Genomic DNA, 55,825 nt, shown 5'->3' with positions numbered 1-55,825 from the left:
GGAGCTGGTCGGCGATGATGACGGTGTCTTCTGCCCCGATGGTGATGATGCCGTGGGCCAGGACCTCCTGGACCTCGTTGGTCAGGGTCATGGCGTCCCCGACGAGCTCCTCGGTGGGGATCTGGGACTGGTCGGCTCGGGTCAGGTCGGTCTCACTGGTGCACCCGCTCATGGCGGCGGCCGTCAGCAGAGCCGCGGCACCGGTGGTGAGGGTGCGGGGCGTAGAAACCATGGTGATCCTGTCCTTCCGTGATCGTTCGTGATCTTTCGTGGCGTCGTCGGTGGGCGGAGCCAGCCGCCCCGGGCGTTGTGGTGGCCGCCGGATCAGGAGGCCGGCGTCGTGGCCTGTGGGATGGCGGTCTGCGGGGTGGGAGTCTGCACGGAGGTGGCGTTGAGGAAGGGCTGGCCGTCGTAGGAGGCCAGCACGTCGGGTCCGGGTGGGGCCCCGAGGTTCTCTTCGGTGTCCGGGACGTTGTAGGCCTCATGGACGGTGCCGGTGATCTCGACCTGCTCACCGGGGCGCAGGGCGGGGGAGGGGTCGTCGAAGTCCACCACCAGCAGCGGTGCGACCGCCTCGCCCTCACCGCTCTCCTCGCCGGTGTCTGCGGGGGTGGTGATGGTGAAGGCCACGGGGTTGACGACGGTTTCCATCTGGGCGCGCAGTGTCACCTCCTGCTCGGCGTAGTGCTCGAGGTCTTCGGCGAAGGCCTGGTCGTAGGGGCCGGCGTAGGGCCCGGCGGGCAGCGCGTCGGGATCCAGTAGCTGTTCCACGGGCGCACCCGATGGGGGCGTGGTCGGCCCGCCGCAACCGGACAGTGCCAGGGCGGCCACAGCGACGGCTGCGGCGGTGGCGGCCTTGCGGGGCCGGTGATCGTGGTCGGGCATGGGTATCACTCCTCGTTGCAGCTGGGGCACCGGCAGCGCAAGTGTCTCCGACCGGAGGTTCGGCAAACCGAGGCGGGGCTGAGCGCGGCACCGGGATGTCTTTTCACGCTATGGCCCCCGAGGAGGTGGTGGGCAGGAATCCAGAGGATGTCCAGGGACCCGTCCGGGAGCGTGCACTGGACCGGTATGCAATCGATACGAACCTGCCATGGCGGCCGTGGTCGACGTACATGTGGGCTTCTTGAGGGCCGGCATGGGAAGCGGCAGTGGGACCCGGACTCAAGAAGGCGATCGGACAGCGGCCGGAAGGGAGCATGGGTGCCGATTGACTTAACATATGGCCGCCTCTCGGGCAGCACGCCAACTCGGACGTCACCTGCATATGCTGTAGTTCCGGACATTGGAGCAGGGGTCCAACGTCCCCTTCAGGTCAGGATCCACTGGCCGGGTCGGTACTCCTCACCCTGTTGGTGCACGGCGTGCTACTGCCACCGACGCTGGTCTTGTGCGCACAATTCCACCCAGGGACGCTGACGGTTCTGAGAGCGGCCGCAGCGATGCCTGCGTCTGGACAGGGGGTTCCTTGCTGATGACCCACCCCGCGCAGGAGTACGACGTCATCATCGCCGGTGGTGGGCTTGCCGGGCGCAGCCTCGCCTATTTCCTGAGTCGGGAACCAGGGCTGGCCGGTACCCGGATCCTCATCATCGACGACGCCGCAGATCGATATCCGCACCGTTCCTTGATCTACTGGCACGACAACGCCCTCCCGCTGCCCCTGACTCCCGAAGCCACGTTCACGAGCCTCGCCGTTGACGCCGGGCCTGCCCAGCGGATGCTGCCGCTGAAGCGCCACCGCTTGTGCCTCACCTCGTCACGGCCCGTCTTCCGATGCCTCGACGACGTCATCGACGCCAATCCGCACATCACCCGTCTGGACGCCCAGGTCTCACGAGTGCGGGCCCATGCCGCCTCGGTGGAGGTGGCCCTCTCCGATGGCCGGCTCTTCACGGGGTCCCACTGCTTCGACAGCACCGTGCCCCCGGACGGTATCAAGGCGCCACTGCTCATGTCGGGGGAGGTTCGACGGGTGCGAACCGCGCACGATTGCTTCGACCCGTCGATTGCCACCTTCATCGATTTCCGGTCCGGTGAGCACGACCCCGTGCATTTCCACTGCGTCCTGCCGATCACGGCCCGAGAAGCCGTCGTTGAAGTCACCCGGATCACTCCGTGGCAGGTTCCCAGCCCGGAGTTCTCGTTCGAACAGGCCACGTCGGCTTACCTGCGCAAGGTGTGGGGTGTGGACGAGTTCGCCTCGGTGTCCGTGGAACGAGGCTCCATCCCCTTGGGGGTCCGCCCCAGTCCTACCCGCGGCCGCCATGTGCGCATCGGATCACCCTCCGGGGCCGTGAAGGCCACCACAGGGTACGGCTTCACCCGCGTCCTTCACCAAGCCCAGCACATCGCCTCCACGCTGGCATCCACCGGGTCACCTGACACTGCCCGGCCGTCCCCACGCTTCGGCTGGTACGACAAACCCGTGCTGAAGATGTGGAAGCACGATCCTGCACACGCGGTGCAATTCATGAGAGCCACGTTCTCCTCGGGCGATGCTGATCTCGTCCTCGACTTCCTCGACGAGCGCACCACTTTCGCGCAGGAACGGGGACTGTTCAGCTCCATGCCGGTCACCACGCTCCTGCGGCCACGTCTATGGATCTGAACCCGTCAACAGAACCTCTTGTCCGGGAGGACCGGCAAACCAACCTTCTGCACGCGGGAGCTCTCAAGGGATTCGGCACGGGGCGCGAAAGGCTCTCCCGGGGCTGCCCCACCCTCAGGTGACATCAGATCCAGCGTGCCCACCAGGCAGGCACAGGCGAGGTCTCACCGAGGCGGCTGCGCAGTCGCTGCTCGACCCTTGGGCGCCGGAGGCGAAGGCCTGACCGGGGTGGCTCGTTTCCGCGACGTCACCTATGCCACGGCCACCGGACACTGCCTACGGGACGACGTCGCAGATGTGGTTCCCCTGCGGGCATTGTCGGCTGGTCCGGAACATGTTTGCCGTCTCCAGGGCGCTGTGGGTCACGTGAGGTGGATTGCGGGTGCTGATCACTTGAGGGGCGTTTCCTGCAGTTGATGTCGCTGTGGCCCCGACGCCGGAGGACCCGACGCCGCGGGCGGCAAGGGTGTCCGGCAGGGTGGTGCTTGCGTGCGGGGATGCTCAGGGCGTGTGCTCGGCAGTCGGGACGGCGTCGTACTGCTGCCGTGCGGTGAGGATCGCCGGCATGTGCGTCGTCGCCCACTCCTCCAGGGCCTTCAGGGGTTCCTGCAGCGTGACTCCGGCCTCGGTGAGCTCGTACTCGACCCGTGGGGGGACTTGGGGGTAGACCGTGCGGGTCACGAGTCCGTCGCGTTCCAGGGCCCGCAGGGTCTGGGTCAGCATCTTCTGCGACACCCCGTCGACGCGCGCTGCCAGCTGGGAGAACCGCAGGGGGCCCTGGGTGAGGGCGCCGACGACCAGGACGGTCCAGCGGTCCCCGATGCGGTCCAGCACCTGCCGGGAGGGGCAGTTGCGCTGGTACGGGTCAGCCGGGTGTTGGTCCATGAACGGGCTCCTGAGTTACTCCAGGGTGGGTCACTTACTGACAAGTGCCTACTTCCCTTGGGTTTGTCAGTTACTTAGGGTAACTGTCAGGGGTTCCGGAGGGAACCCCTGACCCCTGACAGAGGAGAGACAGCACATGACACGCATCGCAGTTCTGGGTGGCACCGGATACGCCGGTTCCCACATCGGGGCCGAGGCGGCCCGGCGGGGCCACGAGGTGACGTCCTACAGCCGCACCACCCCGGCGGAGCCGGTCGAGGGGGTCACCTACGTCACCGGCTCGGTGTTCGATGACGCGTTCCTGGCCCAGGTCGTGACGGACGCCGAGGTGGTCGTCGAAACGCTCTCGCCCCGCGGGGAACTGGAGGGCAAGCTCGAGGGTGTGGTGGATGAGCTCATCGACCTGGCCCGGGCCGCCGGGACCCGGCTGGGGGTGATCGGTGGGGCCGGGTCCTTGCTGGTCGCCGAGGGCGGGCCGAAGCTGATGGACACCGACGGCTTCCCGGCCGAGATCCTGCCCGAGGTCCGGACCGGTGAGGCGCTGCTGGAGACCCTGCGCGGCACCGAGGAGGACCTGGACTGGTTCTATGTCAGCCCCGCCGGCGGCTTCGGCGCGTGGGCCCCCGGCGAGGCCACCGGGCACTTCAGGATTGGCGGCGATGTGCTCCTGACCGACGAGGAGGGCGACTCGTTCATCTCCGGGGCGGACCTGGCCACCGCCGTCGTCGACGAGATCGAGACCCCGGCCCACTCCCGCCGCCGGTTCACCGTCGCCTACTGACCGCCAGGCTTGCCCGCGAGGCCCCTCCATCCACCAGGCGCAGGGGCCTGCGCACCACCGTCGGGCCGGCCACCACGGGTTCGACAGGAGGCCGCCACCGTCAACCAGGCCTTCGTGCGCCGAGCTCTGGCAGCACTCCGGGCCCAGCCCGAGTACTTCCGGCGCCGCGGTCTTCGTCCACGGCGGCGCCAGGTTCATCGCCGCCGCCGGCGGCTGCGAGGACGTCCTGGCCCTGGCAGCCGTGGCCCTGTTCTTCACCCTGGCCGGGTCCGGGCTCAGGTCGGCCGACCGGGTCATCGCCTCCCGCGAACCCGGACACGTGCCCCTGCTCCGACCTGCTCTACCCGCGCCGACAGCACCGCGCCGGCGCCCTGGCGCGAGCCTGGTGATCGGGGCGATACTGGGGGCGTGGCTTGAGAAGCGACACGGGCAGGGAACGACGCACCCTGCAGGGCGCCGGACCCCCGTGGGAGTCCGGCGTCCTCGTCGGTTGAGCACCCAGGCGGCATCGCGGCCGCCCCGGCGGGGCGCTGTGCCGAAGTGGCCGGGCATCCCGCACGGACCGGGGCCCCACCCGGCGTGGGTGCCGGGCGGGGCCCTGGTCGATGCAATCGGCCAGGGGTGGGGGCAGGCGATTCCCTCCCGTTCCGATCCGTCGAGCCCGTCACACCCATGCCCTCCGGCGGCGCAGTACCCGCCGCTTGGACGGGCTACGGCTGCGGTAGTTTCCGGACATCTCAGGATCGCGTAGGTGCTGTGCGCACAGTCCGGTCGGTGCAGGTCACCAGCATGCCGATCCCGGTAGGGGCGTGTTCACGCTGTGAGGGACTGTGGCCGCAACTCTATGGCGTGCTGGATCGCCACCGGATGTCCCGTGGCGCCGCGCCGTCAATCGCAGTCCCGACCCGCGTTACATATGGCCGGTCAGCGGCCGACCGGGGACTATCGCAGTAACGGGTGCACCGGTGAGGTCCGCCCGTCCGCGGTGCATCGCCGGAGGGTCAGGAAGGCCATCCCTGACGGATCGGAGGAGAGATGGACGCCCGGTTGCTCTCCGAGCTTCTCCTGCTGCGCGCCTCGTGGCGGCGCCGTGACCAGTGGGGCGCGCAGCGCATCGCGCTGGAGCAGGCCCGAGGCCTGGTTCGGTTGCGGAGGGTCGCCTACGCCCGCTCGGCGTTCTACCGCCGCCACCACGCCGGGCTGCTCGACGCCCCGCTCTCGCAGCTACCGCCGGTGACCAAGGCGCAGCTGATGGAGCACTTCGACGAGGCGGTCACCGCCCCGGGGCTGCGGCGCACCGATGTCGAGGCGCACCTGCGGGAACTCCAGAGCACGGGGACGGACCCGGGGACGCCGTGGCGGGGCCGCTGGTGGACGGCCGCCACCGCCGGCACCACCGGCCGGCCCGGGACGTTCGTGTGGAACCGGGCCGAGTGGGCGATCGTGCTGGCCTCCTATGCGAGGGCCAACGACTGGGCCGAGGTGCCGGCCGGGCTCACCCGCCCCCTGCGGGTGGCGGTGGTCAGCTCCCGGGTGCCCACCCACCAGTCGGCGGTGGTCGGGGCTTCCCTGCAGTCACGCATGGTGCCCACCCTGCGCCTGGACGCCACCGACCCGCTGCCCCAGGCCGTCGCCCAGCTCAACGCCTTCCGGCCCCGGCTGCTGGTGGGCTACCCCTCGGCCCTGCTCCCACTGGCCGCTGAACAAGCGGCGGGGCGTCTGGCCATTGCCCCGGCCTCCGTGGTCTCGGCCTCCGAGGTGCTCGCCGCGCAGACCGCCGCCGCGATCCAGGCGGCCTGGGGCACCGCCCCCTTCGACGTCTACGCCGCCACCGAGACCGCCGGGATCGCCTCCCCGTGTCGCTACCGCACCCGCCACCTCTACGAGGACCTGGTCATCGTGGAGCCGGTCGACGAGGTCGGGGTCCCCGTCCCGGCGGGCACGGTGGGGGCGCGCCTGTTGGTCACCGTGCTGTTCTCCCGGACCCTGCCCCTGATCCGCTACGAGATGAGCGACCGGGTCGCGCTGGGTCCGCGGGGGTGCAGGTGCGGGCGGTCCTTCGCCCGGCTGGAGACCATCGAGGGCCGGCGGGAGGACATGCTCGAGTGCCCCGGGGCCGGCGGTCCGGTGCGGGTGCACCCCAATGTCTTCCACCGGGTGCTCGACGAGGTCTCGGTGGCCGGGTGGCAGGTGGCCCAGCGCCCCGACGGTCTGCGGGTCCGGGTCGCCGGACTGGCCCCGGGGCACACCGTCGAATCGGTCCGGGCCGGTGTGGCCGGGGCTCTGGCCGCAACCGGCGTGGTGGACACCCCGGTGGACGTGGGCGTGGTGACCGAACTGAAGCGCACCCGGCTGGGCAAGGCACCCCTGGTGCAGGCCTTGCAGCGATCGACCGGCCAGTGAGTCGCCTCCGGCACCGGTTTCCGTAGCGGTAAGCCCGGCCGTTCCCTCCTGGGGCTGAGCCCACCACGACCGGCCCCGCCACGGCCCGCCGGCAACGTGGCGACGCTGTGGCCCGGGGCGGCCGCGATGGAGCGATAGCGGTTGGTGATCGGTCGTGGTGGTGGCAGATGTCCGTCCGGCGGGGGATCTGCGGGCGGTCGCAGCGGGGAAGAATCGGGTGGCCGTGCTGCCGTTGAGAGTCTTGTTGTCCGTGGGTTCCGTCCCTGTCCTGTCCGTTCGTGAGTTGGTGTGTGGTTATGCCGGGGTCCCGGTGACCGCCGGGGTCAGCTTCGAGGTGCGTCCGGGCGAGGCGGTGGTGCTGCGCGGGGCCAATGGGGCGGGCAACCCGGCTAGTCCTCAAGACACCGTCTTCCAGTCACAGCCACATGCGGTGCGCGGTCAGCACCACGGGCGCGCCCATTTTGCTAGGGTGATCGGCAAGTGGAGCCCTCACGTTCCTTAGTGGCCGATCGCTATGAGGCGTGAATCGCGTACCGGGCAGGATATGAGCTCGCCGAGTACGGCAAGTCGAGGAGAATCGACGTGTCGGAATGCTCGAAAATCCATTACGCCAGCCGTCGGACTGCTGTGATAGCCATGCAAGCAATAGCCCGCAATTATGCGGCTCGAGGCCTCGATGGCCCGAGGGGCGCGTATTTCTGCAGTCCGTGCCGCTGCTGGCATCTAACGTCCAAGGCTGGAGTACAGACTCCGCCGTGGGAGAGGCCTCGAGTCCGGCACTGAACGAGGTATGTCCGTGCCGTCTGCTTCGGCATGCCTGTTATTCCGGAAGACACCCCCTTTCGAGCGCCCGTTAACGCGGATGGGAACTGCTCCTGCAATATCATGACCTTGAAGCCAGACGAGCAAGGGGAAATCTGATGGACCATGAGAAGCGGAAATGCATTGACACGACCTTTAACGTCAACTCCGATGCCCAAGGGAAAGACCCGGACAAGTACAGCCCGACTCTGAAGGACTACCACCGAAAGCTGTGGAGCAAGGAGCTGCCCTGCGGGATCGGGCGTTTCGATCTGACACCTGAACCCGACGCATACCTGGTGCACAGGTCCTCGAATGGTGTCTTTTTCATGGCCAGTGACGCCATCACCACCAGGCTCAAGAAGCGGGCGCGGTACATTATCAATAACATTCCGCCCGAATATCTGCCGGCGTGGCCCGGCTACACGATCGGAAGCTCCATCGTGTTCCCGGGAAACAAAGTCGACGGGAAGATGACCCTCAACGGCGCCCGCGGATTCAACAGCAAGATCGCTGACCGCTTCGACCTAACCCTGGAATGCATCCGCCGCTACTATGACGGCCGCCACCAGCCGAGTCCCCTCGAAGACGTCCTGGCCAGGTACGAAGAATTCTTCGACCTGTTCTGCGACTTCAACGGGTACGTCGACTTTTTCCTCCTGCAAGACCTGCTGAACGATGACGGGACCATCGACTTCTTCCACAAATTCAAGGACTTCGACACCCCGGCTGTTCCGAAGGACGAGGCCGAATATCTGAAGTACTTGGCGAAGAGCAACCGCTTCATCAACGCACGCAACGCCAGGATCAACACTCAACCGTGCACGGGCGGTTGCCGTCAGTGAGGCTGACTTGCAGTGGGCTGCCGTGGGCGTCGACGCTCAGGCGGTGCTTGTAACCTGGCCGGCCGCGATCGACGGGGCTGTGCCCGACGTGGTCCCCCCCTTTGAGAGCCCGCACGTGCGAGCCGTCCACCGCACACCGGTCCAGGTCCAGTGCCCCGGCCGCGCGCAGCTCACCTAACAGCATCTCGTGCACTGCCAGCCACATGCCGGCCTCCGTCCAGTCCCTCATGCGCCGCCAGCATGACCCTCCGGAAACGCCCAGCAGCTCCCGGGGCAGCTGGTGCCAGCCGATCCCGGTCTTGAGCACGAACACGATTACGGCCAACGCGGCCTGCTCATCGGCCGGCCTCCGCCCCGGGGTGCTGATAGCGCCGGGGTGGGCGTGGTGGCAACAACGGCTCGACTCGCTTCCACAGCGAGTCTGGAACGAGATGCCCCATCATGCCCACCAGGGTCGCCGGGGACTCCGTCAGCGTTCAAGAGCTACCCCGAACCCCTTCTGAAATGACCTTCTATTCGGACAATCGTGCCGACCATTCGGGCGGTCGACACGCTGGCTGGATCTGCCGAGGCTCAGGAAGCCACCATCCGGCTCGTCGAAAACATGGATCAGAACGAAGCGATAATGTCGATCACGTGGCCGCGACGCTGACGCTCAGCCGAGCACCGTGAACCCGCTCCGCTTCACGTATCTGGTGATGTAGCTGCGGTGCCCCTGCGCCGTTTCACGCGCTGACTTCCCTTCCCCCATCTCCCTCTCGGGATGACAGGACACCTAAAGGTTCTGCGCTTGACAATTGGCCGGCTACCGGACATCACTCGCCGCAACGACGATGCGAATCTTCCACCCAGGGGCGCGCGGATCAGTATCCGGTATATGGCGTGACGACCGACGGATGGGTCTTTCTCCGATGTCCGGCCTATGTCCTTACGGGATGAGCGGCTGTCGGCACCTCGTCGCTCCGTCCTGGCGCTGCCATCCCGGGTCAGGGCGGTGTCGAAGGAGGACGGCTTCGATCCGGTGACAACAGCATCTCGAGCGGAAGTACCGTGTTCGGAACAGTTGCATCAGCCGATGTGCACGCAACATGAGGAACAGCCGATGCGGACCCTCGCTGTGACGCAGAACATCGTGCTGGAAGGGCGATCGAGATGCTCACCGACTGGTTCGGCCCGTTGGGTCACGGCGCCGCCGAGGCGGGTGATCTCATGGAAGAGAACCACCGGCAGGACGCTGCCGCCGACGCCTTGATCCTGGGGCGGCGCACGTTCCAGGATTTCCGAGGCTGCTGGCCCCAACGGACCGACGACACCACCGGTATCACCGACTACCTCAACCGCGTCCACAAGTACGTCGTGTCCTCAACGCTGACCGAGCCGGCGTGGGAGAACTCCACCATCATCAGCAGTGACCCGATCGAACACGTGCGCGCACTCCAGCAGCAGGACGGCCTCGACATCGTGGTGACCGGCAGCATCACACTCACCCATGCGCTCATCAGGGCCCGCTTGGTCGATGAGTACCGGCTCTTCGTCTACCACTCAGTCCAGGGGCGCGGGCGGAGACTGTTCCCGGACGGACATGAAATTCCCTTGTTGCGCTTGACGGACTCCAAGGCTTTTCGAAGCGGCGTCACGCTGCAACGCTACGCATCCGCATCGCCTACGACTCCTGGTCCGCTGTAGCACTACCTCCACCACGCACCGGCAGGTCAGGGTGGGCCGAGACAGACGCCGACCCCACCGCTGGATCGCCGCGTCTGAAGTCGCGATGCAGTGAGAGTTCCCTGAGAGTCAGTGGGACAGCCGAAGCTGCAGCTTGTTCTTTCTCCTGCCATGACGGTGCCTTCCATCGGATGTGGCAACCATGACGAGAAACTGCGCAGGGAGGATGCTGGGCTGTAGGCGGTCACATCGATCAGGAGGAGTCACCAGAATGACAGCAGACCAGCAAAGCGCCACCGCTCAAGAGCGGCCCCCGGGAGGAAGTTTGCTCACCGTGCTGGTGGCTTTGGGCGCGAACTTCCTCGTCGCCGCCGCCAAGACCATCACCGCCGCGATCACAGGGTCAGCCGCGATGGTCGCCGAGGCCGCCCACTCCTGGGCCGACACCGGCAACGAGGTCTTCCTCCTGATCGCCGAGCGCCGCTCCGCGCGGCCCCGCGACCGCAGCCACCCGCGCGGCTACGGGCGGGAGGGCTATGTGTGGTCGATGTTCGCCGCCTTCGGATTGTTCGTCGCCGGCTCGGTGGTCTCCATCACCCACGGGGTGCAGGAGCTGGGCGCGGAGCAGTCCGAGGCCGACTATCTACCCGCCTACATCGTGCTCGCGGTGTCCTTCGTCCTGGAAGGGGTGTCCTTCGCTCAAGCCCTACGGCAGACCCGCGGCCTGGCCGGTGAACTGGGGCTGCACCCGCTGCGCTTCATCCAGCGCACCTCCGACCCGACCCTGCGCGCGGTCTTCGTGGAGGACGCGGTGGCGCTGATCGGCATCGTGGTGGCCGCCACCGCGATGGCCGCCCACCAGCTCACCGGCAACCCTGTCTGGGACGCGGCCGGGTCCATCCTGGTCGGTGTGCTGCTGGGCGTGGTCGCCGTCTTCCTCATCGTCCGCAACAAGGACTTCCTCACCGGTCAGCCCACCGACCCGTGGCTGCACGAGCGGCTGCTCGCGGCTATTCTGGCGGACCCGGAAGTCCAGCGGGCCACCTACCTGCACACCGAGTTCGTCGGCGCCCGCAAGGTCTTCCTCGTCGCTGCCGTGGACCTCACCGGCGACGACGCCGAACACCATCTCGCCACTCGGCTGCGCACCGTCGAGGCGCGCCTGGAGGAGCACGAGCTCATCGAGGACGCCGTCCTGACCCTTTCCCTGCCCCAGGCACCCGCCCTGCAACTCCACACTTCTTCGACCCAGCACGATTCCTCAACCACCACGTCCAGCGATCGGACACCCTGACCCCGGCCCCGAGTCGCCGCCCCGCCCGGGGACCACCGCAACCGCAAGGTCCTCGAAGGCCGCCGCCGCCATATCGAGTCATGGCGATGCCTTCGCCGGCTGTGGCAAGCACACGATCGTCTACCGCGCTGCCGTGAGACTCCGCGCCATCATGGCCAGAGCAGACACCAGCAACGCCACCCGTAGGTGATGCTGCAGTAGGCGTTGACTGGTGAATGGTCTGATGCCTGTGGTAACGACTCACCAGTGGGGGCACTCCGCCTTTTCGAGGCCCTCGGGCGGCATACTCGGGCCATGGAAGCGGAGCAGAAGGCGGACCTGCAACGGTACTTGACCAGCGCGCGGCAGGCGCTGCTGTGGAAACTGGACGGGCTGTCCGAGTACGACGTGCGCCGGCCGATGACCCCGACGGGGACGAACCTACTGGGTTTGGTCAAGCACGTGGCCACCGTCGAACTGGAGTACTTCGGTCTGGTTTTCGACCGGCCCTCTGCGGAGCCGTTGCCGTGGTCCGCGGAGGATGCCGACCCCAACGCGGACCTGTGGGCCACGGTCGAGCAATCGCGCCAGGACATCGTGGGGCTCTACCAGCGAGCCTGGGCGCACGCCGACGCCACGATCGACGATCTCTCCCTGGGCGCCGCCGGCTACGTGCCGTGGTGGGGTGAGGGACGCCGCGAGGTGACACTGCACCGCATCCTGGTGCACGTGATCGCCGAGACCCATCGGCATGCCGGGCACGCGGACATCCTGCGAGAGCTCATCGACGGGTCCGTCGGTCTGCGTACCGGCAACGAGAACATGCCACCGGTTCCGGCCGAGTGGTGGGGACGGTACCGCCAGCGGTTGGAACAGGCCGCTCAGGACGCGGCGGGGTCAGGGCCCGAGCGAAATGTAGGAGACAGCTCGGCATAAGGCTCGTTCTCGGCTTGACGGGGTGGTCTGCCACTGGTGCGGCCGAGGCGGGGCGTAGGGCACGACACCGGTGGTGGGGCCCGTGGGAGGGGATGCTACGTCCCTGGGTGCATCGATGCCGGTGGCCGAGGTTGCGACCCCTGGGCCCCTGTGTGACCGCCTCGTGCGGCTGATCCTGTCCGGTGCGAAGAGGGGCACATCCTGCCTGTTGGACGACTACCAGGTCGAAAGTCAGCCCCTGCCGCGCCCCGGCCAGCGCCAGGCACTCATCGCCGCGTCCGGGCGGGTGGTCGCCGCCCTGGAGATCACAAGCGTGGCCACGGTGCGGTTGGCCGAGGTGACCTGGGAGTACGTGCTGGCCGAGGGTGGGGGGCACCGCACCGTGGACCAGTGGCGGGAGGCCCCATGAGGAGTTCTGGACGGCCGCGCCGCCGGAAGCGGGCGTCGAGGTCCAGAGGCGCATTGTGGGCGACGACACCGTCGTGGTGTTAGAACGCCTCCGACTCCTCCAGGATCCGGTGGAGTGACCCCCCATCGGCTGAACTCGTGGTGCGCCGCCCGCACCACTCCAGCGCACGATCAGCACCAGGCCGCTTGGTTTACATATGGCCGGCTACCGGACGCCGCCCACGGAAACGACGCTGCAGTAGGGGTTCCCTGGGTCGTTGCGGTGGTGACAACACCGAACGGTGGGGGTGATGTTGTGGATGGGCACGCGCTACGGCTGACGATGCGGCGCGGGCGAGGGGAGTGAGCACCCGTGCCGGCGAGATCGGCAACACGGAGGCCGCCGCGCGTTGTGGGCTTCGGATCGTGGCGTGAATCAACCAGCAGACATCAGACAGAACCACCTGGCACCCGTGGTCTCCGCCACCGGATGGGGACACGTATCTCCGTCGCCTCGATCCTGTCGGAGCGGTCGCGGCAGCGCCCATGGAGCGTCTCGCGCACCGCCACACGCGCTGCCTCGACGACCACCTGCCGTGCGGCACAGAACGGCCGGGTTCAGCGGTGACTACAGCCGCACAGCGAGATCTCCACGGAAGCAGACGATCTCCGTCTGCGGAACGAACATGCTCGCGAACGCTTTCGCGGATGGCGACGGGTCGGCGCGAATGGCAAGGTGCACCTCCCACTCCGGCGCGTCGGAGAGCGGCGTGTGCACGAGGTGCTGGGCTGCTTGCTTCGCGGCGATCGACTCGGGCACCATCGCGATCCCGAAGCCGCGTGTGACGAGGTCAACGAGCATGTGCACGTCGTTGGCCTCGACGACCGTGCGACGTGTCACACCGGCGGTGGCCAGCGCTGCGTCGAGTACGCGCCTGGCCTCCCAGGTGTCACCGAAGTCGACGGTGCGGACATCCTGCAGATCTGCCAGTGACGTGTACGGCACTTCAATGTGTGAGAGTGCGACGAACGGCTCCCGACGCAGCAGCAAGCTGTCGTTCATGGGAGCGGATCCCGCCGGTGCGGCGACGAGAGCGACGTCGAGGCGCCCGTCGTCGAGCATCGGCGCGAGGCGTGAGCTCACGTCCTGGACGAATTCGAGGTCGGCTGTGGGGTGCTCGCTGGCGAACGTCGTCAGGAGGTCGACGATGTCGACGGCGCCACCGAGGCACTGCTCGGCGCCGATGCGCAGTTCAGCATGCTCCGGCTCGTCGCCGAGAACGGCGCGCTGGGCGTCGCGCACCTGCTCGAGGATCCGCTCGGCCCGCGGCCGGAACGCCGCGCCCGGACTCGTCAGGGACGCGCCGTGGCGGCCGCGCGTGAACAGCTGAGTCCCGAGCTCGCGCTCGAGCGAGCGGATCGACGCCGACAGCCCGGGCTGTGAGACGAACGAGCGCTCGGCCGCGCGCGTGAAACTGCCTTGCTCGGCGACGGCGACGAAGAACTCCAGCTGACGAACATCCATACGCGCCACGTTAGTCGGGTTGGATCAGTACGGCTGAGTCTCCAGCTCGGTGGCGAACACCCGCAGCTGGCTGCGCTGGGCGTGCATCTGCCACAGCTTCTCCGCGAGCACCTGCGGATCCTTCTGCTCGTCGCCCGGAACGATCGCCCCGGGGATGATGAGCTGGCCGACGTAGATCGGCTCGTCCTTCAGCGCCTGGTCCAGCATCTCCACGTACGCCGTCTCACCGGCGAACCCGATCGAGGTGCCGGCGAAGTGCTGCACCGGCTGCACCGCACTTCCGCCGTTGACGAAGAGGAGAGAGCCCTTCCTCAGCACGCGCATGCCCTGCAGCACCTGGTGCACGGCGGCGACGGGGCCGTAGATCGAGAACTCGACGGCGGCCCTGATGTCCCCGACCGTCGACTCCAGGAGCGGTCGCAGGAATTCCTTCTGCGGCAGCGGGTTGTACGACAGGACCTCGATGAGGCCGAGATCCTGTGTCGCCTGGTCGAGGGCCGTGACGAGGCTGTCGGTGTCGCGCACGTTCGCCGCGTAGCCCTTCGCGGTGAAGCCGTCCGCGACCAGCTCGGAGGCCAGCTGATCGACCCGGTCCTGGTTCCGGGCGATGAGGGCCAGGCTGTAGCCCTCCCTGCCGAAGCGTCGAGCGAGTGCCTCGCCGAGGTTTCGTCCTGCTCCGATGATCGCGAAAGTTGTCATGGCGAACATGCTAGGTCGGATGCACCTCGCCAACGGTCCGCCGTTCAATAGTGATCTTCTATGGAATCAGTGAAATACGCCGCCGGCTGAGGGCGGTTGTGGTTCGTGGCTGCGGGTTCCCGGGGCCGACCGCAGATGGAGAAGGAGAACCTCTATGACTTCCGTTCCTGAGATCCGGATCGCCGATGGTGTCAGCATCCCGCAGCTGGGCTTCGGCGTGTACCAGGTTCCGCCGGAGACGACCGAGGCGGCCGTGACGATGGCCCTCGAAGTCGGATACCGCCACGTGGACACGGCCCAGATGTACGGCAACGAGCAGGGCGTCGGCGACGCGCTCAAAGCCTCGGACCTGAGCCGCGACGAGGTGTTCGTCACGAGCAAGCTCAACAACGGCTTCCACCGTCGTGACGACGCGCTGCGCGAGGCCGAGAAGAGCGTCGAGCGGCTCGGCGGCCCGATGGACCTGTTCCTCATCCACTGGCCGCTGCCCACGATCGACGTCGACTACCTCGAGACGTGGAAGGCCATGATCGAGATCCGCGACGCCGGCCTGACCCGCGCGATCGGCGTCTCGAACTTCCAGGTGCCCCACCTTCAGCGCATCATCGCCGAGACCGGCGTCAAGCCCGCCGTGAACCAGATCGAGGTGCACCCGTACCTGACCAACGAGACGGTGCGCAGCTACAACGCGCAGCAGGGCATCGCGACCGAGGCCTGGTCGCCCATCGCTCAGGGAGCGGTTCTCGACGACTCGGCGATCGCCGCGATCGCCGAGCGCCTCGGCAGGACGACCGCGCAGGTCACGCTGCGCTGGCACATCCAGCGCAACGACATCGTGTTCCCCAAGTCCGTCACTCGCGCGCGTGTCGAGGAGAACTTCCAGCTCTTCGACTTCGACCTGACCGACGCTGACGTCCAGGCGATCACGGCGCTGAACAAGGACCACCGTACGGGCCCGGACCCCGACACGTTCGACTACGTCCCCGCGTAACCGGCGCGCCCGCGCCGCGCCCAGCGGTTCGGAGCCGCCCACGAGCGAACCCGTGACGCCGGCGGGGAAATACCCTGTCCGGCGGATCGGGATCGACCGCACCACCCCGTTCCGGATGGCCCAGGCGGTGCGCGGGGTGGAGGGGCTGCATCTGGAGCAGGCCCGGCTGCAGGGTGCTCCGACCGGGGCGCTGGGACGAGCTGGGGCTGCTGAGTCTGTCCTTGGACTTCGCCGCGGTCCAGGCCCACGCGCGGAGCCTGCTGGGCCGGGAGGAGTTCCAGCTGCGCTTCACCGGTGGGACCCAGGTGGGCGCGCCGATGACCCTGGCCGAACCGGCGGCCGCGGCGCGGATGAGCCCGCGGGGACTGCAGGCGGCCTCCGCCCGGCACTTCGAGGCGACCCCCATGGGCCGTTTGCGCAGCCTGCGGCTGACCGCCGCCCACGCCGAGCTTGGTGGAGGCCGACCGTTCCGCTGGTGCGACCGTGGCCGTCGTCGCCGCTCGGTGGGGCTTCGCCCACCAGGGGCGCTGCGCAGCTGACCACCGGGCCGCCTACGGCGTGGCCCCCAGCGCCACGCTGAACCGCTGAGCACTGCGGCATCCGGCCGGCGGGACCACGTGGCGAGACATGGGGGCAGGGAGCACGGGTCACTCTGCCAGTGGCCGAAGAAGGCGGCAGCCCATCAGATGCCCGTGCTGGAGCGCCTGTGGCAGGTCACTCGGTTCCCGGGCCTCACCGGCGGCGGCAGAGCGCGGCGGGTGATGGCCTGGAAGCGGGCGTTAGCCGTGCTTTCTGTCGCCTTCGCCGGGAGTTTCGAGGGAATGGTTCACTCATGAAAACTGCCCAACCTCGCGACCGTTAATCGGAGAATCCCCACGGCATTTGCAAAGGTGCTTCGGCGCTGGCCCGAAAGAAGATTGAAAGGCAGCGCGTGGGGCTGGCGTGGAACCAGTTGTCGCAGGTGGCAGCGGGTTTCGGGGAGGATGAGCTGACCGTCGTTCCCGATGGATCAAGCAATGTGACGGCATATCTGGCAGTGTCACTGGAAACAGCTTTAGTGTCGGACGAATGAGGGGAGAACGCGAGGATGCAGAGGCCGCGGGGAAAGCAGGTCTCGCTATAGGTCTGGCGCTGTTCGGATGCATACTAGTGGGTTTACTCACGTACATTCTTTGGAGGGGATCCGGCAATGTGGTGTCGGCGTTCGTCGTCGCAGTAGTGCCGGTTGCGGTGAGCCTGGCGTGGCTGTGGTCACGCATGCGCTGAATCGTCCACAGGTCCTCAGTCCTGTGAGGGCGTACCACTGACGGGGACCTGGGCGCACGGAGGTGCCGGCGCCTCCGCACGGCGGGCGCGATCCGGGGCGAGCAGGCTCAGCTCGGGGAGAAGGGGTCCCGCGGGGAACGCGCATGTGGCCCAGCCCGCGGGGTTGCAGCGGGCACCGGTCGTCGGGCAGGACTCCTCGGCCCAGAACACCTCGGTCTACGGGCACCTGTCTCATCCCTCCGGGCCACCGACGAGCAGGTCGGGGCAGATTCCACCTGATCATGCATCAGTTCCTCACCGCCCTGGCGAGGCTTGCTGTCACCGCCATCTGTGCTCTGAGGGCTGCCTCAGCCGCCGCGTTGACTTCAGGAGGGATGAGCAAGCCTGCGGCGGGGGCTGCGTCCTACCCGCGTCGCACCACGTGATAGATCGTTTCGGACTGCGGCGCTGGGTGCGGCGAGTCGCTCCAACCGATCTCCGCAGCTTTGACGGAGATGGCGCGCTTGACCTCGGCGACGTCGACCTCGTCGTCGAAGAAAGCGATCGACAAGCCGTTGCCGGTTGCGGGGTCGACCAGGTGGTAAGCCTCCAGCACGCCAGGAACCGTCTTGGCGGCATCGATCACCCACTGACGATCGTCGTCGGGCATCGGCTCCCACACAGCAACACGAGCGAACATGACGCCTCCTGATCTGTCAGTGTGTCCCCACCGCAACGAAAGAGGGATTCAGCCGCCGCGACAAGAGGGGCAGACACGTCACGATGAGAACCTGCTCTACGGGGTGGTGACGTGGTCGCTCCTGTGTCGACTCCGGGCTGCAGACAGCCGGCCAGGTTCGCCGGTGACGAGGCGAGCCCCGCGGCGTGATCGGCGGCAGAAATTCCGTCGGGGACGTTCTCGGCGCGGATCTCCACGCTGGTGCCGCCCTCGACCGGGGAGAGTTCCCGGGTCATGGTCATGGTGCCGGCGTAGGCCGGGTCCTTGGGGACGAACTCCCCGGCCTGCACGATCTGCACCCCCGGGAATCGGCTCCACGAAGCGGGCTTCCACGACGTCGGATGCGGCGGTGGTCTTGCCGGGGGTGCCCGTGAGGTCGTCATCGGTGAGGACCATGCGGTAGGACCCGCCCGGGCGGGCGTCGAATCGATCGAAACGGGCGGTCATCCCTGTCGGCGGCAACCAGGTCGTGAGCGCGTCCAGGTCGATCAGGGCGGCGTAGACCCGCTCAGGGAAAGCGGGGACCACCCGTGAGGCGGTGTCCGTGCGGGCCATGGCGTCATGGTAGAACTCGGCCCCTGACCGGCTCCAGGGAGCGGCGGTCATGGGGACCGGGCATTCCGCTGCGAGACCTCTCGCGGCGGACCTACCGGGGGCTCACCGACCGGTCGACGGGGCGTCGCCGGCCGTTCGCTTTCAGGTCAGGCACGGGGCGGAGGATCGAGGCATGGCTACCTTTTCCCGTCGAGGACTGCTCCAGGGCTCCCTCGCAGCTTCCGCCCTGACCGTCGCCGGCACGACCGCGGCCTCTGCCGCCGGCCCCGTGGTGCCGGCCGGCCCGTCGTCCCCGGCCCTGGTGCGCCGACGCCTGCACCTGCCCAGCGGCATCGCCACCGGTGATGTGACGTCCTCTTCAGCGATCCTGTGGTCCCGCGCCGACGGTACGGGCCGCATGGTGGCGCGCCTGCGAGCCGTGGATGCCGAGGGCGCGCCCGTCCGCGGCCGCGGCGGCTTCGAACGGACCCTGACGTCCGGGTGGGTGAGCGAGACGACCGACCACACCGTCAAGATCGGGGCCACGGATCTCCCCTCGGGCACGCGCTTCGCACTCGAGGTGCGATTCGAGAACGAGGAGGGCGCGCTCTCCGACGCTCACCACGGCACCTTCCGGACCGCGCCGGGCGGCCGGGGAAGGGACCGTCCCGGCGGGCATGGGCATGGCGCCGGCAGCCGCGGCCAGTCCTTCGTGTGGACGGGCGACACAGCTGGACAGGGTTGGGGCATCAACCCGGATCTGCGCGGGATGTACACCTATCGGGCGATGCACGACCTGGACCCGGACTTCTTCATCCACTCCGGGGACACGATCTACGCGGACGGCCCGATCCAGGCGGAAGTCACCGAAGCGGACGGCCGCATCTGGCGCAACGTGGTGACGGAAGGCGTCACCAAGGTCGCCGAGACCCAGGAGGAATACCGGGCTCGCCACCGATACAACCTCATGGACGAGAACGTGCGGGCGATGTACGCCGACGTGCCGGTGGTGGCCCAGTGGGACGACCACGAGACCACCAACAACTGGTGGGCCGGGGAGGTCCTCGACGACGATCGCTACACCGTGCGCGACGTCAACACCCTGGCCGCCCGCGGACGTCGCGCCTGGCAGGAGTACCAACCGATCGGCGAGGCCCGTGCCCTGCGTCCGGGCACCACCGGTTTCGAGGACCAGCGCATCTACCGCCGGCTGGAGCGCGGCCCGCAGCTGGACGTCTTCTGCCTCGACATGCGCACGTTCAAGGGCGAGAACACCGCCGGCATGGAACCCCGCGCCACGCCCCTGTTGGGGCAGGAGCAGGTGCAGTGGCTCATCGACGGCGTGACCTCCTCGCGGGCCACCTGGAAGGTGATTGCCGCGGATCTTCCCCTCGGAGTGATCGTCCCCGACGGGAAGGCGCAGGAGTCGATCAGCAACGCCGACGACGGATCCCCGCTGGGCCGAGAGCTGGAGCTGGCCCGCGTGCTCAAGGCCTTCAAGGATGCCGGGGTGCGCAACGTCGTGTGGGTGACCGCGGACGTCCACTACTGCGCCGCGCACCACTACTCGCCCGAACGGGCGGCGTTCACCGACTTCGACGAGTTCTGGGAGTTCGTGGCCGGCCCGGTCAACGCCGGCACGTTCGGCCCGAACGCGCTGGACGGCACCTTCGGCCCGGAACAGGTCTTCGCCAAGGCCGGTCCCACTGGAGGGTCCCCACGCGACGGCCGCTTCCAGTTCTTCGGCCACATGCATTTGAACGAAGACGACGTCCTGACCGTGAGCCTGCGCGACGGCCACGGCGACACGGTCTTCAGCAAGGAACTGGTCCCGCAGCGCTGAGCCCACCCCGGCCCGGGCTGTTGCGCGGCTGTCCCACACCGCGAGGTCGGTGCGCCCGCCCCTGGAGGATCACCTGCGGCATGCCAGGGTGACCGGACGACTGAGAAGCCCATGGAGGGGAGCGACATGCGCGGCCGACGGCTCTGCGCATTGATCCCCATCGCCCTGGGTCTTCCTCTGCGGCCGCGGGGCGATCGTCCTGACCGTCATCCACTTCGGCCCCTGGTCCATCGAGCCGCCGGGCGGCGACACCGGCCTCCACGACCCGCCGTTGATGGGCTGGCATGCTGTCGGAGGGCTCGTGGCCCTCGGCGCTTGGGCTGCCGGAGGTGATCAGCACCGACCGTTGCGCCGCAGGCCATGAACTGGACCGTCATGCGCCGAGGCCCTCGGCGGGGATGTCGATGCGCACCGGCCAGCGGCCGGTGACCTGGTGGAAGTCGATGGCCCGCAGCAAGGGCGACATGTCGTACGCACTGGCGTTGATGCTGAACTTCACACCGTGCACGGACTTGACCGTCAAGAACTGCTGGCCTCGCAACTCCGCCGAGCTGTGGTGTCGCTGTAGGCCATGACGTGCTCGGTGCCGAGCACGCTGCGGAAGGCCGTCTCGAAGTCCCGGGCGGCCACGTGGAAGTTGCGGTACATCGCCACGAACGCCATCCCGGTCACGAAGATCGCCACTGAAGCGATGCGGGCGCCGAGAGGTGAATCGGGCGTGAAGAAGGACAGCAGACCCATGATGAGCCCCACGCACAGGCACAGCCACCCGAAGATCGGCAGCACCTTGGGCATCCCCACTCGTTCCGGGTATTCCTCGGACCGGTTCGGGTGCTTGCGCGCCCACCAGGCCACCGCGGCAATCGACAGGGTGACAAACGCCGTGATGAGGAGGTCCAGGACGAGCGCGGTGGGCATGCACTCAGCGTACGGTTGACTTCCCGTCTGCTGACGAACGACCGGAGTCCCATCGCCATGTCGTGCGCCACCTGCGGCGAGGTGTCGACGCGATCCACAGGGCGGGCCCTGGTGGCACTCCGTGGGCTGGAACCCTGTTCGGACCGGCCAGTGGGGACGCAGGTGATCTCGACCCGGCGTGATGCCTCCAGCCCGGATGAAGGCTCCGCAGGCGATCATCGAAAGCCTTGTGAGCGGCTGCCCCTCGAAGAGCTCGGCGAGGCTTGGCACGATGATGCTCAACGCCTCCGCGCTCAGAGCACAGAGCACAGAGGATCGGACGTCCACTGAACTGGACCGTGCTGACGGCGCTGTGCCGCGATGATCCCATCCCGTGCGGGTCTCGGAGCGTGTGAGGACCGGGACCCGCGAGGGAGAGGAGATCAGCGTTTCATGAGAACGAAGACTCCCCAGCCGAGATACTCCCGCGTGGCGCGCGTGTAGCGAGCGGGCTCGGTGGTGAGTTCTTCCCGTACCTCGGTGGCCAGGTCGTCGTCCGGGTGCTGGTCGAGCCAGCGGCGCAGGTTGAGCCACTGGGCCGCGGCGTAGCGGTCCCAGCTGTCCTGGTCGGCCAACATCATCTCCACGACGTCGTATCCGAGATCCTGGAAGTGGGCGATCAGTTCCGGCAGGAGCAGGAAATCGGTGATGCCGGTGGCGTGGCACGCCTGGGCGGTGTCCGCGTCCGGAGGGGCCCGCCGCCAGTAGGGCTCGCCGATCAGCATCAGTCCCCCGGGGCGGAGGCTGCGCTCGAGCAGTTCGGCGGTTCCGGCGACGCCGTTGCCGATCCACGTGGCGCCGACGCAGGCCGCCAGGTCGACCGGCCGGTCTGCGACGTAGCCGGCGGCGTCGGCGTGGATGAACTCGACCCGGGCGGCGACGCCGAGCTCGGAGGCGCGGGCCCGGGCCTGCTCGGTGAAGACCGTGCTGAGGTCCACCCCGGTGCCGGTGAAACCCAGGTCGCGCGCCCAGGTGCACAGCATCTCGCCCGAGCCGCTGGCCAGATCGAGCACCCGGGTGCCGGGGGCGAGGTGGAGCGCCTCGCCCAGGGCGGCGAGCTTGCCCGCGGTCAACGGGTTGTGGATCCGGTGGGTGCTCTCACGAATGGTGAAGATGCGGGGGAGGTCCATGACCAGATTCTTGTTCTGCAGGCCGTGCGATGGGAAGAGCGGTGGCCCGGCCCCGATGCACAGCGCACCCGGCACTCGTCGGAGAAGTACTCGGGCCGGCGCTGTGGTGAATCCTCGATACGCGACCGGCCGCATGGGGCGCATCGACGAGGAGACTCCTTCTGCGGCAGGCATGCTGCAGCCCCAGGTGCGGCAAAGGCAGCTCTTCTCCCTGCACGAACGTCTTGCCCGGGCCGAGAAGATGCCCCTCGCGGGGGCTGGTCCGACGGTTGGAGGGTTTGCATCTGGCCGGTGAGCGGTCCTCACGCCGGCGTGATGACGTTCCCGCGCGTGTCGGTCATCGGGGGACAGGGCATGGTCCCTTGTTTACGTTCGTCATATATCTGGAATCTGAGGGATGGCTGACTGAGCGGCCCGGTGTGGCCTTACGGTTGTCTTGCCAGGTCAGCGGCCGATGGTCAGAGGCGCTGGGCCGGGTCGTCACCGGGGGCGGATTGGCCAGTCGGACGAGAGGGAGTCTGTGGCCTCGGCTGCGCAGCGCAGAAGCCACCGGATTGTCCCGCACGACTCACTGGTGATGTTGGGGATGACCGCCGTGGAGGATCTGGGGGGATCCATGATGAAGCGATCCTGGCCTGAGCGGGTACGCACCGGCGCCTGCGCAACGGCACTCGCAGTGACCGGGGTGGCCGGTGGAGGAGCGGCCCACGCCGTCCCTGTCCCGACTCGCCCGGCGGTCGAGGCCGTGGCGACCGCGGCGGCCCAGCCGATGTTCTCCTACGCCCAGGGGTGGCGGGTGGACCAGCATGTGAGGGAGTTGGCCGACGTCAACGGTGATGGGCGCCGGGACGTGGTGGGTTTCGGTGATCCGGGGGTGTTCGTGGCCTACGGCCGGCCCAACGGCACCTTCAGCGCCCCGGTGCTCAGGATCCGCGACTTCGGCACGGCCCAGGGCTGGTCGAACGCCCGGCACGTGCGCGCGGTGGCCGATGTCGACGGTGACGGGCGGGCCGATGTCGTCGGGTTCGGCAACGCCGGGGTCATCGTCTCCTACGCCCAGCCCGACGGCTCGTTCACGGCCGCGGCCTTGAAGGTCCGGGACTTCGGCTACAACCAGGGATGGCGGGTGGGGATGCACCCGCGCCAGCTGGCCGACCTCAACGGCAACGGCACCGCCGACATCGTCGGCTTCGGCTACTCCGGGGTCAGCATCTCCCACGGGGTGACCAACCGCACCTTCGGTGGTACCGGCAAGCGGATCGACAGCTACGGCTACGACCGGGAGTGGCGGGTGGAGCAGCACCCGCGGATGCTCGCCGACATGGACGGCAACGGCACTACCGACATCGTCGGCTTCGGCGAGGCCGGCACGTACGTCTCCTCCTTCTCGGCCCTGGGCGACACCTTCACCCAGCCCGCCCTGGAGGTCCGCGACTTCGGCTACGCCCAAGGATGGCGGGTCGACCAGCACCCCCGGGCGCTCGGTGACGCCAACGGTGACGGGCGGGCCGACATCATCGGGTTCGGACACCGCGGGGTGTACGCCGCCTATTCCCGGTCCTACCTGGCCGGGGAGCCGAAGTTCTTCCCCACGTCCTTGGAGCTGGCCGACTTCGGGGTCGCCCAGGGGTGGCGGGTCGATCGTCATCCCCGGGACCTGGCCGATGTCAACGGTGACGGCATCGCCGACGTGGTCGGTTTCGGCCACGCCGGCGCCTGGGCGGCCTACGGTGACGACAACTTCTTCTTCGGCCCGCAGCTGCTGACCACCGAGTTCGGGTACAACAGCGGCTGGACACCGCAGAAGTACCCGCGCCTGCTCGGTGACGTCAACGGCGACGGCCGCGACGACGTCGTGGGGTTCGGGCACTCGGCCACCTCCGTGCGCCTGTCCTAGGCCGGCCGTCACCAGCGAGCGCTTGATGGTTCTTCCGCAGTTCACCTGGACCCGAGCCCTGCGCGTGTGTGCAGGGTCCCGGGCATACTCCGAGGCGGTGTCGTGGACAGAGTGATGCTCCCTGTCGACTCCCTGGTGTGGCACGAGGTGTGCGAGAACGCACGCCTCGAGAGGCTCGTGGCCGAGATCCGCGAGGACCGGGTCCGTAAACCGGTGCACGTCACCTCCGACGCGTGTCCGGTGATTCTTGACGGCGCTCACAGGTCGCGCGCTACCGACCTGCTGGGCGAGGCCTTGGTGCCCGCCCATGTCGTGCCGGTGCCCCGCGACTTTCTCGTGCCCGGCTGGGTCCATGCCTTCGACGAGCCTCCGCCCATCGCGGGACTCGGGTCCGAGGGCATCGTCATCGGCTTCCTCACGAGCCGGGGTGTGCGCCGGCCGGTGTACTCGCTGGGGACGAGCTTGTCAGCGCTGTTCGACAGTTACTGGCAGGTTGCCAACAGCTATGCCGGTCGCCCGTACACCCGCCTGGACTTCGTGCCCGAGGACCGTTCGTCGTTCGAGTGGCGTCTGCCGGCGTGGCGAGTCGTCCGGGAGATGACGACCACCCTTGGTCCTCTGCCCGCAGGAGTGACACGGTTCGGGCCGCTGATCGCGGCTCAGTGCCCGGCGTGCTGATGCGGCCGTCCCACGGGGGAACCGATGCCTCGTCGAGGAGACTGTTTCCGGCACGCAAAGCTGCCCGTCCGTACGGGCCGTCGAGGCGTCCGGCAAGGGCGCTGGTGCCCCGGCCGGACCCGGGAAGCCCCATGCCGAGGGGTTCCTGCTGGGCCATGGGCCGGGTGCCGGTGCGGATCAGCGCATCGGTCAGGAGCGGACCGTCCAGCCGGGGGAGCACCTCGGTCACCAGCACGAGCAGGGCGGCACCGTAGGCCCCCGCCGCCGTGGCGTCCTCCACCCGGCGGGTCGTGGTGACCGACAGCTGCACCGTCCAGGCCTTCGCGCTCATCCTGTGCGCCCCCTCCACCGGCCCCCTCCGCCAGTGATGCCCCCCGGCCGCGGTGGAGTCCGGCTGTCCTCCCGGCCCGGGCTCTCGGATCGGTCCCCGGCCTGTCCGCGCGGTGCTGCCACACCGGCGTACATCCCATGGTGTCGAGTCGGTGGGCACGGCACCACGCTGTGCCAGGCTGTGGCGTCACTCGACCCACTGGTGCCGCGGGTCAGCGCCGCACCGGAGCCCGACGCCGCCGGCCGAGCGTGCGCGGCGTCAAGGGACGCAGCACAGGCACACCTGGGGCTACGGCATGGGGCCTGTTCGACGGTGAGCACGCCCCGCCCCCAGCAGTCACCTGCCGTGGCCGGGAGACCGGCGTTCAGCACAGAGTCCTGGCGGAAGACGCCTGAGATCTGACCCGGAGATCGGGCATGGCCGTATCCGCATCCTCCGGGTGGGCCGTCGCACCGCTCCTCGGCGCCTGCCCTGCCTGCGTCAGGGCGGGCAGGTGCCGGATCAGGCTGGGGTGGGAGTAGATTCATGGCCTGTCCGCCTGCGAGGCCGACCGCAGCCGTGCACGCCGGACCGGGTGGCACCGGTCGCCGGGGGTGCGCATCGTCGAAGGAGCCCCCCGTGCCCGATCGTCCCGAGAACCCTCAGCACCGCGCCCAGGGAGGTGCCGCCGGAGAGCTGGAGCAGGACCGCTTCCTCGGGGAGCGGGACCTCACCCGCTGGTCTTCTGCCCTGGGCCGGTGGGCGGTGGGCGTGGTCCACCGTTCCAGCCGGGTGCTGGGGCCCCATCTCGCGCTGGTGCTGCTGTTGACCGTGGGCGCGGGGGTCGCGGCCACGGCCACCTGGCTGGCCTCGGAGACCTACGAGGCCGTCACCGAGGCCGACGGGGTCGCTCGGCTGGACCACCCTCTGCTGCAGGCCATGATCGGGCTGCGCTCCCCGTGGGCGGACACCGCCGCCACGGCCTACACCGACATCGGCGGGGTGATCGGCATGCCCGTGCTGGCCCTGGCCCTCATGACGGTCCTGGCGGTGCGGCGACGGTCGTGGACCCCGGTCATTCTCATCACCGCCGCCGGAGCCGGTTCCCTGCTGATGACCGTGGCCGGCAAGGACCTGATCGGGCGCAGCCGTCCCCCGCTGGCCGAGGCGGTCCCGCCCTACGAGTACTCCCCGTCATTTCCTTCCGGGCACTCGCTCAACGCCCTGGTGATCGCCGGGATCGTGGCCTACCTGCTGATGCTGCGCCAGCACTCGCGCCGCACGCGGGTCCTGGCCGTGCTCGTGGCCGCGGTCTTCGCGTTCACGATCGGTCTGAGCAGGGTCTTCCTGGGCCACCACTGGTTCACCGACGTGCTGGCTGCCTGGCTGCTGGGGGCCGGCTGGCTGGCCGTGGTCATCACCGCCCACCGGCTCTATCTCACCGTGGTGTGCCGCACGGTCGATCCCTCCGCCGGAGCGGATCGGCATCGCACTCGCAGTGTTGCGGCTGCAACCCAGGAGGGCCGCCGGACGGGTCAGGGGGAGTCGAGGCCGGCGTAGCGGGGGAGCTCGAACGGCTCGTCCGCCGGGCTGCTCCTGCGCAGTCGATCGGAGACCCAGCGCCCGGACGGCGTGCCCGCCGCTCGGACCACCGACCGCAGCAGCGCGACCCCGGCGCGAGAGGTGGAATTGGCGATCCTGGGCACTCCTGGAGGCAGTTTCTGCACCCGCTCGACCCAGGGACGCATGATCCGCTCGTAGCCGGCCAGCCCGTCGGGCAGGGCCGTGCGCGAGGTGATCTCCCCGGCGAGCACGTAGGCGCCCACGACCGCCAGCGTGGTGCCCATCCCGGTGATGGGGGAGGGGCAGCAGGCGGCGTCGCCGAGCGGCACCACCGAGCCCCGCGACCATCGCGGTGCGCTCACCTGCCCCACCTCCACGGCGTAGAGCTCCTCGACGTCCTGCAGCGCGTCGAGAACTCGATCGGTCTGCCAGCCGGCGCCGGAGAAGGTGCGACGGAGGACGGCGCGCTGCTGAGCGGGCGCCCGTCGTTCACCGGCCTCCGGCCTGTCTCCACGGGCCAGCGTGCGGGTGATGACCACGCTGGTGGTGCCGTAGGGGTCCGGGCGCAGGGAGATGCTCCCGCCCGGGGCGTGGAACAGCTGCCACCAGTCGCTGTCACCGTCAGCGCGCGGGATCGTGGCCCAGGTCGCCTCCACCCCCAGCGACCGCACCACCGGCCGGTCGCCGCACACCAGGCGGCGGGTCGTCGAGCCGATGCCGTCGGCCGCGACCACGAGGTCGAACCGTTCCGGTGGGGCCTGGGCGAAGCTCACGAGGGCGGCGTCGTCCTCCTGCCGCACGGCGGTGATCCGGTCACCGAAGCGGTACTCGGCCGTGGCCGCGGTCGCCTCGACGAGCAGCTCCGTGAGGTCCCCGCGCATGACCTCCAGCTCGGCGGTCAGGCTCAGCGCGCTGGAGTCACCGACCGGAAACCGTGCGATGACCTGCCCGGCCGGCCCGACGAACTCCAGGCCAAACTCGGCCCGGCGCACCGCCCGGAGGCGTTCCTCCAGCCCCATCCGACGCACGACCTGCAACCCCGCACCGCGCAGGTCCACGTTCTGGCCGCCTCTGCGCAGGGCGGGTGCCCGCTCGAGGACCGTCGTGCGCCAGCCACTCCGGCCCAGCCAGTAGGCCAGCGCCGGTCCGGCGATGCTCGCCCCAGCGATCAGGACCGAAGGATCCGACATGTGCCAAGCCTAGGCGCGGGGCACGGACCCGGACGCCCGGACGGGACGCCCCCGCTCGCACACCGTCGATGAGACCGGGGAGCTCGAGGACAGACGTGGCCCCCGTCGGACGGCCTCCGAGAGCTGGTCTCACAGCTCGGTCACCGGAAGCAGTCGGCCGAGGGCGAAGAGCGTGACAGCGAGCAGGAGGAGCGGCAGCAGCGAGGCCCTGGCGCAGTCCGAGGCGCTCGGGGCGCAAGACCCAGGAGGCGGTGTGCTTCCCACCCGGAGCGGTGTCGGGCCAGGTGAGTCGGGGCCACAGATCCACGGCGGGCCATCCGGACCGTGATATCCCGCCGGCGCCTCGGGTGGTCGTAGCCCGTGGCCACCGACAGCCTCCCGGGTCTGCGACGAGGCCGTCCTGGGCGCCCTCGTCGACCGCATACTGCCGGGTCGATTCCCCACGGCGGCTGAACGAGCTTGCTGTCCTGCGTGTTCGCTGCCGAGGCCGGCACGTGCGGTGGCACCCTGGTCCGGTCCGTGAGCAGGTGGTCCTCGGTGCCCGGCTTCCCGCGTTCGGTGGACTTCGGGCCGTTCAGCTCGCGCCCCCCTGGGGCACGGAACGACACCGCGTCGATGCCGCCCGTGACCGCTCGAGGATCTGTTTCTCGGCGAGTTCCTCGAGCACGGCCCGGTGGAGCTTCTCCCGGATCCCCGTCTGCTGCCAGCGATGCAGCCGGCGCCAGGCGGTGTGCCCGGACCCGCAGCCGGCGCCGGGGCCAGGTCCGGCCGGCGGCACCCGTTGTGGACCACGAACAAGGTCTCTTCCCAGGCGGCACGAACCGCGATCCGGGGCGGCCACCGGGACCTCGAAGCGGTGGACCAGGAGGTGGCTTCCGACACGGGTGTCAACGACGGCCGAAGGATGGTCGGTCGTATTCATGGCGACAGACCGCCCCGCCGCATCCGCCCGGCACTGGCCCGTTGTCGATACCGCCTCCGCGGCACGCCGTGGAACGGGTGGAAGCCCCGGGCGCACGCCGTTGAGCGGGATCCTGCGCCCTGCCGCGTGGGAAGCCCCCCCGCTGGAGCACGCATGGGCCGGGATGGAGCCGGGAGGAGTCCTGTGGCCACCGCCGGGGGCTCAGCGCCGGGATCTCAGGGCCGGGGCAGCGCCGCGGCCATCGGCTCCCCGCGCCGGCGTCGCACCACGACAGCGGCCACCGCGAGCACGGCCAACCCGGCCCCGGCTCCGAGGCTCAGGACCCCGGCGCCGGCCGCCATCGTGGAGACGACCACACCCAGCAGGGCCCAGGCTCCGGCGGCGATGAATGCCGGGTGAGCTCGGAAGACCACCGCACCCACGGAGAGGCTGATCACCGCACCCAGCAGGAGGAGCCCGAGATACACGGTGTCCGTGCGGGCGGCTTCGGGCAGCACGGTGGCGATGTTCACCCACACTGCTGCGGCGGCCCAGCCGGTGTAGAGACCCAGGCTGGTGCCCAGCAGCCACCGGGTCGGTGACTCGGTGGGGGTGGTCACGACGATGCGCAGGGCGGTCCCCAGGCAGACGAGCATGACGAGGAAGATCGGCACCGACCAGGCAGGAGAGGACACCGCCGCGAGCAGCCAGGCGGTGAAGCCCAGCTGGGCCAGTGACACCGGCCAGTGGATCCGCGCATAAGGGGCCGAGGTGGCCCGCTCCCGCGGCAGGCCCCAGAGCGCGGAGGCCGCACACCCGATGACGATGAGGCCCCAGATGGCGAAGAACGGTCCCGGCGGCACCACGACCGGGTCCGAGGCCGACTCGCCGGTGAAGCCGGACAGGGCCGGGCTGGCGGCCTGGGTGATCGCGGTGGCCAGCAGCATCCACCGTCCCCACGTCCCGGAGCCGGTCAGCCGGGCGGACGGCCCCGTCATGACCGGTTCCGTGTCCGGGCGAGGAGTGGGTCCCGGTTGCGCGCGGCCGTGGCGGTGGCGACGTAGGAGGCGTAGGCCAGCCACAGCAGCCGGGGACTCAGCGCCCAGGCCGCCCTGCGGTCCAGGTCGGCGGTGAGCACGACGCTGCCGGCGGTGGCCCCGAGAGAGGCCACCGTGACGGCGGCTCCGAGCACCGGACTGCGCAGACCGAAGAACAGCGCCGAGAACGAGGCGAACAGTGCCCAGTCCGCGCCTTCCAGCACCAGGGCGGGGGCCCGTCCCGGAGTGCCGGGGGCGAGGTTGGCGATGCGCAGGTTGCTCCACAGCGTGGTGGCGTTGTTGAACGCCCACACCGGCGGGAACAACCAGTCCGGCGGCGCCCCGAGCGGAGTGTCGAGGTCGTTGTAGAAGGCGGCATCGCCGGTGAATCCTCGCGGCAGGGCACTGACGGCGTTGGCGGCGACGCCGACCGCGGCGGCATGCCACCAGCGATAGCGGCGGGCCGGGGCCGGAACCGGTGGGGCGGAGCGGACGGTGGAGGTGGTCATGGTGTGGTGTCCTTCGGGGCCTGGGGGACAGGATCGTCCTGTGCCGGGGTGGCGCGGGCGAAGTCGTGGAAGTGAGCGGTGACGGCACGCAGGTAGCGCCCGATCACGGCCTGGTCCTCGGGGCTGAACTGCTCGCTGAGACCGTCCAGGCGCTCGAGCAAGGGCTGCAGGGCGCCCAGTGTGCGGGCGACGGCGGCGTCGGTGGGCTCGAGCACCTTGCGGCGCCGGTCACGGGGATGGGGGCTTCGGTGCAGGTGGCCGGCTTCCTCGAGCCGGTCCACCAGTTCGGTGGCGGAGCCGGTGGAGATGCCCAGTCGCCCGCTCAGCTCGGCCGAACCCAGCGGCGCGGGCCCGCTCATCACGTGGTTGAGAGCCGAGTAGTCCAGGGGCCGCAGCGCGAGTCGGCGGGCCAGTTCCCGGTCCACCTCCGCGGCGGCACGCACCAGTGCGCGCACCGCCCAGGAGAGCTCCGGGGCGCTGACCCGCTGCCGCTCGGAGTGCTCCACCGGGTCCTGGTCCGGCTGCTGCGTCATGTTCCCAGGCTAGACGCGGAAAGCTCTGTTACGGAGAGTCTCCGACACGGAGTTATTCACGTGTAATCTTCTGCTCCACTCCGGTGCCGGATTCCTGCGCCGCCGGCTGGCATCCTCGGCGCGCTCTGCCCCCCCCCCCGGGGAACCGACCACCGAGCCCCTGTACGCGGCACGCGGTGCAGCCGCTACAGTCGGGGGCATCGCGGAACCGCGCTGTCCCGCTGCACGGCATCGGCGGCGGGGTGGCCGGGAGCCGTGTCCTGCTGCGCAGATGTGGAGGAGACCCATGGAGCGTCGTGGACGCCGTGCCGCGCTGTCGGTGCACCCCGGAGGTGTGCGAGCAGGTGCCCCGACGTCGTCCGGGACGCGTGCCCTCGGAGTGGAGACCCAGGGGGACTCCGTGCTGTGCGTGCCGCCCCGGCCGGACACGGCACGGCCGGTGCCTCTGCTGGTGGCTCTGCACGGAGCCGGCGGACTCCCGCGGGGCAGCCTGGCCGTGCTGCAGACGATCGCCGACCAGTACGGGACCGCGGTCCTCGTCCCGGTCTCGCGTGGTACGACCTGGGACGGGATCCGCGACGACTACGGTCCCGACGTCGATGTGATCGATCGTTCACTGCGCCGCGCCTTCACCACCGTGGCAGTGGATCCCGAACGGATCGGGATCGCCGGGTTCTCCGACGGCGCGTCCTACGCCCTGGGCCTGGGCTTGGCCAATGGCCACCTCTTCGGCCACATCATGGCGTTCTCCCCGGGCTTCATACCGCCCGCTCCCCGCCGGGGACACCCTCGCATCATGGTCACCCACGGGGTGACCGACCCCGTCCTGCCCATCGACCGCACCAGCAGACGCATCGTGCCGACTCTCCAGCACACCGGCTACGACGTCACCTACCTCGAGTTCGACGGCGCCCACACCGTTCCGCTGGACATCGCGCTCCAGGCCGCCGAGTGGCTCGGCTGGAACGACTCGACCACCGGGTGAGGCACGGACCGGAACGTCCACTTAACGGGAATGCGTCGGGTCGAACGGTGACGCCGGCCCTGACGCAGCCGGGGCTGGAGACCGGGCGTGAGCGCATCAACGACTCGGTGGGCGGGCGCCGGGCCGCGGCCCGCCGGATGTGCGCGAGGCGGCGCGGGGCCCCGTCGTCGGGCCCCGGCCGGACGGACCGGGCTGTGAACGCGAGGCAGAGCATTGCGATCGGCGGTCCGGTTGCGTGCGCCGTCCGTGCGCTGCGCACCAGCGGTGGGCGGTGCTCAGCACGCGAGGTTGAGGGGGTCCCGGTGGTGGGTGCCCTGCTCGATGAGGTCGACGAAGCCGAGGGCGTAGTCCGCGCCGGAGATCGCTCCACCGTCCTCGGGCTGAACGGCCACGTCGTCACCGACCCGGTACGTGCCCACTCGCTCGCCGGGCGCGAAGGAGCCGAACCGTCCTGGCCGGCTGACGAACACCCAGTCGAGGGTTTCGGGGGTGGTGGGCAAGTCCTCGGTGATGACCGCGGACACGGCGATGAGCTCGTCCCGGATCTCTGCCGGAGTCCGGCTCGGGTCGTCGACGAAGCGCGGGGCGCCGGGTGCGGGGCCCAGGGACGAGAAGCCGCCGACGACGAACAGCGATGCTCCGGTCTCCTCGGTCAATCGGGCGGTACGCCGGTACACGTCGCGGAAGGACGCCGCGAGCGGGCCGCGCGGTGAGCGCGCGGCGACGACGACGTCCGCTCCAGGTCGGCGGCCGTGTTCACGGGGTGGTGAGGAGGACGGTGTTCTCGGAGGGGTCGCGGAGCAGGTAGCCGCCGTCGGTCTCGGTGACGGTGCCGTTGATGGTACCGAGCACGTGGTCGAGGCGGTGGGGGGTGTCCCGCCGCAGGGTGAAGTGTCGCATCCGCGCTCACGTAGAGGTGCCCGTGCCCGATCCGGGTGACGGTGGGTACAGGAATGCTGGTGTCCTCGTCGGGGTGGGCATCCAGGACTGGGCGCACGTCCAGGAGCTCCCGGCCGGTGGAGCAGGTGCCGTCGCGGCGGACCACGTAGGGAGCGTCGTCGTCGATGACGGTCCTGAGCATCCGCTCCGGGGTCTCGAGCGTGATCTCCACGGTGATGCCGTCGGGGTCGAGGGAATGGATCGCCTTGGACATGATGTGGTCGGTCGGGGAGATGTGCCGGCCGGCACGGATCAGGCGCAGCAGGATCCGCGTGACATCGGCTTCCGTGGGCGGGTGCACCGTGAGGTGGTAGGGACCGCTGTGGCCCTGCAGGAACGCGGTCCTCGCCTCGGGGTGCAGGGTGATGAGCGTGTCGATGCCCAGGTGCACTTTGTCAGTGCTCGGAGCGGACGACGAGGCCGATGACTTCGCGCCAGATCGCGGTGGAGCGGCCGAGGTCGGTGACCTCGGGATGGACCGCGCCGAACGCGGCGACCTCGCGGGCCAGCGGGTCGGTGACGGCGGGCACGACGAGGGCCGGGGCGGAAGCGTCCGAGGAGACGGTGTCCTCCTGAGTCAGGGATGAGGGCTGGTGCCGGCCCGGGCCCGTCCGGCCGCTCACGCAGGCAGCGGCCGGACGGGCGGGGTCAAGCAATGGTGAGGACGCCGAGGACGGCCGCGACGACCGAGAGCCCGGCCAGGGCCAGCGGCGGAACGATCGGTTCCTCGCGGCGCGCGTGGACGACGACGGCGCCGGGCATGAGCGCGGCGAGGGCGAGCGCGGCCGTGGGGCTCAGGAGCGAGGCGTCGCCGAGCGGCGGCGGCAGGATCACACCGATGGCGCCGAGGACCTCAGTGGCGTCGATGAGCCTGACGGGCCCGGCGGTGAAGTCCTCGACCCCGGTCGGCCCGGAGGCGGCCAGGGCCGGTGACGGGTGGAATCACGTCCTGGGGCCACTCGTGAGGGCGGCCCCAGGACGAGGGGTCGATCAGGGGCGGTGGCGCTGCAGTCGGTGCCTCCGCACGGCCACGGCCGCCGGCGCCGCGATCCCGGCAGCCAGCAGACCCGCGACCAGGGCGGCCCCGGGATGCTCGTGCTCGGCGGTCGCGGCGGTCTGCATGTTCAGGCCCGGGTTCATGCCCGTCGGCGCGTCCTGCTCCGGTGCGGCCGGTACGGGGGCAACCGGCGCCGGCGGCGTGGCCGGTGCCGGTGCGGGGGTGATGGCGACGGGGGCCGGAGCGATCGTCGCCGCCGGAACCGGGGCGGGGGCGGGGGCGGGGGCCACGATCGGGGTGGTGTCAGGGGCGTCGACGCCGGCCCCGTCGCAGGCGGCGAGGAACTGCTGGAAGAGCGCGAGGATCTGCTCGGCCGTCGCCTCGTCCAGGGCGAGCATGCTCAGCTGCACGTCCAGGGCATCGGTGGCGTCGAAAAGGGCCTGTTCGGCGGCGACGATCTCCGGGGTGTTCAAGGCCAGCTCGATCGCGGCCTCCAGTTCCGCGATGCGGGCTTCGGCGGCGGCGATCGCCTCCGGGTCCTCAGCGGCCTCGGCGGCTTCCAGCTCGAGCCAGGCGGTCTCGACCTGCACCTGCAGCTCCCCCGCGGCGGCATCGGTCAGGGCGAAGTACTGCTCCTCGGCCACGACCACGGCCTCGGCGGCCTGTTCCAGCTGGCTGACCGAGACGGTGGTGATCCCGGCCGCGGCCAGGGCTGTCGTGAACTGGCCCGAAGCCTGCAGGCAGGCGGCGTCGCCGGGGGCGGCCACGGCCGCCGGGGCACCCAGCACCAGCCCGCCCACCAGCAGCGTGGCCGATGACCCTGCGGCGATCCATCCCTTGACGGTCGTGTTCATCGTGGTCATGCCCTGTCTCTCCTGCTCTCCCGAGGTGACCCGGGGGCGGTCCCCGGGTGCACCAGCGCGCGGGCCCGCACCTGGGTGGTGCCGCGGCGAGGCGGCGAGCAGGCAGGGTCGCTGGCCCCCCGCCGTGCAGGCCGACCGAGGCTTGAGGGAGCCCGTGCCGGCGGTGGAGAGCTGCTGTGAGCTCACCGTACGGTCCAGTAATCCCCATTGGCAATCGTTAATCACTGGCGTGTTCCCATGTCGGCCGCCCGGACTCCGGGGACGAGCACGGAAGTCGTAACGGTCTACTCCACCTGACGCTGCGCCTTCGGTCGTCGTCTCGTGCGGGGAGTGATTCCGGTGTGGTGCGGTCCTGGTTCGACGACGCAGGATGGGGAGTGCTCGTGTCCGTGCCGACGGGCACGGTCCGGGACGAGCAGGCTCAGCTCGGGGAGAACGAGCTCCCTTCGGGGAACTGGCATCTCACCCAGCCCGCGGGATTGCAGAGGGCGCAGGTCGTCGGCCAGGAGTCCTCGGTCCAGAACACGTTGCTGCGGCGCTCTGCCACCGGCAGAGCACTGGCGGGGACCAGCGTGATCCCGGCCGGCCATCCAGGCTGGACGGCAGTGCTCAGCGGGACGGCGTCGAACACCGTCCGGCACCGGATACAGGTCATGCCGCCCTCGAGATCGACAATCATCAGGTCGTCCCCTTCCTCTGGACCGTGGTCATTCTCTGGAGGTTCGGCTCTCAGGGCCGGCCTGACTGCTTCGAACGGCCATTCCCCGGTGAGCGAGCGGCAGCGGTGTTCACCGTCGGCGCGGCAGTGGTGGGTTGCGTGACGGCGAGGGGTCAGGGTCGGCGGTGGCCGCCGAGGACGGCGCGGCGGGTGAGCTTCACACAGCGGCCCACGACCCGCTCGAGGGGCCCTTGTCCGAGGGCCCGCTGCCAGGCGATGGCGAAGAGTGCGGCGATCCCCACCTGGACGGCGAACCAGAGGTAGGGCTGGTCGTAGTGCACCTCGGTGGACAGGGCCAGCAGGTGGGCCGAGTACAGGGTGAGGGTCATCGCCCCCATGGCGGAGAGCGGCAGCAACCATGTCCCGAGGCGGCGGGCGAGCAACAGGCACGCACCGAGCGCGCCCATGGCCGAGCCCAGGCCCAGCGCCAGGGCGAGGGGGGTGTTGGTGTGCGGACCGGCGATCGCCAGCCACCACCAGGTGGTGGTGGGCAGGATGGGGTCCGGGCCCCAGACGATGACGTCGTCGATCATGTCCTCGCTGAGCGCGGGGGTGTGGGTCATCAGCTGGTCGTAGCCGCCGGCCTGCAGGATCAGCACCCAGGAGGCAAACCATGCGATCAGGGCCAGGCCGACACCGCTCACCAGCAGGCCGGCCTGCGTCCGGATGCCGGCCAGGTCCAGCCGCCCGACCGCCAGCCCGGCCAGGAGGTAGGTGAGGTAGGGCAGGGCGGGGTAGGTGCCGGTCAGCAGCAGGTGGGCCGTGCTCGCTGCGGGATCGGCGACCAGGTCCGCGAGACCCGGGTTGAGATCGGCCGCGACCGGCAGCGTGTCCCGCAGCAGGTGCGTCAGGACCGGGCCGGTCACGGCGAAAAAGGCTGCCCAGGCGAAGAGGGCCCTGGCGGAGACGCGCAGGAACGGGATCGCCAGCAGGAAGAAGGCTCCGTAGTAGACGAGGATGTTCACCGCCGGGATCTCCTCGACGGTGGTGCCGGGGATCAGCGGATTGATGGCCAGCCCCAGCCCGGTGATGAGCAGAGCTCTCACCAGGATCCCGGCCCGGGTGGCCCTCATCGCCCGCCCGGTGTGCGGGGTGCGGCCCCCGGAGGAAAAGGCCAGGCTCACCCCGGCCAGGAACGCGAACAGCGCCGCGGAGCGGCCGGCGAAGACGGTCCACTGGGCGGTGGGTTCGAAGGTCTCCGGGTCCCAGGCGGGCAGGATGTGGATGGAGACCATCCCGATCAGGGCCAGGCCACGGGCGGCGTCGATGCCGGTCAGGCGCCGCGTGCCGGCGGCGGCGGCCGTGGTGCCCGCGCCCTCCGGCGAGACGTCGGGAGGGGCGGCGCCCCACGGGGTCGGCGTCGGACCTGTGGCGCGCAGTGCCGGAGCCGGGTGGCTGTGGGCGTCGGTCATGGCTGGTCGTCCCCCGTGCGTCGTTCCGGCGGGCCCCCGCCCCCCGGGACGGACCGACGGCCCGTCCAGGACTCCAGCTGATCAGGACGATGTGTGGTCGGCTTAGCGGGAGCCTGTGCCCCTGCTGTGAACCGGGATCGGCAGCACCGCGATCCGGTGGGCGGTGCGCTCGAGGGCGGTGCAGAGCTCCCAGGACGGGGACTCGGGGTGGGCGGCGCGCTCGTGCTCGGCGCGGGCGGCGGCTACGGCGGCGTCGGTGAGATCGATGGTGCTCATGCCCACTCCTGGGATTGCGGTGGGTCCTGCGGTGCGTGGTTCCAGCCTCGGCAACACGGCCGTGCGGCAGCTGTGGCCGCGCCGACAGGACGGCCGGCAATCGGTCCCGCGCGCCGAGCTGAGTCCTGCATCTGACCCGTCGTCGACAGCCACCGGCGACCCGGCCTGCGGGTGCTCAGCCCCGGTAGGGGGCGTGGACACTGCCGGCCCGTCGGAGTCGAGGCTCTTCACCGCCGTGGCTGACGCTGGGCAGCACGCGAGAGCGGATCATCGGCGCGGTGGCCGAGCAACCCAGGAGAGAGGTTGCCGGATCGTGCAGGCGCCTGCGCGGGTCGGCTCAGCCCGCGGCCAGGACGGCGGTGAGAAGGCCGGGGAAGCGGGCGTCGAGATCCTCTCGTCGCAGGGTGCTGTGGATCGCTGTTCCTCGGTAGCGCTGTTCGATCACTCCCGCCTCGCGCAGCACGCGGAAGTGGTGCGTCGAGGTGGACTTGCTGACCGGCAGGGCGAACGCCATGCAGGCCTGCTCGGCGTGCCCGTCGGCGAGCTGTCCGACGATGGCGCGGCGCACGGGATCGGCCAGGGCGGAGAGGACGGCGTCGAGGCGGAGATCGTCGCGGTCCGGGTGCTCCAGTGTGCGCATGGCCTCGTCTTCCCCGGGGACGGATTGGTACGGTGCCTATCGTACTACGATGGTTCTCGTACACGGCTGGAGCATTCCGGTCATGACGTACCCACCCGACGGCATCCCTGGAGGAGCACCCATGTCCCGCGCGCTGTTCGATCCGATCACCCTTCGCGGCGTGGAGATCCGCAACCGCATCTGGATCCCGCCGATGTGCCAGTACTCCGTGGACGCCCAGGACGGTGTGCCCACCGACTGGCACCTCATGCACCTGGGCTCGTTGGCCCGGGGAGGCGCCGGCGCGGTGATCGTCGAGGCCACCGGTGTGGTGCCCGAGGGGCGCATCAGCCCGCAGGACCTCGGCCTGTGGAACGACACCCAGCGTGACGGTTTCCGCCGGATCACCGACCTGATCCACTCCCAGGGGGCGACGGCGGGCATCCAGCTCGGCCACGCCGGGCGCAAGGCCTCGACCTGGCGCGCATGGGGTGTCCGCCCCGAGGGCAACGTTCCGCCCGAGCACGGCGGCTGGCAGCCGGTGGGTCCCTCCCCGGTCGCCTTCCCCGGCCTGGCGATCCCGACCGAGCTGGACTCGGCCGGTATCCGGGGCGTCGTCGAGGCCTTCGCCGCGGCCGCCCGCCGAGCCGTCGAGGCCGGCTTCGACCTGCTCGAGCTCCACGGCGCCCACGGCTATCTGCTGCACGAGTTCCTCTCGCCCCTGTCGAACCACCGCACCGACGAGTACGGCGGCACCCTGGAGAACCGCGCGCGCCTGCTGCTGGAGGTCACCGACGCGGTGCGCGACGAGGTCGGCGAGGACGTGCCGCTGATCATGCGCCTCTCGGCCACCGACTGGTCCGAGGGCGGCTGGACCCCGGAAGAGACCGAGCAGGTCTCGGCCTGGCTGGGGGAGCACGGCGTCGATCTCATCTCCGTCTCCTCCGGCGGCAACGTCGCCGACGCCGTGATCCCGGTGGGACCCGGCTACCAGCTCGCTTTCGCGACCGCTGTCAAGGGGCGCACCGGCCTGCCGGTGGCCGCGGTCGGCATGATCGACGAGCCCTTCCAGGCCGAGCAGATCGTCGCCCTGGGCCAGGCCGACGTCGTGCTCGTCGGTCGCGAGTCCCTGCGCGACCCGAACTTCCCCATCCGGGCCGCGGAGGCGCTGCGCTACCGGATGCCCTACAAGCCCGCCCAGTACGAGCGCGCCTACCGCTGACGCCGGCCCTGGGCGGTCAGGAGATCGGGAAACTCCTTGCCCGCGGCCGGGGTGTCGAGCCCGTCCCACCACCGGCATCCGTCCGGGCCGGCGGAACCAGCGACCGCGTTCTGGGCTACCCGACCAGCGAGCGGGTCCAGCGCCATTCCCAGACCGGGCCGACCTCGGGGTCCTCTCGGTCGGCGACGTGCTCGAAGCCCAGCGCCACGAGCACGCCCGTCGACGCATGGGGACCAGGCAGCGTGTGTGCGATGACGTGGTCGACCTCGTTGCCGGCCACAGCGCGCTCGAGAAGCGCGCGGACCGCGGCCGTCCCGAAGCCCTGACCTCGGAACTCCGGGGCGACTTCGTAGCCGATCTCCACAGCACGGTCGATCGGCGGGGCCGCGAAGCCGCCCGAGCCGAGCAGGCGCCCGGTCGCGGAGTCGACGAAGAACTGCATCGACCACGCGCGGTCGGTCTCCGGGCGGTTCTGGAGCTGTTGCAGGGTGAAGCTGATGGCCTCCGGGAACTCGGGCCAGCCGTCCGGGACGGGCGAGCCGATCAACTCGCCGAACCGGGTGCGGTCCTCCTTCAGCGCGTTTAACAGCGCCACCGTTGCTGGGACGAGCCGGACCTCTGGGTGGAACGACATGGTAGATCTCCCATCGCGCTGGGACAACCGCATGACCTGGACACGGACGAGGGACCGAGGAGTAGGAGCGCTGCCGGAACGGCGGCACGCCCAGGCGGTCACCGGAAGATGGTCGGCGCTCCCGAAGCTGCTCGTGGTCGGTGGCCCGAAAGTCGGGGCCGACTGAAATCCTAGGTGCGGCGCCCTGCCGTGGGAAGTGCAGCCTCACGCCCGCTGCTGGAGGCCCCGCACACCGTCCTCGCTCATGAAGAAGGTCTTCGTGTAGACGGGGGCGCCAGGAGTGGTGACGTGATCCAGGACACGGAGGTCCGCGGTCATGGCGTCTTTCGTTTTCGTCGTGCGCACGTAGCCGCGTTGGTTGTTGAAGAACCTCAGGTGTGGGTTCCACGGCATGACCGGGTCGTGGGTGGAGCCGTTGCCGTTGACGGTCGAGGTGATGGAGCTGCAGACCAGCTCGGAGCCGACGACCGGGGCATCGGGGTCCTGGAAGTCGGTCTCGACGTCGGAGGCCCGGTGCCGGTGCACGTCACCGGTGAGCACCACCGGGTTGCGGACCCCGGCGTCGACCCATCCCTGGGTGATCCGTCGGCGCGAGGCGGCGTAGCCGTCCCAGCCGTCCATCGAGACGTCGTCCACCTCGGGCGCCCGTTCGCGGTCCCGTTCCGAGAAGAAGACCTGTTGCCCCCGGATGTCCCATTGGGGTGTGGAGGAGCGGGAGCCGTCGATCAGCCACTTCTCCTGGGCGGGGCCGGTGATGGAGCGGTATTCGTCCCAGCGGGCCTCCACGTTCTCGCCCCAACCGTCGCCGGCCAGCTGGTCGTCACGGTACTGGCGGGTGTCCATCATGTGGAAGTTGGCCAGCTGTCCCCACTGGATCCGGCGGTAGGTCTGCAGATCCTTGCCCCGTGGCGCGGAGGGCCGGTGCAGCGGCATGTTTTCCCAGTACGCCTGGAAAGCTGCGGTCCGGCGGGTCCGGAAGCGCTCGGTGGTGTCGTTCCACTGGGCAGAGTCACGGTTCTCCGGAATCTCGTCGGCCCAGTTGTTGTCCATCTCGTGGTCGTCCCACACGACCAGCCACGGGGCGACGGCGTGGGCGGCCTGCAGGTCCTGGTCGGCCCTGTACTGGGCGTGCCGCTGGCGGTAGCCGGCCAGGTCGACGGTCTCGGGCCCATTGTGGTCACGCACGTTGCCGTCCCCGGAGACGTGGACGCCCTGCTTGTACTCGCACTGGTAGTCGCCGAGGTGCAGCACGAGGTCCGGCTGGTCCTCGGCCAGGCGGAGGTAGGCGGTGAAGAAGCCGTGCTCGTGCTGGGAGCAGCTGGCGAAGGCCATGGCCTGCGCCGCCGGGGTCTCGCTCCAGGCTGGGGTGGTCAGCGCCCGTCCGATCGGGGGAGACGTGCCTGCCGGTGCGGAATCGGTACCAGTACTCCTGACCGGGCTTGAGCCCGGTCAGCTCGACGTGCACGGAGTGAGCGGATTCGATGTGGGCGTGCTCCACCCCGCGCTTGATCACCGTGCGCATGGCCTCGTCCTGGGCGACCTCCCAGGACACCTGCAGCGGACGGTTGGGCATGTCGCCGAGGCCGTCGGCGGCCAGCGGGTCCAGAGCACGAAGCCGTCGGGCCACGGGTCGCCCGAGGCGACCCCGAGGGTGAACCGGACGCCCGTCAGGGCGTTGCCGCAGGCTTTGCCGGGAGCAGCGGCGGCCATGCCAGGGACGGTGGCGACGAGCCCGGCGTCCAGGCCGGCGGCGCTCAGGCTCAGGTGCACTGCCCATCCTCGGAAAAAAGGAGCACCCCCCATGAGGACGATCTTGCGCACTGTGGCCGCCGGCACCACGGTCATCACGCTGCTGGCGGCCCCCTCAGGCGGTCGCCGCCGCCCCCACCCTGGAGGAGGCCTATCTGGATCCGCTCGCGGCGCTGGTCTCGCCCAACGGCAAGCAGCTCTATCCCGGTCACGCCGGGGAGTTCCAGCTGCTGATCGACATCAAGAGCGGGGGCCCCGCGACCTGGGCGGCGATCGAGGAGGAACTGGCCGAGCACCGGAAGTTCATCACTCGGTACCACCACGGGCAGGCGAAGGACCGGGCCGTGGAAGCGGTGATCAGCGGCAACCGGCCGCTGGCGCAGATGCAGGCGGCCGGGGTGGACCACATCAACACCGACGATCTTCCCGGCCTCCGGGAGTTCCTGACCCGCTGAAGGCTCACCCCGTCACGTCGGCTGCGGGCTGCGCCACGAGGAGCGGCTGGTCCGAAGATCCACGGTCCGGCCGGAGACATGTCGACGGCCCCCCGGGGGTTGCCTGCCGTCCTGACGGGGGTCGCCGCAGACGGATGTGGGCGGAAAGAACGCGCTGTCGCCCGGAACAGGTGCCGGACGGCCGGCGCCCCACGCCGGGGCGCTCCCCGAGGGCCCCTCGGACAGGCACACGTACTGCGGGCCCTCGCCCGTGTCGGTGCACTCGGGTTCTCCCGGGCGGAGTTCGGTTGTGCTCTACTCGGGGCCATGAGCGGAGCGTCCCTGCCCAGCACTCCCGACGCGGCGGACTTCCGTGCCCTGGCCGCCGGCTCGCCGTGGCGGTTCACCACGGTGCACTTCATCCACCGGCGGCAGGGCCACGGCGGGGCCACCGCCGAGGGCGGGCCGGTGGAGGCCTGGCTCGACCGATCCCGGCACCGGCTGGTCGTGCGCACCGCGGAGGGGATCGAGGTGGCCACCGGCGCGCCCTACGGCGGGGCTGGAAGCTTGGCGGACACCGAGCCGTCCCCGCCCGGGGCGCAGGTGGTGCTGCGCCCGGACGGGCTGGTCGCCCAGCGGCCGGAGGACTGGCACCTCGACCACGGCGACCCGATGTGGCAGGACTACCGGTGGACGGCGATGCTCGATCCGGTGGAGCTGGACCAGGGCGTGGAGATCAGTGACGTCACCGCCACCGTGCTGCGGGGTCGGGCGACCTGGGCGGCGACCTGCCGGCCGGTGGTGGGTATTGGTGAGGACTGGGTGGGTGGCTACGTGCCGCGGTGCGGGTGCTGCCCGTTGCTGGACGGCCCGGCCGCCCGGACCTACGAGTACGGGTCCGAGGACCCGACCCTGACCGATGACCTGGCCACGGTGTACCGGGTGCACCTGGACGTGGGCACCGGGATCGTCGTGGACCTCACCCCCTTGGACGGCACCGAGGGCACCAGTCTCACCAACGAGATCCACGACGTCGACGAGCCACTCGACCCACCGCTGTGACCCCGTCCTCGTGGTCCTCGAACAACACGGGGACGACATGCACGGACCGGCGAGGCCGAGCGGGCCGGCGTAGTCTGTCGGCGTGGGCGATCCTGAGCTCGTGGCCCTGCCGGTGGGATTCGAGAAGTTCCACCGCCGGGACTTCATCAACTACCAGCTGAACCGAGCCCACGCGCTGGGCTTCGCCGAGCGCCGGGAGCTGTTCGACGCCGCGGCGCGGATCCGGTCGATGGACGACGGCGGTCCGGTGTTCGAGGCGTTGTCGTCCCGGGCTGCCGCCGGGGGCCGGTTCCGGCCCGCGACGGGATACGCGCGGCTGGCGGAGTTCTTCACGCCGCCGCGCTCGCGGCGCAGGACGGAGCGCTACCGCCGGTATCTGGAGCTCTTCGACACCGCGTTCGCCGAGGCCGCCCTCGTCCGCCACGAGGTGCCCTACACCGGCGCGGCGTTGCCGGCCTATTCCTTGCCGCCGGCCGGTCCGGGCCCAGGGGGCACGGTGCTGCTGCACGGCGGGTTCGACTCCGTGATCGAGGAGTTCTTTGCCGTCGCCCAGCGGATCGCCGCCGCCGGCTTCGACGTGGTCGCCTTCGAGGGCCCGGGACAGGGGGGCGCGCGGACGGTGCACGGACTCACCGCCGACCACGACTGGGAGAAACCGGTCGCGGCCGTGCTGGACCACTTCCGGCTCGACCGGGCCGCGCTGGTCGGCATCTCGATGGGCGGCTACTGGGCGCTGCGTGCCGCGGGGCGCGAGCCCCGCATCCACCAGGTGGTGGCCTGGCCGCCGGTCTACGACTGGCTGCACCGTGTCCCCCCGGCGCTGCGGGCCCCGGTCCGGGCCATGGTGCGGCACCGGGAGTTCATGCGGTGGAGCGTGCGGGCCCGGGCCCGGCTCTCGCCGACCCTGCGGGCGGTGGTCGATCAGGTCCTGTACCTGCTCGACAGCGATGACCCCGCCGATGTCCCCGAGTGGTTCCTGGGCATGAACGCCGCCCACCTGGACAGCGCTCGGGTGCGTCAGGACGTCCTGCTGATGTGCGGGGAGCACGACGCCTTCCAGCCGCCGGCGCTGACGCGGGCACAGGCCCAGGCGCTCACAGCCGCCCGCAGCGTGACCACGCGGATGTTCACGGAGGCGGAGCAGGCCGATCAGCACTGCCAGATGGGCAACCTCGACCTCGCCTGCCAGGTGCTCACCACGTGGTTGCGCCACGGCTGGATGGACGGGGCGGAGTCCGGGCCGCGGCCCGACCCGTTCCCGTAGCGGATCGGCGCCCCACCGGAGGCAACCCATGGCTGCGTGTTCGGCGCGTCGGACACCGGCCTCACCTCCCGGCGCCGTCTCCCGTCGTGGGTTCCGCGGCGTGCATCCGGATCAGCCCGGTGGCGCCGTCGACGGTAACGGTCTGGCCCTCGGTCAGCCGGGTGGTGGCGTCGGGCACGCAGATGACGGCCGGGATCCCGTACTCGCGGGCCACGGTCGGGCCGTGGGCGATCGTGGAGCCGGTCTCCGTGATGAGCCCGCCGAGGGTCAGGAACAGCGGCGTCCAGCCCGGGTCGGTGGTCGGGGCGACGAGGATGTCACCGGGCCGCAGCCTGGCCTCGGACGGGTGGTGGACGATCCGCACCGGCCCCGTCGCGACCCCGGTGGCCGCCGGCTGGCCGACCAGCGCGTCCGGCCCGTGCTCGTCGGCGGCGCCGTCGGGCAGGGCCTGCGGGTTCGTGCCGTCCGACAGCAGCAGGCCCGGGACCTGCCGCCGCCGGGCCTCGCGGTCGTGCTCCCGCCTCCGGCGGGTCACCACCGCGCGCAGGTCCGCGCCGTGCGCGGCCTCGAGGGCCTCGCCCAGGGTCAGGAACATGATGTCCTCGGACTGCTCGAGCAGGCCGCGCCCGGTGAGCTCGGCCCCTGCGGCGAGCAGCTGCCCGCGCACCTGGGCCAGCGGGGTGAGCCAGAGGAACTTGGGCAGCTCGCGCAGTCCGGCCAGCTCCCGGCTGCGGCGCAGCAGGGAGCCGGCGAGCCGGGCCCGCAGCGGCCGGGTCCGCCGCGCGCGGTCGACGAGGTCCGCCAGGGCGGCCTCCGCCTCGGCGGCGGCGCGGGCGAACCGGGCCGGCGGGGCCTGGTCGGGATCCGTCACCTGCAGGTACCCGGCCAGGGCGGCGAACACGGGGGTGGGGTCGTCGGCCCAGCGGGGGGAGCCGACGTCGATCTCGGCGCTGCCGCGCATCCCGTACTCCTCCAGGAAGGCCGTCAGGCCGAACTCGGGCAGCTCGCCGCGCGAGAAGCGCGCGGCGAGCTCGTCCGGGTCGGTGCTCAGGAGCAGCCCGCGGTGCGGACGGGCCGACTCGGCCACGGACCACAGCTGCAAGTCCATCTGGGTGGTGACGTTGTGGGGCATGCCCCGCAGGGTCGCGTTCAGCTCGCCGGGCCGCAGGATGCCGCGCAGCAGCCGGCCGGCCACTGCCTGAGCGAGGAGCGCCGCCCACAGCGGCGGCAGGGAGCGCATCATCGGTCCGGTCATCGTCGCGTCCTGCAGGCCGGCGGCGGACCGGATCCGGCTCGCCGTGTCCGCCGGTGCGGTCCAGCGCTGCCGGCGGACCCGCTCGAGTTCGTGGAAGGCGCGCTCGCGGGCGGCTGCGGGCCGCGCCAGGGCCCGCAGCGCGCCGAGAAGCGAGGCGGGGACGACGGCCAGCAGCAGCCGCGCCGTCGCACCGGGGGAGAACGCACGCCGACCGGGACGAGGAGGACGGGGCGCGTAGCGGGGGTCGTCCAGGACCCTCCGCACGCCCCGCGCCACGGCCGGACCGTAGACCTGCACCATGTCGGGGACGCGGGCGTGCAGGCGCGGGCTCCGGACGAAACCCGTGAGGTCCATGAAGAGCCGACCGCCGATGTCGACGAGGAACAGGTCGACCACGGCGTCGTCGACGCCGACCACCTGCAGCCAGCGGCGGGTCGTGGCCCGCAGCACGGACACGCCCATGGGGGTGACCGGGCGCCGCAGGCCCTGCATGTGGCCGACCTCCATGTAGACCCGCGGGTCTCCCCGCACCGGGTCGGTCCCCGGTGGGAGGGGGAAGAGGGTCGTGATCGCACGGGACTGCAGCAGCCACAGCGCGTCCTCCGCGTCGTACGCGAACTCGATGTCCTGCGGGCTGCCGAGGGCGCGCTGCACCCGCTGCCCGGTTCGCTGCAGCTCGCGCAGCTGGTCGGCGGAGAGGCACCCGCGATCCTCCTGCCCGGGGAGCGTGCCGTTCCCGGGCAGGACGTAGTGGTCGGTGTTCCTGGTGCCGTCCACGACACCGGTGCCCAGTCCCGCGACGGCGTCGACGACGGTCTCCGTGCGGGTACCGGTCAGCGGGTTGGCGGTGAACATCACCCCGGCCGCCGTCGGGGCGACCATGCGCTGCACCACCACGGCCATCGCCACGTCGGCGGTCTCCAGCCCCTGTCCGGCCCGGTAGGCGACGGCGCGCTCGCTGTCCACGGAGGCCCAGCACAGCCGGATGGCCGCGAGCAGCGCGTCCTCGCCCTCGACGTCCAGGACGGTGTCCTGCTGGCCGGCGAAGCTGGCCCCCGGCAGGTCCTCCGCCGTGGCGCTGGAGCGGACGGCCACGGGACCACCCCCGAGGCGCTCGTAGGCCGCCAGGACCGCCCCCTCGGGGACGGCGCCCGAGCGGTAGGCCTCGGTGGTCAGGCAGAACCCGTCCGGCACGCGCTCGCCCGCGGAGAGGAGGGCCCCGAGGCCGGCGGCTTTGCCCCCGACGAGCTCGGTCGCTTCCGGGCTGATGTCGGCGAGGTCGATGACGTCCAGGGGGTGCCTCTCTGGTGTCGTGGGGCCGACGGGGAGTGAGGAAGGCCGGGACGGGGCGTCAGCCGAGCTGCTCGGCCAGCGCGACGATGATCCCCTCGGGGCCGCGCACGTAGCAGAGCCGGTAGCGGTCCTGGTACTGCACCACCTCTCCGACGAGCTGCGCACCGCGGGCGCGCAGCCCCGCAACGGTGGCGTCGATGTCGTCGACGGCGAACATGATGCTGCGCAGGCCCAGCGTGTTCGTAGGGGCGTCCTCCGGCTCTGCGCTGATCGCCGGCGGGGTGTGGAAGGTCGTCAGCTCGAGCCGGCCGTGGCCGTCCGGGGTCCGCATCATCGCGATGTCGACGCGCACCCCGTCGAGGCCCGCGACACGGTCGACCCACCGTCCCTGGATCGGCGCCTGCCCCTCCAGCTCCAGGCCGAGGTCGGTGAAGAACGCGACGGCGGCCTCGAGGTCGCCGACGACGACGCTCACGTGGTCCATCCGCTGGATCGTCATGCTGGTTCTCCTCCGCCTGCGTCGTGGTGGTGTTGCCTGTCCTGGCTGCCGCTGCCCCGGGGCAGTCCTGGTCAGGACGTCCTCCGGTCGAAGGTCAGGTGGGTGACGCCGCTGGGCGCCGAGACGACCTCGATCTCGTAGTCCTCCTCCAGGGCCTCCAGCCCGTCCCACACCCGGACGCCGCGGCCGAGCACGATCGGCACCTGGACCAGGTGCATGTGGTCGACCAGGCCCGCGGCGAGGAAGTCGCGCACGACGGTGGGGCCACCTCCGATGCGCACGTCCCGTCCGCCGGCCGCCGCACGGGCGGCCCGGAGCGCCTCGTCCGGCGCGGCGTCGAGGAAGTGGAAGGTGGTGCCGCCCTCCATCGTGATCGAGGGGCGCGGGCGGTGGGTCAGCACGAAGGTCGGGGTGCGGAACGGCGGGGTCGGGCCCCACCACCCGGTCCAGTCGGCGTCGTCCTGCCAGCCCGGCGGGCCGAACTTGCCCGCGCCCATGATCTCCGCGCCGATGCCCGGCTCGTGCTGCTGGGCGAACGCGTTGTCCACGCCGGCGGTGCCGCCGGTGCGTCCCAGGATGGGGGCGCCGAAGCGGGTGGCGATCATCCACTCGTGCAGCCTCTCTCCGGCGTGCCCGAAGGGAGCGTCCCGGCTCAGACCCTCGCCGGTGCCGAAACCGTCCAGCGAGATGGAGAAGTTGTGGATGCGGGTCCGTGTCATCTGCTCGCTCCGTCCGCTCGGCGATGGGTGCACTGGGGCCGGTGGACTACCGGTTCGTGTTGACCAGGACGTCCGCGGCGTCCGCCCCGAAGCAGGTCCAGGTGGCCGGCAGGGGCCCGTTCTCCTCGACGTTCCAATTGTTGGTGATGGTCAGGCACTCGAGCACGAGATTCTCCGCGGTGACGTTCTTGTTGCGTTCCCGGTCGGCCTCGGCGTCGATCCTGGCCTGCTCGAGGCGGGACTGGGCGCGGTCCACGTTCGCCTCGGCCTCCACCACCCGGTTCAGCGCGTCCTGGGCGGTCTGGTCCAGCGCCGCCGGCGGCAGCGCCACGGAGTCCAGCTGCACCCCGTACGGGGACAACCGCTCCGTCAGGGCCGCCTCCACGGCCTCGCGCACCTCCTCGACCTTGCCCTCCGCGCGGGCCTCCGCAGGGGTGTAGGAGGCCAGGACGGTGGCGACCGCTTCCCGGGCCGCCGGCTGGACGAGCATGCCGTCGACGTTCTCGAACTGCCGGTACCGGGACCACAGCTCCTGGGCCTGTTCGCCGGTGATGGTCCACTGCACGGTCATGTGCTGGGTGCCGGAGCCGCCGCCGGCGAAGGCGATCGGTGCGTCCATCTCCGAGCGCTGCAGCTGGGTGGAGAACGTCTCGACCTCGGCCCAGGGGGCCTTGACCTGCCATCCGGCCTGGAGGGTGCGGGAGTACCGGCCCAGGCTGGTCTCGATCCCCACCTCCCGGGCTCCGACCCGGGCCAGCGTGGTCCCCGCGGTGACGAGCAGAAGGAGCACCACCGCGCTGACGGCCGTGACGCCGGCCGCCTTGCGCGTGGCGCTGGGGCGGACCTGTTCCCCGGCGGCGTCCTTCTGCGCCGTGGTCCTCGGCACCGTCATCCAGGCGACGATCGAGAGCACGAGGACGAGGGCCAGGACGGTGGCCGTGACGATGTAGAACATGTTCCTCTGTCCCCGCTTCTCCAGGATCCTGGTGCCGCACCCGCGAGCGCGGTTGTTCACTGATGTAAACACTCCCACACCGTGGAGCCGCGGGCACTCGATCACCGGGGGAGGCGGTGCCACACTTCGGGGGACCACCGGGGTCGTGTGTGCCGCAGGCCGCCGCGCGGGGTCACGGACCCGGGGAGTCGGTGATCTTGGTGTCGGCCAGGTCCAGATAGGGGTCGCCGAGGTGCTGGTCGTAGAGGTCGGCCTGCTCGTCACCCTCGGTCCCGGCCGGCGACCGGAACCCGTTCCGCACGGTGCCGGTGACCTCGACCAGGTCGCCGATCTCGAGGTCTGGCACCGGGTCCCGGGCGCTGACCAGCAACGGGTCCAGGTCGGGGTCCGAGGGGTCGGCGAGTTCGTATGCCGAGCGGGAGTCGGCCAGGTCGCCGACCACTCCGCTGAGGGTCACCCGTTGCCCGGTGTCGGCGGTCAGGCCGGCGCGGAAGGCTTCGTCGTAGGCGCCGGCGTACGCGAGGTCGGACTGCTCCGCAGGTGTCGGGGCGGAGGGTGCGGCCGTCGGGGACGCGCCGGCCGGTCCTGAGGCGGTGCTGCCCTCGGAGACGTCGCTTCCCGGGTCCGGCACCTCCGTGGGGCCGCACCCGGCCAGCACCCCGGCGGACAGGGACAGCACCACGGCGGCGACGTGCGTGGTCGACCGGCGGAGCGTGCCGCCGGCCACCACGCTGCCTGAGGGCTCCATGACTCACCGCACCTCCCGTTCGAGGGCCTCGTCCTTCCGGCGTCTCCCCGGCAACTCCGCCGCCGAGCACGCGGCGGCGGTCGTTCCCGGTTGAGGACAGCGTAGAGCCGGGCTCGGTGCTGCGCACTTGTGGGCGCAGACGTGTCCGGGGCTCAACCGGCGCGTGAACGGCTGTTGAACGGGTAGCGTATCGGTACTACGTTGTGATGGGCCCGAGAACGGGTTCGACGTCAAGGATGTTCGGTGACCACACGCGCATCTGGAACGCGAGGTGTTGCGATGTCTGCCCGGATTTCTCCCGTGATCCGACGGGGCGGCGTCGTCGCGGGGCGGCTGCTGGTCTACGTCCTCATCTGGGCGGGGTTGGCGCTGCTCATCGCCGCCGCCGGGATCCGGTTCTACTGGGGCGAGATCACCGTGGGCCAGATGCTCCTGAACCTCGTCTCCGTGCAGCTCGACGGCGGAGGCGGTCCCATCGTCTGGATGGGCATCCTGGGGATCGGCGTCGTCCCCCTGCTCCTCACCGCCGGGATCGCCCTGTGGCAGAACGTCCGGCGCCGCCAGGGCGGCGACACGCCGCCCCGCCGCCCGCGGTGGATCGTGCGCGTCGTCCCCACCGTCCTGGTGGCGGGGGTGGTCGTCGGCGGGAGCACGGCGTTCGCCACCACGGTGGGTGTGGGGGACTACCTCAGGGCCGGGAACTCCGCGTACGACCTCGGCGACTACTACGTGGAGCCGACGGTGACCAGCGACGAGCACAAGCGCAACCTGGTGCTGATCTACCTCGAGTCCGGCGAGGCCACCCTGGCGGACGACCAGCTCTTCGAGAAGGACGCGTTCGCTCCGCTGCAGGAGGTCACCCGGGACTCGGACGGGTGGCAGAGCGTGGAGGACCTCCAGCAGTACGAGGGCGGAGGCTGGACGATGGCCGGTCTGACGGCGACGCAGTGCGGCGTGCCGCTGAAGGGCCTCGGCTCGGCCGCGGACAGCGGCGCCCTCAACGAGCTCGGCGGCAACGTCGGCACCTACCTGGGCGGGACCACCTGTCTGGGCGACGTCCTCGGCGAGCACGGCTACACCAGCGTCTTCCTGGGCGGGGCCAACGCCTCCTTCGCCGCCAAGGACGCCTTCCTGGGCACCCACGGCTACTCCGAGATCAAGGACCTGTCCGACTGGCGCGCCGCCGGCGAACCGGAGAAGAACTTCCGCGGCGACTGGGGCTTGAGCGACGGACGCCTCATGGCGCACGCCAAGGACGAGGTCGACGCGCTGCACGCCGAGGCGGAGCGGACCGGCCGGCCGTTCAACCTCTCCGTGCTGACGCTGGACACGCACGAGCCCGTGCACATCTTCGACTACTGCACCGTGGACACGGAGAACGTGGTCACCTCCGCGTTCTTCTGCTCCATGACCCAGGTGGCCGGCTTCGTGGCCCACCTGGAGGCGCAGGGCTACCTCGAGGACACCGCCGTGGTGATCATGGGTGACCACCTCAAGCACATGAGCGCCGGCGACGCCTTCCACGAACAGCTGGACCACCACGACAACCGCACCATCTTCAACCGGGTCTGGGTTCCCGGCGAGGACCGCAACAGCGCGCTGCGCCCCCGCGTGGACCAGCTGAACATGTACCCCACGATCCTGGAGGCCGCCGGCCTGGGGCTGCAGGACCGTGCGGCCGGACTGGGCGTGTCCGCCTTCAGCACGGAGGTCCCGGAGGGCTCCGCGCAGGCCATGGCACCGGAGCTGTACACGGAGCTTCTGGAATCGCGGTCCTCCCAGTTCTACGCGGAGGCCTGGGCCGGCGGGGACGCCGCCCGGTAGTGGCGTTCGTGTCCTGCGCGTCGCGGCCGGCGCCGCCTTCACCGGCCGGACGCTGAACCGGGGGCCGCCGGGGCGCAGCCCGGGGGCTCCGAGTTGCCGCTGACGGTGAAGTCCTCGCAGGTGAGGAACGCGGCGTGGTGGACCCCCAGCAGGTAGGAGGCCACAGCGATGGACAGCACCAGGGCGACCACCAGGGCCCGTCGCGCCGGTGACAGGAGTCCCGCCCCGAAGTCGGGCCACATGATCCGCGCCAGCACCCACATCGTCGCCGGGAGTCCCAGGACGGCCACGGTGTCGCCCAGGGCGCCGGTCAGCGCGTCGAGGAAGCCCCCGTGGTCCTCGACGGTGAGGGCGAGGACCAGCCACACCGAGGGAAGCATCAGGGCGGCCGCTCGGCGTTTGCGGTGCTGCTCGCCGTGGTGGCGGAACAGCACGATCAGCAGCGCCGCCGAGGAGGCGGCCCAGACGGCCAGCTCTTGTTCGAAGAAGAGCCGGCCCCACGCACCCAGGGTGAAGGCGGGCCACCACACGGCCACGCACATGCCCACGCACATGCCCACGGTCACCACGCCGGTGGCCCGCCCGGCCGTGCTCGGGTCCGGGCGCTCGTCGTCCTCCGGCATCGGCCTCACGGCGGCGATCCCGTGGAGCACGGCGCAGCGGCGACTTCGGTGCCCCGCACGACGCGACGGGGCGCCGGGGACCGGGCGGCGCCGGTCCGGGACCGGCTGCTCCCGGTGCGGGGGCGGCCGCCGGTTTCCGCCCCGGTGGCGACGGTGCCGCCGGGGTCCCGTCGCGCGCCCGCGCTGCTATGCGGTGCGCCGGGGTCTGTCGACGTCATAGGTGATCTGCACCATGCCGTTGTCGAAGCGGCGCTCCCGCACGAGCCGCAGGTCCAGCGACAGCCCGGAGGGGAAGACCGGGGTGCCGCCTCCGACGGTGACCGGGCACAGCAGGAGCTCGACCACGTCGACCACCCCCAGCGCCAGGGCGCTCCCGGCCAGGGTCGGGCCCTCGATCGTGAGGTCCCCGGCCGCCTCGGATCTCGCGCGCTCGACCGCCTCGGCGGTGAACTCGCGCTCGAGCCGGGTGCGCCCGGTCCACGTCCGTTCGAGGGAGGAGGAGTAGACGACCTTGTCGGCCCGCTTCCACGTGTCCGCGAAGCGCGCCGATTCGGGCGACCACGTCGGGGCGGTCGGGTCGGTCTCCCACACGGCCATGGTCTCGTACATGCGGCGCCCGTAGAGGTAGGTGCTCACCGAGGCCAGGTCGGCGGTCAGGGCCGCGACGACGGCCTCGTCGGGCACCGCCCAGGAGAAGTCGCCCTGGGCGTCGGAGTTGTAGCCGTCCAGGGAGGAGGCCACGGAGTAGATCACTGTCCCCATGGCTGCACTCAACTCGACCGAGGCGCTCCGGCGCAAGGGGTGGTGTGCGTCCGGGAGCCCCCGCGGGCGGCGACTCCCGTGCTCCGGGCCCGCACGGGAACCGGGGCACGGCGATCACCCGAGGAGCCGCATGCGGCCGGGGCTCAGCCGGCCTCCGTCGTCGGCCCCGGCCCGGTGTCGGCGTGCCGCAGCACAGGGCGCTCGGCCCGGGGGAGGCCGTCGACGACCAGCTCGTAGGCGTTCAGCACCAGTTCCGCCACGAGGTCGCGGGTGACCCCGGGGCCGGCGGCGAGGGAGATCCAGTGCTGCTTGTTCATGTGGTAGCCGGGCGTGATCGTGGGGAACTCCTGGCGCAGTGCCGCCGCGTGCGGGGGTTCGCACTTGAGCGTCACGATCGGCTCGCCGGTTGCCTCGGTGGCCATCAGGAAGATCTTGCCCGCGACCTTGAAGACGTCGTGCTCGGGCCCGAAGGGACAGGTGCGGGACACCGCCGGCAGTCCTGCGGCGACCTCCATGGCAACGTGTTGAAGTCGCGTTCCGTCCACGGTCCGTCTCCTTCCGAGGCCATCGCCTCCCGGTGGCCTCCTGCTCCGCTGGATCTCGCGACCAGTATCCCCGGCACCGTCACGCGGACCCGCCGGAGTCCCGTCAGACCAGCAGTTGATGACGGGCGAGTTCCCGGTAGAGCACCGAGGTGCCCAGCAGTTCCTCGTGGGTGCCGGTGGCGGTCAGCCGGCCGTGGTCGAGCACGACGATCTGATCGGCCCCCACGACGGTCGACAGGCGGTGGGCCACGATGAGGACCGTGCGCCCGGCCGCAGCGGAGCGGATGGCGGCGTGGAGGGCCTGCTCGTTGCGGGAGTCCAGGCTGGCGGTGGGCTCGTCGAGCAGCAGCAGCGGCGTGTCCGCGAGCAGGGAGCGGGCGATGGCCAGGCGCTGGCGTTCGCCACCGGAGAGTCCGGCGCCGTCGTCGCCCACGGGTGCGTCCAGGCCCTCGGGGTGCTCCTGGAGGCGCGCCAGGAGATTGACCGCGCCCAGCACCTCCTGGCAGGCGGCCTCGTCGGCCTCGGGAGCGGCGAGCAGCAGGTTCTCCCGGACGGTGCCGGCCAGCACGGGAGCGTCCTGTTCGACGTAGCCGATCCGGGCCCGCAGATCGGTCCGCGACATGGCGCGCAGATCGGCGCCGTCGAGGCGGATCGAGCCGTGGTCGGGATCGTAGAAGCGCTCGATGAGGGCGAGCAGCGTGGACTTCCCACCCCCTGACGGTCCGACGATCGCGGTGGTCGATCCGGCCGGGACCGTGAAGCTGAGCCGGTCGAGCACCGGCCGGCCCGGGCGGTAGGAGAAGGTGACCTGGTCGAAGGACACCTCCACCGGGCGCCCTCGCCGTCCCGGGCCCAGGGTGGCGGCTCCGGCTCCGGGGGTGCCCTCCGTCCGGCCGGGAGCCCGGTCCTGCGCGTCCTCGCGCGGCAGCCCCAGGATCTCCTGGATGCGGCCCAGGGCGCCCAGCGCGGCGCGGACGGTGGTGACGGCGGAGAAGAACTGCCCCAGCGGCATGACCATCATGAACAGGAAGAGGATGAAGGTCACCAGATCGGCGACGGCGAGCGCTCCGGAGGCCACGCGGTAGCCGCCCACGCCCAGGACGGCGAGGAAGGACCCCTGGACGGCCAGCCCGCTGATCGGCCAGAGCACCGCGCCGACCCCGGCGACGCGCACCCCGTAGTCGTGGGCCGAGACCGCCTCGGTCTCGAGCCGGGCCACCTCCCGGTCGGTGGCACCGCTGGCGCGGATGGTCCGTACCGCCGACACGGCCCGCTCCACGCCGGCGGCCAGGCGGCCCACGGCCTCCTGGGCCGCGCGGGTGAGGACCTGGATCCGCGCCGAGGCGATCACGACGGCCAGCACGGCGACCAGGACGACGCCGAGGGTGATGCCGAGCAGCAGCGGATCCAGCAGCGCCATCCCGATCAGCGCGCCGGTGAACACGAGTGCGCCGCCCAGGGCGTCCACGAGTCCACCGGTGAGCGCGGCCCGCACCACCGTGGTGTCCGAACCGACCCGGGAGACCAGGTCACCGGTGCGGCGGGCGTCGTGCTCGCGCACCGGCAGGCGCAGCAGCTGGTCCACCAGGCGCCGCCGGGCGGTGAGCACCACGCCCTCGGCGGTGCGTTCGAGCAGGTACTGCTGCGCTGCGCCCACCAGCCCGGCGCCGAGCACCAGCAGGACGAGCACCAGCACCACCGGCGCCGCCGACCGGCCGGTGCTGATGGACCTGATGACCTGGTTGACGGCCACCGGCTGCGCGAGGCTCAGTCCGGCCCCCAGCACGGACAGCACCAGCACCACGACCAGGACGCCGCGGTGCTCCGTGAGGTAGCCGGCCAGGTCCCGCAGGCGGCCGCGAGGGCCCGCTGCGTCGGCGGCGGTCGGGTCAGCCACGCTCGAACCGCGATCCACCGTACTTGCGGTGCACTGCTTGGCGGCTCACGCCCAGGGCCGCGGCGATCTGCGCCCACGACGCTCCTCGTGCGCGGGCCCGGCGCACCGCCACCGCCTCCCGCTGGGAGAGCTGCCGGTGCAGCTCCGCCGTGGCCCTCAGCGCCTGCAGCGGGTCGTCGTCCTCCGCCTGGGCCACCAGAGCGCTCATCGGTACCTCGTGCATCGTCGCCACACCTCCTGCGCGTCAACATACGATGACACCGGGCGAGTGTCAATGTTCGTTGACACGGTGTGCAGGTGCCGGATCCGGCACGCGGGCCCACCCCGCGCCCTGGGCGGAGGTGGGCGGGTACGAGGAGCGGTGCGCCGGTGGCGCCGGCCTGTTCCCACGCCGGAGCTGTCTCGATAGGGTGAGCGCGGGCGATGCCGAGCGCGGCGTGCCCGGCGTGGTGATCGGGCGCCGGTACCGAGGCCCGATCGAGGTCCATCGATTCCGGGAGGAAGCATGACTGATTCACAGCAGGACCCGAACCAGCAGGAAGGCCCGGCCGACGGCGGCGCGGCCGGCGCTCCGGGCATTCACGACGGGGGCGCCGACGGCGGAGCCGAGGGTCCCGCCGACGGCGGCGCGGCCGGCGTCCCGGGCGTCCACGACGGCGGTGC

General features: G+C 70.7%; 54 protein-coding genes and 2 pseudogenes (1 of these 56 cut by a window edge). 19 read left to right on the top strand and 37 right to left on the bottom strand.

Annotated elements, in window-relative coordinates; genetic code table 11:
* Together GMA12_RS11595 and GMA12_RS11590 are read right to left on the bottom strand one after the other, a co-directional pair.
* A protein-coding gene (locus GMA12_RS11595) for a hypothetical protein (RefSeq protein ID WP_156269670.1) crosses the window boundary here: on the bottom strand, positions 1 to 232 show its 5' portion. Its footprint begins 182 nt before the window's first position; only the first 232 of its 414 coding nucleotides appear in the window; the start codon lies at positions 230 to 232; its stop codon lies beyond the left edge, outside the window.
* 92 nt (positions 233 to 324) lie between these two features.
* Positions 325 to 771, bottom strand: a complete 447-nt coding sequence (locus GMA12_RS11590; protein ID WP_162459766.1) for a hypothetical protein — start codon at positions 769 to 771, stop codon at positions 325 to 327.
* Positions 772 to 1,474: 703 nt separating this feature from the next.
* Here GMA12_RS11590 and GMA12_RS11585 point away from each other — a divergent pair.
* A complete protein-coding gene (locus GMA12_RS11585; protein ID WP_156269668.1) occupies positions 1,475 to 2,611 on the top strand; it encodes a lycopene cyclase family protein in 1,137 nt (378 codons plus the stop codon).
* Positions 2,612 to 3,112: 501 nt separating this feature from the next.
* On the opposite strand, the gene GMA12_RS11580 is transcribed toward GMA12_RS11585, so the two are convergent.
* Positions 3,113 to 3,496, bottom strand: coding sequence for a winged helix-turn-helix transcriptional regulator (locus tag GMA12_RS11580; protein ID WP_156269667.1), 384 nt, complete (start codon positions 3,494 to 3,496; stop codon positions 3,113 to 3,115).
* 136 nt (positions 3,497 to 3,632) lie between these two features.
* Between GMA12_RS11580 and GMA12_RS11575 the strand changes: the two genes are divergently transcribed.
* From GMA12_RS11575 to GMA12_RS11565, 3 genes are all read left to right on the top strand, one after another.
* Complete coding sequence (locus GMA12_RS11575) at positions 3,633 to 4,277, top strand: NAD(P)-dependent oxidoreductase (RefSeq protein ID WP_156269666.1); 645 nt, start codon at positions 3,633 to 3,635, stop codon at positions 4,275 to 4,277.
* Positions 4,278 to 5,312: 1,035 nt separating this feature from the next.
* The gene (locus GMA12_RS11570; RefSeq protein ID WP_156269665.1) at positions 5,313 to 6,680 is read left to right on the top strand and encodes a phenylacetate--CoA ligase family protein; all 1,368 of its coding nucleotides are present in this window, start codon (positions 5,313 to 5,315) and stop codon (positions 6,678 to 6,680) included.
* A 920-nt stretch (positions 6,681 to 7,600) separates the two neighbouring features.
* On the top strand, positions 7,601 to 8,326 hold the full coding sequence (locus GMA12_RS11565; protein WP_156269664.1) for a DUF6994 family protein: 726 nt from the start codon (positions 7,601 to 7,603) through the stop codon (positions 8,324 to 8,326).
* Here the strand turns inward: GMA12_RS11565 and GMA12_RS11560 are convergent.
* Positions 8,310 to 8,769 (bottom strand): annotated as a pseudogene (locus GMA12_RS11560) (transposase); the annotation flags it as partial. The gene GMA12_RS11565 and the pseudogene GMA12_RS11560 overlap by 17 nt on opposite strands.
* A gap of 709 nt (positions 8,770 to 9,478) precedes the next feature.
* Here GMA12_RS11560 and GMA12_RS11555 point away from each other — a divergent pair.
* From GMA12_RS11555 to GMA12_RS11540, 4 genes are all read left to right on the top strand, one after another.
* Positions 9,479 to 10,012: a dihydrofolate reductase family protein gene (locus GMA12_RS11555; protein ID WP_240898802.1), complete on the top strand. Its 534-nt coding sequence runs from the start codon at positions 9,479 to 9,481 to the stop codon at positions 10,010 to 10,012.
* Positions 10,013 to 10,325: 313 nt separating this feature from the next.
* Positions 10,326 to 11,285: a cation diffusion facilitator family transporter gene (locus GMA12_RS11550; RefSeq protein ID WP_370831351.1), complete on the top strand. Its 960-nt coding sequence runs from the start codon at positions 10,326 to 10,328 to the stop codon at positions 11,283 to 11,285.
* A gap of 294 nt (positions 11,286 to 11,579) precedes the next feature.
* The gene (locus tag GMA12_RS11545; protein WP_156269662.1) at positions 11,580 to 12,200 is read left to right on the top strand and encodes a DinB family protein; all 621 of its coding nucleotides are present in this window, start codon (positions 11,580 to 11,582) and stop codon (positions 12,198 to 12,200) included.
* 208 nt (positions 12,201 to 12,408) lie between these two features.
* Complete coding sequence (locus GMA12_RS11540) at positions 12,409 to 12,609, top strand: ASCH domain-containing protein (protein ID WP_240898801.1); 201 nt, start codon at positions 12,409 to 12,411, stop codon at positions 12,607 to 12,609.
* Positions 12,610 to 13,215: 606 nt separating this feature from the next.
* Here GMA12_RS11540 and GMA12_RS11535 read toward each other — a convergent pair.
* The gene (locus GMA12_RS11535; protein WP_156269660.1) at positions 13,216 to 14,112 is read right to left on the bottom strand and encodes a LysR family transcriptional regulator; all 897 of its coding nucleotides are present in this window, start codon (positions 14,110 to 14,112) and stop codon (positions 13,216 to 13,218) included.
* Between the two features lie 24 nt (positions 14,113 to 14,136).
* Complete coding sequence (locus tag GMA12_RS11530; RefSeq protein WP_156269659.1) at positions 14,137 to 14,811, bottom strand: SDR family NAD(P)-dependent oxidoreductase; 675 nt, start codon at positions 14,809 to 14,811, stop codon at positions 14,137 to 14,139.
* A 154-nt stretch (positions 14,812 to 14,965) separates the two neighbouring features.
* Here GMA12_RS11530 and GMA12_RS11525 point away from each other — a divergent pair, with 154 nt between their 5' ends.
* Both GMA12_RS11525 and GMA12_RS18940 read left to right on the top strand, forming a co-directional pair.
* Entirely contained in the window at positions 14,966 to 15,802 is an 837-nt protein-coding gene (locus tag GMA12_RS11525; RefSeq protein ID WP_156269658.1) for an aldo/keto reductase, read from the top strand.
* 173 nt (positions 15,803 to 15,975) lie between these two features.
* Complete coding sequence (locus tag GMA12_RS18940; protein ID WP_240898800.1) at positions 15,976 to 16,341, top strand: helix-turn-helix transcriptional regulator; 366 nt, start codon at positions 15,976 to 15,978, stop codon at positions 16,339 to 16,341.
* Positions 16,342 to 17,471: 1,130 nt separating this feature from the next.
* Here the strand turns inward: GMA12_RS18940 and GMA12_RS11515 are convergent.
* The gene (locus GMA12_RS11515) at positions 17,472 to 17,747 is read right to left on the bottom strand and encodes a hypothetical protein (RefSeq protein WP_156269656.1); all 276 of its coding nucleotides are present in this window, start codon (positions 17,745 to 17,747) and stop codon (positions 17,472 to 17,474) included.
* A gap of 96 nt (positions 17,748 to 17,843) precedes the next feature.
* Positions 17,844 to 18,341, bottom strand: coding sequence for an SRPBCC domain-containing protein (locus GMA12_RS11510; RefSeq protein ID WP_240898799.1), 498 nt, complete (start codon positions 18,339 to 18,341; stop codon positions 17,844 to 17,846).
* A gap of 172 nt (positions 18,342 to 18,513) precedes the next feature.
* Between GMA12_RS11510 and GMA12_RS11505 the strand changes: the two genes are divergently transcribed.
* On the top strand, positions 18,514 to 20,163 hold the full coding sequence (locus GMA12_RS11505; protein WP_156269655.1) for an alkaline phosphatase D family protein: 1,650 nt from the start codon (positions 18,514 to 18,516) through the stop codon (positions 20,161 to 20,163).
* A gap of 373 nt (positions 20,164 to 20,536) precedes the next feature.
* Here GMA12_RS11505 and GMA12_RS18935 read toward each other — a convergent pair whose 3' ends face one another.
* The 3 genes from GMA12_RS18935 to GMA12_RS11495 form a co-directional block, all read right to left on the bottom strand.
* Complete coding sequence (locus GMA12_RS18935; protein WP_240898798.1) at positions 20,537 to 20,686, bottom strand: hypothetical protein; 150 nt, start codon at positions 20,684 to 20,686, stop codon at positions 20,537 to 20,539.
* Positions 20,683 to 21,081: a hypothetical protein gene (locus tag GMA12_RS18930; RefSeq protein ID WP_240898797.1), complete on the bottom strand. Its 399-nt coding sequence runs from the start codon at positions 21,079 to 21,081 to the stop codon at positions 20,683 to 20,685. Before GMA12_RS18930 ends, GMA12_RS18935 begins: the two co-directional genes overlap by 4 nt.
* 422 nt (positions 21,082 to 21,503) lie before the next feature.
* Positions 21,504 to 22,250, bottom strand: a complete 747-nt coding sequence (locus tag GMA12_RS11495; RefSeq protein WP_156269654.1) for an SAM-dependent methyltransferase — start codon at positions 22,248 to 22,250, stop codon at positions 21,504 to 21,506.
* A gap of 745 nt (positions 22,251 to 22,995) precedes the next feature.
* Here GMA12_RS11495 and GMA12_RS11490 point away from each other — a divergent pair.
* From GMA12_RS11490 to GMA12_RS11480, 3 genes are all read left to right on the top strand, one after another.
* Positions 22,996 to 24,147 carry an FG-GAP repeat domain-containing protein gene (locus GMA12_RS11490; RefSeq protein WP_370831334.1) on the top strand — a complete coding sequence of 384 codons (1,152 nt, stop codon included), beginning with the start codon at positions 22,996 to 22,998 and terminating at the stop codon, positions 24,145 to 24,147.
* Positions 24,148 to 24,261: 114 nt separating this feature from the next.
* On the top strand, positions 24,262 to 24,825 hold the full coding sequence (locus GMA12_RS11485) for a ParB N-terminal domain-containing protein (protein WP_156269653.1): 564 nt from the start codon (positions 24,262 to 24,264) through the stop codon (positions 24,823 to 24,825).
* 949 nt (positions 24,826 to 25,774) lie between these two features.
* Positions 25,775 to 26,695, top strand: coding sequence for a phosphatase PAP2 family protein (locus GMA12_RS11480; protein ID WP_370831330.1), 921 nt, complete (start codon positions 25,775 to 25,777; stop codon positions 26,693 to 26,695).
* On the opposite strand, the gene GMA12_RS11475 is transcribed toward GMA12_RS11480, so the two are convergent.
* The 4 genes from GMA12_RS11475 to GMA12_RS11460 all read right to left on the bottom strand — a co-directional run bounded on the left by GMA12_RS11475 (position 26,671) and on the right by GMA12_RS11460 (position 30,868).
* Complete coding sequence (locus tag GMA12_RS11475; protein ID WP_156269651.1) at positions 26,671 to 27,888, bottom strand: FAD-dependent monooxygenase; 1,218 nt, start codon at positions 27,886 to 27,888, stop codon at positions 26,671 to 26,673. The two genes, GMA12_RS11480 and GMA12_RS11475, sit on opposite strands and share 25 nt — an antisense overlap.
* 1,137 nt (positions 27,889 to 29,025) lie before the next feature.
* On the bottom strand, positions 29,026 to 29,787 hold the full coding sequence (locus GMA12_RS11470; RefSeq protein WP_156269650.1) for a TspO-related membrane protein: 762 nt from the start codon (positions 29,785 to 29,787) through the stop codon (positions 29,026 to 29,028).
* The gene (locus tag GMA12_RS11465) at positions 29,784 to 30,335 is read right to left on the bottom strand and encodes a TspO/MBR family protein (protein ID WP_156269649.1); all 552 of its coding nucleotides are present in this window, start codon (positions 30,333 to 30,335) and stop codon (positions 29,784 to 29,786) included. The genes GMA12_RS11470 and GMA12_RS11465 overlap by 4 nt, the downstream gene beginning before the upstream one ends.
* Positions 30,332 to 30,868, bottom strand: a complete 537-nt coding sequence (locus GMA12_RS11460; RefSeq protein WP_156269648.1) for a MarR family winged helix-turn-helix transcriptional regulator — start codon at positions 30,866 to 30,868, stop codon at positions 30,332 to 30,334. Before GMA12_RS11460 ends, GMA12_RS11465 begins: the two co-directional genes overlap by 4 nt.
* 451 nt (positions 30,869 to 31,319) lie before the next feature.
* On the opposite strand from GMA12_RS11460, the gene GMA12_RS11455 reads away from it, so the two are divergent.
* Entirely contained in the window at positions 31,320 to 31,853 is a 534-nt protein-coding gene (locus GMA12_RS11455) for an alpha/beta hydrolase (protein WP_206064687.1), read from the top strand.
* A gap of 275 nt (positions 31,854 to 32,128) precedes the next feature.
* On the opposite strand, the gene GMA12_RS11450 is transcribed toward GMA12_RS11455, so the two are convergent.
* The 8 genes from GMA12_RS11450 to GMA12_RS11415 form a co-directional block, all read right to left on the bottom strand.
* Positions 32,129 to 32,509, bottom strand: a complete 381-nt coding sequence (locus GMA12_RS11450) for an NAD(P)-dependent oxidoreductase (RefSeq protein ID WP_156269646.1) — start codon at positions 32,507 to 32,509, stop codon at positions 32,129 to 32,131.
* A gap of 100 nt (positions 32,510 to 32,609) precedes the next feature.
* Positions 32,610 to 32,753: a hypothetical protein gene (locus GMA12_RS11445; RefSeq protein WP_156269645.1), complete on the bottom strand. Its 144-nt coding sequence runs from the start codon at positions 32,751 to 32,753 to the stop codon at positions 32,610 to 32,612.
* 434 nt (positions 32,754 to 33,187) lie between these two features.
* Positions 33,188 to 33,415 (bottom strand): hypothetical protein, encoded by a 228-nt coding sequence (locus GMA12_RS11440; protein WP_156269644.1) that lies wholly within the window; start codon positions 33,413 to 33,415, stop codon positions 33,188 to 33,190.
* Positions 33,416 to 33,440: 25 nt separating this feature from the next.
* Positions 33,441 to 33,716 carry a DoxX family protein gene (locus GMA12_RS11435; protein WP_156269643.1) on the bottom strand — a complete coding sequence of 92 codons (276 nt, stop codon included), beginning with the start codon at positions 33,714 to 33,716 and terminating at the stop codon, positions 33,441 to 33,443.
* 66 nt (positions 33,717 to 33,782) lie between these two features.
* Positions 33,783 to 34,652 carry a hypothetical protein gene (locus tag GMA12_RS11430; RefSeq protein WP_156269642.1) on the bottom strand — a complete coding sequence of 290 codons (870 nt, stop codon included), beginning with the start codon at positions 34,650 to 34,652 and terminating at the stop codon, positions 33,783 to 33,785.
* A gap of 831 nt (positions 34,653 to 35,483) precedes the next feature.
* Entirely contained in the window at positions 35,484 to 36,782 is a 1,299-nt protein-coding gene (locus GMA12_RS11425; RefSeq protein ID WP_156269641.1) for a heparan-alpha-glucosaminide N-acetyltransferase domain-containing protein, read from the bottom strand.
* A gap of 102 nt (positions 36,783 to 36,884) precedes the next feature.
* Positions 36,885 to 37,058, bottom strand: a complete 174-nt coding sequence (locus GMA12_RS11420; protein ID WP_156269640.1) for a hypothetical protein — start codon at positions 37,056 to 37,058, stop codon at positions 36,885 to 36,887.
* 337 nt (positions 37,059 to 37,395) lie between these two features.
* Complete coding sequence (locus GMA12_RS11415; protein WP_156269639.1) at positions 37,396 to 37,698, bottom strand: ArsR/SmtB family transcription factor; 303 nt, start codon at positions 37,696 to 37,698, stop codon at positions 37,396 to 37,398.
* 121 nt (positions 37,699 to 37,819) lie between these two features.
* Between GMA12_RS11415 and GMA12_RS11410 the strand changes: the two genes are divergently transcribed.
* Entirely contained in the window at positions 37,820 to 38,899 is a 1,080-nt protein-coding gene (locus tag GMA12_RS11410) for an NADH:flavin oxidoreductase/NADH oxidase (RefSeq protein ID WP_156269799.1), read from the top strand.
* Positions 38,900 to 39,014: 115 nt separating this feature from the next.
* Here the strand turns inward: GMA12_RS11410 and GMA12_RS11405 are convergent, their stop codons facing one another.
* The 4 genes and pseudogenes from GMA12_RS11405 to GMA12_RS19695 form a co-directional block, all read right to left on the bottom strand.
* On the bottom strand, positions 39,015 to 39,533 hold the full coding sequence (locus GMA12_RS11405; RefSeq protein ID WP_156269638.1) for a GNAT family N-acetyltransferase: 519 nt from the start codon (positions 39,531 to 39,533) through the stop codon (positions 39,015 to 39,017).
* Positions 39,534 to 39,737: 204 nt separating this feature from the next.
* Positions 39,738 to 40,865, bottom strand: a complete 1,128-nt coding sequence (locus GMA12_RS11400) for an alkaline phosphatase D family protein (RefSeq protein ID WP_503102579.1) — start codon at positions 40,863 to 40,865, stop codon at positions 39,738 to 39,740.
* 103 nt (positions 40,866 to 40,968) lie between these two features.
* Positions 40,969 to 41,055 (bottom strand): annotated as a pseudogene (locus tag GMA12_RS19700) (hypothetical protein); the annotation flags it as partial.
* A complete protein-coding gene (locus GMA12_RS19695) occupies positions 41,043 to 41,243 on the bottom strand; it encodes a PhoD-like phosphatase N-terminal domain-containing protein (RefSeq protein ID WP_503102580.1) in 201 nt (66 codons plus the stop codon). The pseudogene GMA12_RS19700 and the gene GMA12_RS19695, both read right to left, overlap by 13 nt.
* Before the next feature lie 800 nt (positions 41,244 to 42,043).
* On the opposite strand from GMA12_RS19695, the gene GMA12_RS11390 reads away from it, so the two are divergent.
* Positions 42,044 to 42,778 (top strand): hypothetical protein, encoded by a 735-nt coding sequence (locus GMA12_RS11390; RefSeq protein WP_156269637.1) that lies wholly within the window; start codon positions 42,044 to 42,046, stop codon positions 42,776 to 42,778.
* Positions 42,779 to 42,860: 82 nt separating this feature from the next.
* Positions 42,861 to 44,042 (top strand): alpha/beta hydrolase family protein, encoded by a 1,182-nt coding sequence (locus GMA12_RS11385; RefSeq protein ID WP_156269636.1) that lies wholly within the window; start codon positions 42,861 to 42,863, stop codon positions 44,040 to 44,042.
* A gap of 61 nt (positions 44,043 to 44,103) precedes the next feature.
* Here GMA12_RS11385 and GMA12_RS11380 read toward each other — a convergent pair whose 3' ends face one another.
* The 5 genes from GMA12_RS11380 to GMA12_RS11360 form a co-directional block, all read right to left on the bottom strand.
* Complete coding sequence (locus GMA12_RS11380) at positions 44,104 to 46,491, bottom strand: PEP/pyruvate-binding domain-containing protein (protein ID WP_370831318.1); 2,388 nt, start codon at positions 46,489 to 46,491, stop codon at positions 44,104 to 44,106.
* A 157-nt stretch (positions 46,492 to 46,648) separates the two neighbouring features.
* Positions 46,649 to 47,089 carry a VOC family protein gene (locus GMA12_RS11375; RefSeq protein ID WP_206064686.1) on the bottom strand — a complete coding sequence of 147 codons (441 nt, stop codon included), beginning with the start codon at positions 47,087 to 47,089 and terminating at the stop codon, positions 46,649 to 46,651.
* Between the two features lie 71 nt (positions 47,090 to 47,160).
* A complete protein-coding gene (locus GMA12_RS11370) occupies positions 47,161 to 47,808 on the bottom strand; it encodes a dihydrofolate reductase family protein (protein ID WP_156269635.1) in 648 nt (215 codons plus the stop codon).
* Between the two features lie 46 nt (positions 47,809 to 47,854).
* Positions 47,855 to 48,763 carry an SPFH domain-containing protein gene (locus GMA12_RS11365; RefSeq protein ID WP_156269634.1) on the bottom strand — a complete coding sequence of 303 codons (909 nt, stop codon included), beginning with the start codon at positions 48,761 to 48,763 and terminating at the stop codon, positions 47,855 to 47,857.
* Positions 48,764 to 48,935: 172 nt separating this feature from the next.
* The gene (locus GMA12_RS11360; protein ID WP_156269633.1) at positions 48,936 to 49,511 is read right to left on the bottom strand and encodes a hypothetical protein; all 576 of its coding nucleotides are present in this window, start codon (positions 49,509 to 49,511) and stop codon (positions 48,936 to 48,938) included.
* A 300-nt stretch (positions 49,512 to 49,811) separates the two neighbouring features.
* Between GMA12_RS11360 and GMA12_RS11355 the strand changes: the two genes are divergently transcribed.
* Positions 49,812 to 51,335, top strand: coding sequence for an LTA synthase family protein (locus tag GMA12_RS11355; RefSeq protein WP_370831315.1), 1,524 nt, complete (start codon positions 49,812 to 49,814; stop codon positions 51,333 to 51,335).
* A 38-nt stretch (positions 51,336 to 51,373) separates the two neighbouring features.
* Here the strand turns inward: GMA12_RS11355 and GMA12_RS11350 are convergent, their stop codons facing one another.
* The 5 genes from GMA12_RS11350 to GMA12_RS11330 form a co-directional block, all read right to left on the bottom strand.
* A complete protein-coding gene (locus GMA12_RS11350; protein ID WP_240898806.1) occupies positions 51,374 to 51,958 on the bottom strand; it encodes a hypothetical protein in 585 nt (194 codons plus the stop codon).
* Between the two features lie 186 nt (positions 51,959 to 52,144).
* Entirely contained in the window at positions 52,145 to 52,720 is a 576-nt protein-coding gene (locus tag GMA12_RS11345; protein ID WP_156269631.1) for a dihydrofolate reductase family protein, read from the bottom strand.
* A gap of 143 nt (positions 52,721 to 52,863) precedes the next feature.
* Entirely contained in the window at positions 52,864 to 53,265 is a 402-nt protein-coding gene (locus GMA12_RS11340; protein WP_370831313.1) for an MmcQ/YjbR family DNA-binding protein, read from the bottom strand.
* Between the two features lie 103 nt (positions 53,266 to 53,368).
* Positions 53,369 to 55,162: an ABC transporter ATP-binding protein gene (locus GMA12_RS11335; protein WP_370831311.1), complete on the bottom strand. Its 1,794-nt coding sequence runs from the start codon at positions 55,160 to 55,162 to the stop codon at positions 53,369 to 53,371.
* A complete protein-coding gene (locus GMA12_RS11330; RefSeq protein WP_206064685.1) occupies positions 55,155 to 55,370 on the bottom strand; it encodes a helix-turn-helix domain-containing protein in 216 nt (71 codons plus the stop codon). The genes GMA12_RS11335 and GMA12_RS11330 overlap by 8 nt, the downstream gene beginning before the upstream one ends.
* Between the last annotated feature and the right edge of the window lie 455 nt (positions 55,371 to 55,825).

Source organism: Kocuria sediminis, from assembly GCF_009735315.1.
Classification (GTDB): domain Bacteria; phylum Actinomycetota; class Actinomycetes; order Actinomycetales; family Micrococcaceae; genus Kocuria; species Kocuria turfanensis.
Note: the sequence above shows the minus strand (reverse complement) of the source record. Positions and strands in the feature narration are given on the sequence as shown.

Coding starts and splice junctions, on each gene's coding strand:
- GMA12_RS11585 (WP_156269668.1), top strand. CDS start 1,475: ATGACCCACCCCGCGCAGGAGTACGACGTCATCATCGCCGGTGGTGGG.
- GMA12_RS11580 (WP_156269667.1), bottom strand. CDS start 3,496: ATGGACCAACACCCGGCTGACCCGTACCAGCGCAACTGCCCCTCCCGG.
- GMA12_RS11575 (WP_156269666.1), top strand. CDS start 3,633: ATGACACGCATCGCAGTTCTGGGTGGCACCGGATACGCCGGTTCCCAC.
- GMA12_RS11570 (WP_156269665.1), top strand. CDS start 5,313: ATGGACGCCCGGTTGCTCTCCGAGCTTCTCCTGCTGCGCGCCTCGTGG.
- GMA12_RS11565 (WP_156269664.1), top strand. CDS start 7,601: ATGGACCATGAGAAGCGGAAATGCATTGACACGACCTTTAACGTCAAC.
- GMA12_RS11555 (WP_240898802.1), top strand. CDS start 9,479: ATGCTCACCGACTGGTTCGGCCCGTTGGGTCACGGCGCCGCCGAGGCG.
- GMA12_RS11545 (WP_156269662.1), top strand. CDS start 11,580: ATGGAAGCGGAGCAGAAGGCGGACCTGCAACGGTACTTGACCAGCGCG.
- GMA12_RS11535 (WP_156269660.1), bottom strand. CDS start 14,112: ATGGATGTTCGTCAGCTGGAGTTCTTCGTCGCCGTCGCCGAGCAAGGC.
- GMA12_RS11530 (WP_156269659.1), bottom strand. CDS start 14,811: ATGACAACTTTCGCGATCATCGGAGCAGGACGAAACCTCGGCGAGGCA.
- GMA12_RS11525 (WP_156269658.1), top strand. CDS start 14,966: ATGACTTCCGTTCCTGAGATCCGGATCGCCGATGGTGTCAGCATCCCG.
- GMA12_RS11515 (WP_156269656.1), bottom strand. CDS start 17,747: ATGTTCGCTCGTGTTGCTGTGTGGGAGCCGATGCCCGACGACGATCGT.
- GMA12_RS11510 (WP_240898799.1), bottom strand. CDS start 18,341: ATGGCCCGCACGGACACCGCCTCACGGGTGGTCCCCGCTTTCCCTGAG.
- GMA12_RS11505 (WP_156269655.1), top strand. CDS start 18,514: ATGGCTACCTTTTCCCGTCGAGGACTGCTCCAGGGCTCCCTCGCAGCT.
- GMA12_RS18930 (WP_240898797.1), bottom strand. CDS start 21,081: ATGCCCACCGCGCTCGTCCTGGACCTCCTCATCACGGCGTTTGTCACC.
- GMA12_RS11495 (WP_156269654.1), bottom strand. CDS start 22,250: ATGGACCTCCCCCGCATCTTCACCATTCGTGAGAGCACCCACCGGATC.
- GMA12_RS11485 (WP_156269653.1), top strand. CDS start 24,262: ATGCTCCCTGTCGACTCCCTGGTGTGGCACGAGGTGTGCGAGAACGCA.
- GMA12_RS11475 (WP_156269651.1), bottom strand. CDS start 27,888: ATGTCGGATCCTTCGGTCCTGATCGCTGGGGCGAGCATCGCCGGACCG.
- GMA12_RS11470 (WP_156269650.1), bottom strand. CDS start 29,787: ATGACGGGGCCGTCCGCCCGGCTGACCGGCTCCGGGACGTGGGGACGG.
- GMA12_RS11465 (WP_156269649.1), bottom strand. CDS start 30,335: ATGACCACCTCCACCGTCCGCTCCGCCCCACCGGTTCCGGCCCCGGCC.
- GMA12_RS11460 (WP_156269648.1), bottom strand. CDS start 30,868: ATGACGCAGCAGCCGGACCAGGACCCGGTGGAGCACTCCGAGCGGCAG.
- GMA12_RS11445 (WP_156269645.1), bottom strand. CDS start 32,753: ATGCGACACTTCACCCTGCGGCGGGACACCCCCCACCGCCTCGACCAC.
- GMA12_RS11430 (WP_156269642.1), bottom strand. CDS start 34,652: ATGACCACGATGAACACGACCGTCAAGGGATGGATCGCCGCAGGGTCA.
- GMA12_RS11425 (WP_156269641.1), bottom strand. CDS start 36,782: ATGACCGACGCCCACAGCCACCCGGCTCCGGCACTGCGCGCCACAGGT.
- GMA12_RS11420 (WP_156269640.1), bottom strand. CDS start 37,058: ATGAGCACCATCGATCTCACCGACGCCGCCGTAGCCGCCGCCCGCGCC.
- GMA12_RS11415 (WP_156269639.1), bottom strand. CDS start 37,698: ATGCGCACACTGGAGCACCCGGACCGCGACGATCTCCGCCTCGACGCC.
- GMA12_RS11410 (WP_156269799.1), top strand. CDS start 37,820: ATGTCCCGCGCGCTGTTCGATCCGATCACCCTTCGCGGCGTGGAGATC.
- GMA12_RS11405 (WP_156269638.1), bottom strand. CDS start 39,533: ATGTCGTTCCACCCAGAGGTCCGGCTCGTCCCAGCAACGGTGGCGCTG.
- GMA12_RS11400 (WP_503102579.1), bottom strand. CDS start 40,865: ATGGCCTTCGCCAGCTGCTCCCAGCACGAGCACGGCTTCTTCACCGCC.
- GMA12_RS19695 (WP_503102580.1), bottom strand. CDS start 41,243: ATGGCCGCCGCTGCTCCCGGCAAAGCCTGCGGCAACGCCCTGACGGGC.
- GMA12_RS11390 (WP_156269637.1), top strand. CDS start 42,044: ATGAGCGGAGCGTCCCTGCCCAGCACTCCCGACGCGGCGGACTTCCGT.
- GMA12_RS11375 (WP_206064686.1), bottom strand. CDS start 47,089: ATGACGATCCAGCGGATGGACCACGTGAGCGTCGTCGTCGGCGACCTC.
- GMA12_RS11370 (WP_156269635.1), bottom strand. CDS start 47,808: ATGACACGGACCCGCATCCACAACTTCTCCATCTCGCTGGACGGTTTC.
- GMA12_RS11365 (WP_156269634.1), bottom strand. CDS start 48,763: ATGTTCTACATCGTCACGGCCACCGTCCTGGCCCTCGTCCTCGTGCTC.
- GMA12_RS11360 (WP_156269633.1), bottom strand. CDS start 49,511: ATGGAGCCCTCAGGCAGCGTGGTGGCCGGCGGCACGCTCCGCCGGTCG.
- GMA12_RS11350 (WP_240898806.1), bottom strand. CDS start 51,958: ATGCCGGAGGACGACGAGCGCCCGGACCCGAGCACGGCCGGGCGGGCC.
- GMA12_RS11345 (WP_156269631.1), bottom strand. CDS start 52,720: ATGGGGACAGTGATCTACTCCGTGGCCTCCTCCCTGGACGGCTACAAC.
- GMA12_RS11330 (WP_206064685.1), bottom strand. CDS start 55,370: ATGAGCGCTCTGGTGGCCCAGGCGGAGGACGACGACCCGCTGCAGGCG.